Source organism: Janthinobacterium breve (assembly GCF_051380895.1).
Taxonomy (GTDB): Bacteria; Pseudomonadota; Gammaproteobacteria; order Burkholderiales; family Burkholderiaceae_D; genus Janthinobacterium.
In genome coordinates, this window is the sequence record NZ_JBNYXY010000003.1 from 514,021 (window position 1) to 568,326 (window position 54,306).

At 64.2% G+C, this 54,306-nt stretch carries 48 protein-coding genes and 2 tRNA genes (1 of these 50 only partly in view); 24 read left to right on the forward strand and 26 right to left on the reverse strand.

Going from position 1 to position 54,306, the window contains the following annotated elements:
- From ACQ4W0_RS07760 to ybaK, 11 genes are all read right to left on the reverse strand, one after another.
- Nucleotides 1–222 carry the 5' end (the start) of an NAD-dependent epimerase/dehydratase family protein gene (locus tag ACQ4W0_RS07760; RefSeq protein ID WP_436576224.1) on the reverse strand. 816 nt of this gene lie to the left of the window's left edge, so only the first 222 of its 1,038 coding nucleotides appear in the window; it begins with the start codon at nt 220–222; its stop codon lies beyond the left edge, outside the window.
- 10 nt (nt 223–232) lie between these two features.
- A complete protein-coding gene (locus ACQ4W0_RS07765; RefSeq protein WP_436576225.1) occupies nt 233–1,213 on the reverse strand; it encodes a 3-oxoacyl-[acyl-carrier-protein] synthase III C-terminal domain-containing protein in 981 nt (326 codons plus the stop codon).
- A 49-nt stretch (nt 1,214–1,262) separates the two neighbouring features.
- Nucleotides 1,263–2,171: an ion transporter gene (locus ACQ4W0_RS07770; protein ID WP_436576226.1), complete on the reverse strand. Its 909-nt coding sequence runs from the start codon at nt 2,169–2,171 to the stop codon at nt 1,263–1,265.
- 69 nt (nt 2,172–2,240) lie between these two features.
- The gene (locus ACQ4W0_RS07775) at nt 2,241–3,992 is read right to left on the reverse strand and encodes a cation:proton antiporter domain-containing protein (protein ID WP_436576227.1); all 1,752 of its coding nucleotides are present in this window, start codon (nt 3,990–3,992) and stop codon (nt 2,241–2,243) included.
- A 105-nt stretch (nt 3,993–4,097) separates the two neighbouring features.
- A complete protein-coding gene (locus ACQ4W0_RS07780; RefSeq protein ID WP_436576228.1) occupies nt 4,098–5,342 on the reverse strand; it encodes a metal-dependent hydrolase in 1,245 nt (414 codons plus the stop codon).
- 61 nt (nt 5,343–5,403) lie between these two features.
- On the reverse strand, nt 5,404–7,059 hold the full coding sequence (locus tag ACQ4W0_RS07785) for a GDYXXLXY domain-containing protein (protein WP_436576229.1): 1,656 nt from the start codon (nt 7,057–7,059) through the stop codon (nt 5,404–5,406).
- Nucleotides 7,056–8,018 carry a DUF2157 domain-containing protein gene (locus ACQ4W0_RS07790; RefSeq protein WP_436576230.1) on the reverse strand — a complete coding sequence of 321 codons (963 nt, stop codon included), beginning with the start codon at nt 8,016–8,018 and terminating at the stop codon, nt 7,056–7,058. Before ACQ4W0_RS07790 ends, ACQ4W0_RS07785 begins: the two co-directional genes overlap by 4 nt.
- Before the next feature lie 43 nt (nt 8,019–8,061).
- Nucleotides 8,062–8,352, reverse strand: coding sequence for a DUF427 domain-containing protein (locus ACQ4W0_RS07795; protein WP_436576231.1), 291 nt, complete (start codon nt 8,350–8,352; stop codon nt 8,062–8,064).
- Nucleotides 8,353–8,422: 70 nt separating this feature from the next.
- Nucleotides 8,423–9,088, reverse strand: a complete 666-nt coding sequence (locus ACQ4W0_RS07800) for a DsbA family oxidoreductase (protein WP_436576232.1) — start codon at nt 9,086–9,088, stop codon at nt 8,423–8,425.
- Nucleotides 9,089–9,178: 90 nt separating this feature from the next.
- A complete protein-coding gene (gene plsY, locus ACQ4W0_RS07805; protein ID WP_436576233.1) occupies nt 9,179–9,823 on the reverse strand; it encodes a glycerol-3-phosphate 1-O-acyltransferase PlsY in 645 nt (214 codons plus the stop codon).
- A 97-nt stretch (nt 9,824–9,920) separates the two neighbouring features.
- On the reverse strand, nt 9,921–10,412 hold the full coding sequence (ybaK, locus tag ACQ4W0_RS07810) for a Cys-tRNA(Pro) deacylase (protein ID WP_436576234.1): 492 nt from the start codon (nt 10,410–10,412) through the stop codon (nt 9,921–9,923).
- A 37-nt stretch (nt 10,413–10,449) separates the two neighbouring features.
- On the opposite strand from ybaK, the gene ACQ4W0_RS07815 reads away from it, so the two are divergent.
- Nucleotides 10,450–11,427, forward strand: coding sequence for an endonuclease/exonuclease/phosphatase family protein (locus ACQ4W0_RS07815; RefSeq protein ID WP_436576235.1), 978 nt, complete (start codon nt 10,450–10,452; stop codon nt 11,425–11,427).
- Nucleotides 11,428–11,435: 8 nt separating this feature from the next.
- On the opposite strand, the gene ACQ4W0_RS07820 is transcribed toward ACQ4W0_RS07815, so the two are convergent.
- A complete protein-coding gene (locus ACQ4W0_RS07820) occupies nt 11,436–13,970 on the reverse strand; it encodes a sensor domain-containing protein (RefSeq protein WP_436576236.1) in 2,535 nt (844 codons plus the stop codon).
- 396 nt (nt 13,971–14,366) lie between these two features.
- On the opposite strand from ACQ4W0_RS07820, the gene ACQ4W0_RS07825 reads away from it, so the two are divergent.
- The 4 genes from ACQ4W0_RS07825 to ACQ4W0_RS07840 all read left to right on the forward strand — a co-directional run bounded on the left by ACQ4W0_RS07825 (nt 14,367) and on the right by ACQ4W0_RS07840 (nt 20,138).
- On the forward strand, nt 14,367–15,599 hold the full coding sequence (locus tag ACQ4W0_RS07825; protein ID WP_436576237.1) for an efflux RND transporter periplasmic adaptor subunit: 1,233 nt from the start codon (nt 14,367–14,369) through the stop codon (nt 15,597–15,599).
- A 3-nt stretch (nt 15,600–15,602) separates the two neighbouring features.
- Nucleotides 15,603–18,725, forward strand: a complete 3,123-nt coding sequence (locus tag ACQ4W0_RS07830; protein ID WP_436576238.1) for an efflux RND transporter permease subunit — start codon at nt 15,603–15,605, stop codon at nt 18,723–18,725.
- 364 nt (nt 18,726–19,089) lie between these two features.
- Nucleotides 19,090–19,809 (forward strand): MgtC/SapB family protein, encoded by a 720-nt coding sequence (locus ACQ4W0_RS07835; protein ID WP_207781108.1) that lies wholly within the window; start codon nt 19,090–19,092, stop codon nt 19,807–19,809.
- Nucleotides 19,809–20,138 (forward strand): hypothetical protein, encoded by a 330-nt coding sequence (locus ACQ4W0_RS07840; protein ID WP_436576239.1) that lies wholly within the window; start codon nt 19,809–19,811, stop codon nt 20,136–20,138. The genes ACQ4W0_RS07835 and ACQ4W0_RS07840 overlap by 1 nt, the downstream gene beginning before the upstream one ends.
- On the opposite strand, the gene ACQ4W0_RS07845 is transcribed toward ACQ4W0_RS07840, so the two are convergent.
- Complete coding sequence (locus tag ACQ4W0_RS07845) at nt 20,113–21,510, reverse strand: sensor histidine kinase (protein ID WP_436576240.1); 1,398 nt, start codon at nt 21,508–21,510, stop codon at nt 20,113–20,115. The genes ACQ4W0_RS07840 and ACQ4W0_RS07845 overlap by 26 nt on opposite strands.
- A complete protein-coding gene (locus tag ACQ4W0_RS07850; RefSeq protein WP_436576241.1) occupies nt 21,503–22,183 on the reverse strand; it encodes a response regulator transcription factor in 681 nt (226 codons plus the stop codon). Before ACQ4W0_RS07850 ends, ACQ4W0_RS07845 begins: the two co-directional genes overlap by 8 nt.
- Between ACQ4W0_RS07850 and ACQ4W0_RS07855 the strand changes: the two genes are divergently transcribed.
- From ACQ4W0_RS07855 to ACQ4W0_RS07870, 4 genes are all read left to right on the forward strand, one after another.
- On the forward strand, nt 22,182–22,361 hold the full coding sequence (locus tag ACQ4W0_RS07855) for a hypothetical protein (protein ID WP_436576242.1): 180 nt from the start codon (nt 22,182–22,184) through the stop codon (nt 22,359–22,361). The two genes, ACQ4W0_RS07850 and ACQ4W0_RS07855, sit on opposite strands and share 2 nt — an antisense overlap.
- Before the next feature lie 62 nt (nt 22,362–22,423).
- Nucleotides 22,424–23,548 carry an efflux RND transporter periplasmic adaptor subunit gene (locus tag ACQ4W0_RS07860; protein ID WP_436576243.1) on the forward strand — a complete coding sequence of 375 codons (1,125 nt, stop codon included), beginning with the start codon at nt 22,424–22,426 and terminating at the stop codon, nt 23,546–23,548.
- Nucleotides 23,541–26,642: an efflux RND transporter permease subunit gene (locus tag ACQ4W0_RS07865; protein ID WP_436576244.1), complete on the forward strand. Its 3,102-nt coding sequence runs from the start codon at nt 23,541–23,543 to the stop codon at nt 26,640–26,642. The genes ACQ4W0_RS07860 and ACQ4W0_RS07865 overlap by 8 nt, the downstream gene beginning before the upstream one ends.
- Complete coding sequence (locus ACQ4W0_RS07870; protein ID WP_436576245.1) at nt 26,629–27,906, forward strand: TolC family protein; 1,278 nt, start codon at nt 26,629–26,631, stop codon at nt 27,904–27,906. Before ACQ4W0_RS07865 ends, ACQ4W0_RS07870 begins: the two co-directional genes overlap by 14 nt.
- 65 nt (nt 27,907–27,971) lie before the next feature.
- Here the strand turns inward: ACQ4W0_RS07870 and ACQ4W0_RS07875 are convergent, their stop codons facing one another.
- The 6 genes from ACQ4W0_RS07875 to ACQ4W0_RS07900 all read right to left on the reverse strand — a co-directional run bounded on the left by ACQ4W0_RS07875 (nt 27,972) and on the right by ACQ4W0_RS07900 (nt 33,045).
- Nucleotides 27,972–28,166: a hypothetical protein gene (locus ACQ4W0_RS07875; protein ID WP_436576246.1), complete on the reverse strand. Its 195-nt coding sequence runs from the start codon at nt 28,164–28,166 to the stop codon at nt 27,972–27,974.
- An 80-nt stretch (nt 28,167–28,246) separates the two neighbouring features.
- The gene (gene xerD / locus ACQ4W0_RS07880) at nt 28,247–29,164 is read right to left on the reverse strand and encodes a site-specific tyrosine recombinase XerD (RefSeq protein WP_436576247.1); all 918 of its coding nucleotides are present in this window, start codon (nt 29,162–29,164) and stop codon (nt 28,247–28,249) included.
- Nucleotides 29,161–29,661, reverse strand: a complete 501-nt coding sequence (locus tag ACQ4W0_RS07885; protein ID WP_436576248.1) for a methylated-DNA--[protein]-cysteine S-methyltransferase — start codon at nt 29,659–29,661, stop codon at nt 29,161–29,163. The genes xerD and ACQ4W0_RS07885 overlap by 4 nt, the downstream gene beginning before the upstream one ends.
- A gap of 425 nt (nt 29,662–30,086) precedes the next feature.
- Complete coding sequence (locus tag ACQ4W0_RS07890) at nt 30,087–31,367, reverse strand: TRAP transporter large permease (protein WP_436576249.1); 1,281 nt, start codon at nt 31,365–31,367, stop codon at nt 30,087–30,089.
- Entirely contained in the window at nt 31,364–31,936 is a 573-nt protein-coding gene (locus ACQ4W0_RS07895) for a TRAP transporter small permease (protein WP_436576250.1), read from the reverse strand. Before ACQ4W0_RS07895 ends, ACQ4W0_RS07890 begins: the two co-directional genes overlap by 4 nt.
- Nucleotides 31,937–32,052: 116 nt before the next feature.
- On the reverse strand, nt 32,053–33,045 hold the full coding sequence (locus ACQ4W0_RS07900) for a TRAP transporter substrate-binding protein (protein WP_436576282.1): 993 nt from the start codon (nt 33,043–33,045) through the stop codon (nt 32,053–32,055).
- A gap of 136 nt (nt 33,046–33,181) precedes the next feature.
- Here ACQ4W0_RS07900 and ACQ4W0_RS07905 point away from each other — a divergent pair, with 136 nt between their 5' ends.
- Together ACQ4W0_RS07905 and ACQ4W0_RS07910 are read left to right on the forward strand one after the other, a co-directional pair.
- Nucleotides 33,182–35,194: a sensor histidine kinase gene (locus tag ACQ4W0_RS07905; RefSeq protein ID WP_436576251.1), complete on the forward strand. Its 2,013-nt coding sequence runs from the start codon at nt 33,182–33,184 to the stop codon at nt 35,192–35,194.
- A gap of 28 nt (nt 35,195–35,222) precedes the next feature.
- On the forward strand, nt 35,223–35,807 hold the full coding sequence (locus ACQ4W0_RS07910; protein ID WP_289945880.1) for a response regulator transcription factor: 585 nt from the start codon (nt 35,223–35,225) through the stop codon (nt 35,805–35,807).
- A gap of 82 nt (nt 35,808–35,889) precedes the next feature.
- On the opposite strand, the gene ACQ4W0_RS07915 is transcribed toward ACQ4W0_RS07910, so the two are convergent.
- Both ACQ4W0_RS07915 and ACQ4W0_RS07920 read right to left on the reverse strand, forming a co-directional pair.
- Nucleotides 35,890–36,717, reverse strand: coding sequence for a siderophore-interacting protein (locus tag ACQ4W0_RS07915; protein ID WP_436576252.1), 828 nt, complete (start codon nt 36,715–36,717; stop codon nt 35,890–35,892).
- A gap of 22 nt (nt 36,718–36,739) precedes the next feature.
- Nucleotides 36,740–37,291, reverse strand: a complete 552-nt coding sequence (locus ACQ4W0_RS07920) for a PadR family transcriptional regulator (RefSeq protein ID WP_436576253.1) — start codon at nt 37,289–37,291, stop codon at nt 36,740–36,742.
- Between the two features lie 221 nt (nt 37,292–37,512).
- Here ACQ4W0_RS07920 and ACQ4W0_RS07925 point away from each other — a divergent pair, with 221 nt between their 5' ends.
- Nucleotides 37,513–37,890: a DUF3052 family protein gene (locus ACQ4W0_RS07925; protein WP_436576254.1), complete on the forward strand. Its 378-nt coding sequence runs from the start codon at nt 37,513–37,515 to the stop codon at nt 37,888–37,890.
- Between the two features lie 7 nt (nt 37,891–37,897).
- On the opposite strand, the gene queG is transcribed toward ACQ4W0_RS07925, so the two are convergent.
- The gene (gene queG, locus ACQ4W0_RS07930) at nt 37,898–38,989 is read right to left on the reverse strand and encodes a tRNA epoxyqueuosine(34) reductase QueG (RefSeq protein ID WP_436576255.1); all 1,092 of its coding nucleotides are present in this window, start codon (nt 38,987–38,989) and stop codon (nt 37,898–37,900) included.
- A gap of 89 nt (nt 38,990–39,078) precedes the next feature.
- Between queG and tsaE the strand changes: the two genes are divergently transcribed.
- Genes tsaE through ACQ4W0_RS07945 form a run of 3 tightly spaced genes read left to right on the forward strand, consistent with a single transcriptional unit; the run spans nt 39,079 to nt 41,778 of the window.
- Nucleotides 39,079–39,567 (forward strand): tRNA (adenosine(37)-N6)-threonylcarbamoyltransferase complex ATPase subunit type 1 TsaE, encoded by a 489-nt coding sequence (tsaE, locus tag ACQ4W0_RS07935; RefSeq protein WP_436576256.1) that lies wholly within the window; start codon nt 39,079–39,081, stop codon nt 39,565–39,567.
- Nucleotides 39,531–40,928 carry an N-acetylmuramoyl-L-alanine amidase gene (locus ACQ4W0_RS07940; RefSeq protein ID WP_436576257.1) on the forward strand — a complete coding sequence of 466 codons (1,398 nt, stop codon included), beginning with the start codon at nt 39,531–39,533 and terminating at the stop codon, nt 40,926–40,928. Before tsaE ends, ACQ4W0_RS07940 begins: the two co-directional genes overlap by 37 nt.
- A 13-nt stretch (nt 40,929–40,941) precedes the next feature.
- Nucleotides 40,942–41,778, forward strand: a complete 837-nt coding sequence (locus tag ACQ4W0_RS07945; RefSeq protein ID WP_436576258.1) for a D-hexose-6-phosphate mutarotase — start codon at nt 40,942–40,944, stop codon at nt 41,776–41,778.
- 98 nt (nt 41,779–41,876) lie between these two features.
- Here the strand turns inward: ACQ4W0_RS07945 and ACQ4W0_RS07950 are convergent, their stop codons facing one another.
- On the reverse strand, nt 41,877–42,920 hold the full coding sequence (locus tag ACQ4W0_RS07950) for a carbonic anhydrase (RefSeq protein WP_436576259.1): 1,044 nt from the start codon (nt 42,918–42,920) through the stop codon (nt 41,877–41,879).
- 157 nt (nt 42,921–43,077) lie between these two features.
- Nucleotides 43,078–43,728 (reverse strand): VTT domain-containing protein, encoded by a 651-nt coding sequence (locus ACQ4W0_RS07955; RefSeq protein WP_071075583.1) that lies wholly within the window; start codon nt 43,726–43,728, stop codon nt 43,078–43,080.
- A 269-nt stretch (nt 43,729–43,997) separates the two neighbouring features.
- Between ACQ4W0_RS07955 and ACQ4W0_RS07960 the strand changes: the two genes are divergently transcribed.
- The 9 genes from ACQ4W0_RS07960 to ACQ4W0_RS08000 all read left to right on the forward strand — a co-directional run bounded on the left by ACQ4W0_RS07960 (nt 43,998) and on the right by ACQ4W0_RS08000 (nt 54,174).
- Nucleotides 43,998–44,936, forward strand: coding sequence for a peptidylprolyl isomerase (locus ACQ4W0_RS07960; RefSeq protein ID WP_436576260.1), 939 nt, complete (start codon nt 43,998–44,000; stop codon nt 44,934–44,936).
- Nucleotides 44,937–45,004: 68 nt separating this feature from the next.
- Nucleotides 45,005–46,912, forward strand: coding sequence for a DNA mismatch repair endonuclease MutL (gene mutL, locus ACQ4W0_RS07965; RefSeq protein WP_436576261.1), 1,908 nt, complete (start codon nt 45,005–45,007; stop codon nt 46,910–46,912).
- Between the two features lie 53 nt (nt 46,913–46,965).
- Nucleotides 46,966–47,925, forward strand: coding sequence for a tRNA (adenosine(37)-N6)-dimethylallyltransferase MiaA (miaA, locus tag ACQ4W0_RS07970; protein ID WP_436576262.1), 960 nt, complete (start codon nt 46,966–46,968; stop codon nt 47,923–47,925).
- A gap of 91 nt (nt 47,926–48,016) precedes the next feature.
- A tRNA-Met gene (locus tag ACQ4W0_RS07975) sits at nt 48,017–48,093 on the forward strand.
- A 61-nt stretch (nt 48,094–48,154) separates the two neighbouring features.
- Nucleotides 48,155–48,231, forward strand: a tRNA-Met gene (locus tag ACQ4W0_RS07980).
- Between the two features lie 183 nt (nt 48,232–48,414).
- A complete protein-coding gene (locus ACQ4W0_RS07985) occupies nt 48,415–48,942 on the forward strand; it encodes a sigma-70 family RNA polymerase sigma factor (RefSeq protein ID WP_436576263.1) in 528 nt (175 codons plus the stop codon).
- Nucleotides 48,939–49,931, forward strand: coding sequence for a FecR family protein (locus ACQ4W0_RS07990; protein ID WP_436576264.1), 993 nt, complete (start codon nt 48,939–48,941; stop codon nt 49,929–49,931). The genes ACQ4W0_RS07985 and ACQ4W0_RS07990 overlap by 4 nt, the downstream gene beginning before the upstream one ends.
- Before the next feature lie 83 nt (nt 49,932–50,014).
- Complete coding sequence (locus tag ACQ4W0_RS07995) at nt 50,015–52,495, forward strand: TonB-dependent siderophore receptor (RefSeq protein WP_436576265.1); 2,481 nt, start codon at nt 50,015–50,017, stop codon at nt 52,493–52,495.
- Between the two features lie 119 nt (nt 52,496–52,614).
- Entirely contained in the window at nt 52,615–54,174 is a 1,560-nt protein-coding gene (locus ACQ4W0_RS08000) for a histidine-type phosphatase (protein WP_436576266.1), read from the forward strand.
- Between the two features lie 55 nt (nt 54,175–54,229).
- Here ACQ4W0_RS08000 and ACQ4W0_RS08005 read toward each other — a convergent pair.
- Nucleotides 54,230–54,306: IS3 family transposase (locus ACQ4W0_RS08005; RefSeq protein ID WP_436576283.1), on the reverse strand; the 77-nt coding region annotated here is incomplete at its 5' end.

The window sequence follows — 54,306 nt, forward strand, 5'->3', positions numbered from 1 at the left end:
GCAGTGCCAGACGGTATCCATGCCGCGCACCAGCTCATCGACCTGACGCGGCGATGCTTGCGCCAGATCGAGCGCGACGAATTGCGCGCCCATGCGCTCCAGTTCGCGGCCGACAGCGGCGTTGCGGCCCGTGGCGCGCACTTCCACGCCCTGCGCCAGCAAGGTACGCACGGCATTGCGCCCCAAGCCGCCCGTCGCTCCCGTGACCAGTATCCGCCTCATCACACCACCTTCACAGATCAAGAATCATGCCGCCGATGGTCAGGCCTGCGGCTGTGCCCATCATCAGCAAACGCTGTCCGGCCACGGCCCGTCCCGTCATCACCGCCTCGTGCAGGGCGGTGGGCAAGGACGCGGCCACCTGATTGCCATGCGTTTCAAAGATCTTGATGATTTTAGCATCGGGGACGTCGAGGATGCGCGCCGCATGCGCGAGGCCCAGCGGGCTGGCCTGGTGCGGCACGACCACATCGATTTTCTCCAGGCCGGCGCCCGATTCCGCCATTAATTCCGCGAGGAAATCCGGCATCACCTTGACGGCCAGGCGGAACACGGCCTTGCCATCCATGCGGAACAGATAGTCGCCGGGCTCGCAGCCGTTGCGCGGGTTGCGCTCGGTGCCGCCGCCGCGAATTTCGCAGTAGCGCCGCCCTTCCGGATACGTGCCCATCTTGTAGGCGCGGATGCCGGCGCTGCCATCGCCCCGCTCGACGATCACGGCGGCGGCGCCGTCGCCAAAGATCATCGATGCTTCCGGCTCGCTCCAGTCGACCCCGCGCGAAGCGAGGTCGGACGAGACGATGGCGATGCGACGGTAGGAGCCGCCCGCCAGCATCGAGGCGGCCACGCGGAAAGCGGCCATGAAACTGAGGCAGCTGGCGTTGACGTCGAAACCTTGCGTGCCTGGCGGCAAGCCCGCGTGTTCGGCAACGAAACAGGCCGTGTTCGGCAAGGCTTGCTCGGGCACGCCGCAGGCGCAGATCAGCAAGTCGATGTCGGATGGACGCAGGCTGGCGTTCTTCAGCGCGTCGAGCAGGGCGGCGGCGCCCAGCTGGCTTTGCGACTCATCGGGCGCGGCGACAAAGCGCGACAGCACTCCGCTCTTGCGCAGGGTGTAGCCAGCCGGATGGCCCAATTTCAGGTCCAGGCTTGCGGAAGTAACGCTATGCGACGGCACGGCTTTGCCCGTCGCGATCAGGCGAACTGGAATCATGTTGGCCTTAACAAAGTAAAGTAAATACGGTCTAGGTATGGTCTATGCGCTAATCGCGTGCCAGCGGCGGCAATGCAACACCGCAGTTCTTGCAGAAATTGGCATCGTCATCGAGCCCTTCTTTCAGGCACGTGGGACAGGTACGCGTGGTCACCAGCTTGGAACTGCGCTGTACCGTCATTTCGGCGCTGATAATGCCGGTAGGCACTGCCAGGATGCCCCAGCCGAGCAACATCATCAGGGAAGCGATGGTGCGCCCGATATCGGTGCGCGGCGTGATATCGCCGAACCCGACCGTGGTCATGGTGCTGATGGCCCAGTATATCGACGTGGGGATGCTGCTATAACCGTTATCGGGCCCTTCCACCACATACATCACAGTACCCAACAGAAAGACCACCATCATGACGAAAGACAAGAAAATGAGGATCTTGCGCCGGCTGGCCAGCAGGGCCCGCCCCAGCACCGTGTATTCATGCACGTAGGACGTGAGTTTGAGGATACGGAACATGCGCAGCAGGCGTAAAATACGCACGTCAATGAGCACATGCGCGCCCGGCAGCAGCAAGCCGATGTAGGTCGGCACGATGGCCAGCAAGTCGATAATGCCGAAAAAACTCTTGGCGTAGCGCACCGGATGCTGCAGGCACGCCAGGCGAGCAAAATATTCAATGGTAAATAAAATGGTGAAAAACCATTCCAGCGCCGTCAGCCAGGTGCCATAGCGCTCGGCCACAGAGGCGACACTGCTGAGCACGACCACCGTCACGCTGATCAGGATGGCGGCGATCAGCAGCAAATCGAAGGCGCGGCCCGTGCGCGTTTCCGCCTCGAAAATGACGGTGTACACCTGCTCGCGCCAGCCCCGCTCGGGCTTGCCAAATTTTTGCTGCGTTTCCTGCGCCGCCAGCTGCTGCGGCGTCAACGGTGCCGCTCCGCTCTTCGTCGCGGCTTTCATGTGGTTAGTGTGCTCATATACTATTATTGTATAGATAATTTACAAAGCACGGCGACACGCACGCTTGCGCTACGACAGCTTTTTCGCCAGCAACACGGCATTACGCCGGTCGCGCTCGGCTTGCACGATGTCCGTCGTGCGCGCTTCCGACAGGCCCACCGTGTGCAGCACGGTGGCCGTCAATTGCAGCGCCGATTCCAGCGCCTCGGGCACGACCAGGGTGGCGCCCGCCTGTATCAGGGCCACCGCATGCGCCTCGTCGCGGGCGCGCGCATACACGGGCAACTGCGGATATTCGCGGCGGATCGATTTCACGGCATGCAGCACGGAGGCCGCATGGTCCATGGTCAGCACCACGGCGGCAGCCCGGTCCGCATTCACCTTTTGCAACAGTTCCGCGCGCGACGCATCGCCGAAATACACGGGAAAGCCACGCGGATGCAGGGTCGTCACCAGCCGCGCATCATTTTCAATCGCCACATACGCGATATCCTGTTCCGTCAGCACCTTCGCCAGCAACTGCCCCACCCGGCCGAAACCGGCGATGATGACGGTGCTGCCCTGCGGCGGCAGCGCCCCGTGCGACAGGTCGGCCAGCTGATGGTGGTGGCGCTTTTCCCACCAGTTGCCGAAAGCGCGCGCCGCCTTGGCCAGCGCCGGCGTGGCAAACAGGCTCAGGCCCACCACCAGCATGACGAATTGCGCCACCTGCGGGCCGATCAACTTCGTGCCCAGCGCATACGCGACGACGATGAAGGCAAATTCGCCGCCCTGCCCCAGCAGCACGCCCGTTTCCACGGCGCGCCCCCAGTGAAAGCCGCCGAGGCGGAAAATCACGCTGATGACCAGGGCTTTCACCGCAAACAGACTCAGCACGGCCAGGGGAATCAAGATCGGCGACTTGAGGATTTCGCGCACGTCGATCTGCATGCCCACCGACATGAAGAACAAGCCCATCAATAAACCCTTGAATGGCTCGATCGTCACTTCCACTTCATGGCGAAATTCCGTCTCCGCCAGCAGCAAGCCGGCCAGCAAGGCGCCCAGCGCCATCGACAGGCCCGCCAGGTACGTCAGGCCAGCGATGCCCAGGGTGCTGAGCAGTGTCAAAGCCATGAACACGTCCGGCTGGCGTTTCTTGACGAAGAACTGGAACAGCGGACGAATCACGCGACGCCCCAGCAGATAGATCAGCAGGATGGCGCCCGCCGATTTTACTGCCGCAAAGCTGAGCAGATACGCCAGGTCATCGCTGCGCCCGCTGGCGAACACGTCGATCAGGATGAACAACGGCACCACCATCAAATCCTGGAACATCAGAATGGAAAAGCCCGCCTGGCCGGCAGGCGTCTGCAGGGAGCGCTGGTCGGTGAGCAGCTGCATCACCACGGCCGTGGACGACAGTGACAGCACCAGGCCCAGCACGATGGACGCTTCGAGCGACAGGCCGAAGTAATACGCCACGCCGCCGATCAGGCAGGCGCTGACGGCCACCTGTCCCACGCCCGCGCCAAACACCCAGCGCCGCAGCGCCCACAACCGTTCCGTCGACAGTTCCAGGCCGATCATGAACATCAAAAACATCACGCCCAGCTCTGCCAGGCCGCTGACCTGCTCGGCGCGCACAAACGAAAAATACGTCAGCCACGTGAATTCACCGGCCCACAGGCCGAAGCCGAAGGGACCGAACAGGGCGCCGACGGCCAGGAAGCCGAGCACCTGGTTGACCTTCAGGCGTTGCAATAGCGGAATAAAAATCCCGGCCAGGGCGAGAAACAGCAGGGTTTCCCGCAAATAAGGTAAGGCGTGTTGCTCTTCCAAGATAATCCTAACTTAATGACATCAATGCTGAATTGCTAGTGTCGCATGCGCGGCCATGGCGAAGTAAGTGCACACACAATATTTTTCCACAAAGCAATATTTACACTACTGGGTATCCGCTGGCGGCGGCGCCAGCATGTCCGCACGGGGGCGGTCCCAGCCCGGCACGTAGGCGGGACAAGGGCGGCTGCGGAACTGCTGCAGCTCCACGGTCGTAAAATTGGGCAGCATGCCGGGATTGAAACGCACATCCGTCAGCTTGTCCGCATGCAATCTGGGCATGCGGGCAAAGCGGAACCACGCGTCGACATAGCAATTGTCCGCCTGCAAGGCGCGCAAGGCGGCCAGACTGCCCGCCGCCTGCGCGGACACGGCGATGCCGGGCGCCAGTTGCTGTCCTTGCTTGCCCGTCTCGGCCAGCCCGGCCGGGCAGGCGGCGGGCGCCAGCGACTCGGGCAGCAGGCTCAGGGTGCCGCGCCGCAAGGTGTACACGTCTGTCTTGCTGTCGAGCGAGACATAGATCCAGCACAGGGGATTGCTGGGAAACGCCGTCATCGCCACATCCCACACGCGCGTGCCGGGGTCCAGGCGCTGCACGGCCGCCTCGATGCGGCTACGGCCGATGGCCGAAGCCACGCCCTGCGTGCCAATAAAAGTGGCAGCCAGCGCGAAGGCCAGCAGCAGCGCTCCCCGTCCCCGCTCGCCGGCCCGGCCCTGCAGCACTGCCAGGATCACGCCCAGCCCAAGCAAGACAGCCAGCGAGGCGGGCGCCAGATAGGTTTTATAGGTGAAGAAACACAGGGCCGCCGCCAGCGCGGCCAGCAGCACGCTTTTGACAATGCCGTAGTGCAAGGACATGATCACGGGCACGCCCAGCAGCACCCAGAACATGGGTTCGACAATGAAAACCATGTCGCCATACAGCCAGCGGCTGTCAAACGGGTAAAACGGGTGCAAGCCATAGGAATTGAGGAAATCCATGCCCATGTGCAAGCAGAATCCCAGCAGCAAGCAGGCCGCCAAGCCCAGCCGGGCGGGCACGCTGCTTTTCAGCAAGCGGCGCGCGCCGGGCCACAGCAGCCATAGCAGGGCCAGCAACAGCAGCGCCTGCGGCAAGGCCAGCAGCAAGGTGTGCGTATGTCCACGGTGGTGCAGCATGTAGCCGAACGGGCGCGGCAGCAACCGGGTGAGCACCAGGTCCAGGTCGGGCGCGTTGCTGGCAAACCAGGCCGTAAACAGAAACAGCGCGCGCCGGGTGCGCTGGGCGGGGGCTTGCGGCTCGGGCGGCAGGCTGCGGTGTACCAGTTCGCCGACCCCGAGGCCGATGACCGAATGCGTAATATTATCCATCGGGCAATTTTACAGGATGGCCGCCCCGGCGTGCTCTTGCACTACTGCACTACTGCTTACGCTACAGCTTCTCCAGTTCCTGGCCGCGCATGCCCACCAGCAAGGCGCGGCCATCGGGCAACACGCGGAACTCGCCATAGCGGGCCTTTTCCCAGCGCGCCGCTTCGCCTTCCTTGAAGAACCAGGCATCGCTGACCAACACCCAGTTGCCATCCTTCGGCGTCAGTTCGAGCAGGAATTCCCCCGGCGCCAGCGCTTCTTTGGTGTACGGGCGCTGCAACTCGGCCACACCCCGCGCATCGCGCGTGGCCACCACGAGGGGCCGGCCAGGCGCCCTGTCCACGCTGGCCAAAGTGCTGAGGACGCCGAGGTTGACGAAATTGAGGCGCATGTAGTCGCCCTGCATCAGCGAGCGGGGGTCGACCGGTTCCAGCGCCACGAAGATAGCTTCCCCTTTGGCAATCAGCTGCTCTTTTTGCCAGATGCCGCCATTGGCGACCAGCAACACCAGCAGCAAGCCTCCCAGCACCCCCAGGCGCGCGGCGCGGCTTTCCGCCGGTGCCGCCGCCGGCTGGCTTTCCACCAGGTGCAACACCGCGCCGCGCGTGGCCAGCCACGACAGGGCGCACAGCAGGGCGCCGGCCACGGCCAGCAACGCCGCCTTGCTGGCCAGCGGCCATGCCAGCTGGTAATAAAAGCTGCCGAGTATCCACGCCGCCGCCAGCGCGGCCGCCACGGCCACGCGCGAGCGCCCGCTCGTCAAACAATACGCGAGGATCAGCAGCACGGGACCCAGCGCCGGCATGAACCACGCCAGCACGATCAGCACCAGCGCCACGCCGATGGCGGGCAACTGGCGCAGCGCCGGCCAGCGCCATCCCGTCCAGGCAGCGGCCGCCGTGGCCAGCACCAGCGACACGCCATTCAACACCTGCGCATACCAGGCAACGGCCTGGTGCCGGGTCATTTCGCGCGCCACGTCGCCGGCAACACCGCCGCCCAGCGCACCACCCAGCATGAAGGTCATGCCGGACCAGAAAACCAGGCCCAGCAAGATTGCCAATACCCACCCCGTCGACAGCGATTCCAGGAAGGCGGCGATGGGCGCGCCGCGGCCGTCGTTGAAGGCCTGCTTCTGCAGCCAGTGCGCACCCAGCCAGATGGCCAGGGCCAGCATCCAGGCCAGATACAGTTGCGTGGGGTCGTTCTCGAAAATCCAGTCGCGCGCGCTATCGACGACGCCCAGCCCCAGCAAGCCGCAGGCGACCAGTCCCAGCAGCACGCGCAGCCAGTCGCGCGGCAAGGCGGCGGCCACCAGCAGACACGCCAGGCACATCAGCAGCGAGGCAATCTGCGTGGCATAGTCGCGGAACAGGGCATAGCCCAGCAAGCCGCCGCCCACCAGCAGGCAGGGCACTGCCAGCTGCTCGACAAACAAGGCCACGCCGCGCATGCGGATCAGCAGCACGGCCACCACCAGCACGATGGCCGCCACGATGTACGCGCCGGGGCCGTGGCGCACCACGCTTTCCAGGCCCACGCCCAGCGCCACGATCAGGGGAATGGCGGCCAGCCAGGCGCCGAGGGCCGTCATCAGCACCAGCGGCCACGGCCGCACATCCTGCGCCGGCCGGCTAGTACCAGGCGGCAGCAGGCCGGCGCGCGTGGCGTCGTCGATCAGGGTGGCGAGCGCATCAGCGCGGTTCACCTTACTCATGCTGCCTCCCGGCGCGTGCGCCACAGAATGCCTTGCACGGTCAGCGCCAGCAGCACGGCGGCAAACAATCCCAGCATGGCCAGCCTGCCGACGCCATCGCCATTGCCGCCATTGAGCAGCACGCGCGCCAGGCCGCCCACCAGCAAGGTGTTCAGGCCCAGCGCAACGGCGCTCAGGCCGCACACGTCAAAGAACTGGCGCGTGGCCAGCAGGGTGCCGGCGATGGCCAGCAAGCCCAGTCCCGCCCAGTACGGCGACTCGACATTGCTGCCGAACAAGGCACTGACGGCCGTGCCCGTGATGAGAATGGTGGCCAGCACTAGGCCCAGGCGCAAGGCCCAGCTGCCCGCGCCCGTCCAGCGCGCCAGCAGGGGCGAGACAAACGCACAGGCTAGCAACACGGCCAGCCAGCCGCTGACGAAAATGGACAGATCGGTTGAATCGATGCGCCAGCTGTGGTGCGCATGCGCCTGCATCCACAGGGCGGCGGCCGTGGCCAGCACCAGCATCCACGGCGTCCACAGCACGTCGCTGCGCGCCACCAGGCACAGGGGCAAGGCCAGCACGGCCCACAGGGCGAAAAGCTGCCACGGATCGGCGCCCGTCTGGTAAGTCTGGCCGAAATACGCGAACAGGCCGCCGATGGTCAGCAAGGCCAGCAGCAGCAACGATACGCGCGCCTTGGGCACGACGAACGCGCCCACGCAGGCGGCGGCAAACACGCCTTGCAGCAGGGCAAAACGGCCCATGCGGCCCAGGTCTTCCCAGTTGGCGGCGACCCAGCAGATCAGGCCCATGCCCAGCAGCGCTGCACCCAGCACGGCCACGCCGCGCGGCAGCCAGTAGGCCAGGCGAGCCGGTTCGCGCTGGAAGCCGGCCACTTCCTGCAACTGCCGGGTTTGTTGGGCATCGAGCGCGTTGGCCGAGGCAAGCTGGTACACGGCGAGGCGTAAATCCATCGTCTGCTTTCTGTTGATTTTTATTGAGTATGGAAAGAAAGCGTCAGCGCTCGACGCTCACGCCGCGCCAGAAGGCGACGTGGCCGGCAATTTGCTTGGCGGCATCCTTGGGCTGGGGGTAATACCAGGCCGCGTTGGCATTCGTCTGGCCATCAACGACGAGGTCGTAATAGCTGGCCGTGCCCTTCCATGGGCAGATGGTCGTGTGGTTGCTGGGACGCAGGTAATCCTGCGTCACCTTGGACAAAGGAAAATACACATTGTTTTCAACGATTTGCACCTGATCGTCGGCCGCTTGCGCGATGACGACACCATTCCAGCTGGCTGTTGGCATTTGACTATCCTCCTTCTGCGCCGAGTGTAGCGCAAAAAGTCTGCCATGGCGCGCGCCATTGGCGCCCCGCTCAAGCGCCTGCGATGATCTGGCGCAAGGCTTGCTCAAACACCTCGGGCGGCTGGCCGCCGGAAATCAGGTGGCGCTCGTTGATGATGACGGCGGGCACCGAGTTGATGCCGTTCTGCTGGTAGAACTGCTCTTGCGCGCGCACTTCGTCCGCATAGGCATTCGATGCCAGCACCTCGGCCGCTTTCACGGTGTCCAGGCCCACCTTGCCGGCCACGGCCAGCAGCACTTCGTGCGAGGACGGATCCTGGCCTTGCGTGAAATACGCATCGAACAGCGCCATTTTGAGTTCCTTCTGGCGCCCTTCAATCTCGGCCCAGTGCAGCAAACGGTGCGCATCGAAGGTGTTGTAGATGCGGCCGCGCTTGTCCATGGAAAAAGTAAAGCCCAGCTGCTCGCCGCGCGCGCGGATCGCTTCGCGCGACTGCGCCATCTGTTCCGGGGTGGAGCCGTATTTGCGGGCGATGTGTTCGCCGATATCCTCGCCTTCGGGCGGCATATTGGCATTCAGCTCGAAGGGCTGGAAGTGGATGTCGGCCTGGACGGTGTCTTGCAACTTGTCCAGCGCCTGCTCCAGCGATTTCAGGCCGATCACGCACCAGGGGCAGGAAACGTCGGAGACGAAATCAATACGGATGGGAGTGGGTGTGGCGGGAGTGGAACTCATGGTGGGCAGCCTTTGCGCGAGTCGGTGGCGGCCGCACCGCGCGGCGCCGCAAGCACAGCATATGCGTGCGGGCCGCGGGAAATCAAGCGCTTACTTTTTCTTGCCAGCGGCCTTGGCCGCGTCCTTCTTGCCGCCGATCTTGCTTTCCTTGCCAGAGAGCAAGTTCGCGATGTTCTGGCTGTGGCGGTAAGCCAGCAGCACGCTCATGACGATGACGGCCAGCAAGATGGGATCGACGCCGAACAGCAAGCCATAATAAAACGGCGCGAACAGGGCCGCCACCAGTGCCGCCAGCGAGGAATAACGGAAGGCGTAGGCAATGATCAGCCAGGTGGCCAGGGTCGCCAGGCCCAGCCATGGATTAATGCCGAGCAACACACCGAGGGCCGTGGCCACGCCCTTGCCGCCGACGAAGCAGAAAAACACGGGCCACAAATGGCCGAGGAAAACGGCGATGGCCACCAGCGCCACGGCCGTGTCGCCCACGCCCAGCGCAGTGGAAAAATGGTCAGCCAGAAACACGGCCAGCCAGCCCTTGGCGCCATCGCCCAGCAGGGTCATGATGGCGGCGCCCTTGTTGCCGCTGCGCAGTACGTTCGTGGCGCCCGGATTTTTCGAGCCATAGGTGCGCGGATCGGCAATGCCGTAGACCTTGCTCATCACCACGGCAAACGATATCGAGCCGAGCAAGTAAGCGGCCACTGTCATTGCCACGGTTGTGATTACTGGATTCATTTCTTCCCTTTGTTGTATTTTTCACAGCAGCATCGAGGCTGGCGCAGCAGAATATACACCAGCGCCCAGTCCAGGGACAGGGCGGCGTCCCGATTTCTTAATCTTGCAGGGCGCACTGCACCGGCTTGGCGTTCAGTAAATCGAGCAGCACTTGCGGCGCCAGCGAGACGAGAAAACCGCGCCGCCCGCCATTGATGTAGATACGCGGCAATTCCAGGATCGACGCTTCCACGTAGACGGGCATGGTCTTCCTGGTGCCGAACGGCGAGGTGCCGCCGATCATGTAACCGGAATGGCGTTGCGCCACCTCGGGCTTGCAAGGCTCGACGGACTTACAGCCGATGCCGCGCGCCAGGTTCTTGGTCGACACCTTGCAATCGCCATGCATCAGCACGATCATCGGCCGTGCCGCCTCGTCCTGCATCACCAGGGTCTTGATCACCGCGTGTTCCGGCACCCCCAGCTCGCGCGCCGAGACGCTGGTGCCTCCGTGCTCCTCGTAGGGATATGGGTGTTCTTCGAAGGAAACTTGATGCTTGCGCAGCAACTGCGTCGCCTGGGTTTCGGAAATATGCTCTTTTTTAGCCATGCGTGATACGCTGATCATTCAGTGAGGAGTACTAATTATGCAGGAAGAAATCCGCTTTGCCACATTCAATGTCTGCAACCTGGCCCCGGCCGGGATGAAATTGTATGACAACCTGGAACCGTTGAGCCCGGCGCAATACGAGGCCAAGGCGGAATGGACGGCGCGGCAAATCGACTTGCTCGGCGCCGACGTGATCGGTTTCCAGGAAATTTTCTCGCAAGCGGCCCTGCGCGACGTACTGTCGCGCACGCGCCACTACCGCGACGCCACCCTGGCCGGCTACGATGCGATGGATGCGGCAGGACGCATGCTGCCCACGGTGGCGCTGGTGTCGCGGCTGCCGCTGGCCGGCGCCGGTGCTGCATGGACGAATTTCCCGGCCGGCGTGAGCGTGCCCGCCGACAACCATGCCGCCGACGACAACACCTGCCGCTTCGCCCGCGCACCGCTGCATGTGCAGGTGCACTTGCCTGGCGGCCAACTTACCGACGTGGTCGTGGTGCACTTGAAGTCGCGCCGGCCCGACTACCGCCATGGCGATGGCAGCGACGCGGCCGCCTACGCACTGGCCAACCTGCGCTCGCTGCAGCGCCGCGGCGCGGAAGCGGTGGCCCTGCGCGTGCTGGCAAACGAACTGGGCCACAGCGGCCGTCCCTGCATCGTGCTGGGCGACTTCAACGACATCGCCAATGCCGTCACCACCTCCATCGTCATGGGGGCGGGCGCGCCGTGCGAACCTGGCATGGAAATGCGCGCGCGTCTGTATGACGCCAACGCCATCCAGCTGCGCCAGGATGCCTTGCGCCATGTGGGCTACACGAATATCCATGACAGCGCCTACATGACGATCGACCACATTCTCGTGTCCGAACACTTCCACGCCGCCTCGCCGCGCGCCATCGGGGTGGTGCAGGAAGTGAGCTGCCTGAACGACCATTTGCTGCTGGGTCTGCCACACGCATCCGACCATGGCCAGGTGCTGGCGCGCATCAAGTTGCTGGGAAACATTGATTAATGCAACAACTAATGTAACAACGTCGCCAGCGCACTGCCCTCGACTTGCGCGCTGGCATAGCGCCCCTGATATTGCTGGCAGCCCTGCGCCCGCAGATAGGCCAGCTGCTGCGCCGTTTCCACGCCTTCGGCAATCACCGTCAATTGCAGCTCGCGCGCCATGGCGATGATGGTGGCGGCGACGGCCGTGTCAGACCCGCCAGCCGCGCCGTCCGCCGCAGCGGGCAAGAACGAGGGGTCGATTTTCAGCTTGTCTACCGGGTAATGGCGCAGATTGGCCAGGCGCGAATAGCCGGTGCCGAAGTCGTCGATGGCCAGCCTGGCGCCCAGCGCGCGCAGCTGTGCCAGCACGCCGGCCAGGCGCGCGCCGCCCTTCATCAGCAGCGCTTCCGTCACTTCCAGTTCCAAACAGGCGGCAGGCAAACCCGACACGGCGAGCGCATCTTGCACGCTGAGCAATAAATTATTGTGCAGGCATTGCGCCGGCGACAGATTCACGGCCACGCGCCAGGCCTGGCCCGCATCGTGCCAGGCGCGCGCGCGCAGGCAGGCGTGGCGCAGCACCCAGTTGCCAATCGACACCATCAAGCCGCACTCCTCGGCCACGGCGATGAAGCGCTCGGGCGGCAGCACGCCCAGTTGCGGGTGGCGCCAGCGCAACAGGGCCTCGGCGCCGAGGATATTCCCGCTGGCGATATCGAGCGCGGGCTGGAACTCCAGCACGAGTTCATCGCGGCCCAGCGCGGCGCGCAAGCCTTGCTCCAGGCTGGCCCGCTCGACGATTTGCGCATTCATCTCGGCATTGAAAAACTGGAAATTGTTGCGCCCTCTTTCCTTGGCGTGGTACATGGCGATGTCGGCGTTGTGCACCAGGGTGTCGATGCTGTCGCCATCGCTGGGAAAGATGGCCACGCCGATCGAGGCCGACACATGCAGTTCGTATTCGCCCAGCTGATAGGGCTGCGTGACGGCATGCAGCAGGCTCGATGCCACATGGGCCACCTGGTCGATGCCGCCCACCTCGGCCAGGATGATGACGAACTCGTCGCCGCCATGCCGGCTGACGGTATCGACGCCGCGCACGCAGCGCACCAGGCGCCGCGCCACTTCCTTGAGCAACAAGTCGCCCACGTGGTGACCCATGCTGTCATTGATGTGCTTGAAATGGTCGAGGTCCAGATACAGGATGGCCAACATGCTCAGCTTGCGCCGCGCGGCCGCCAGCGCCAGCGACAGCCGGTCCAGCAGCAGCACCCGGTTCGGCAAGTCGGTAAGGAAATCGTGCTCGGCCAGGTGGCGCGTGTGCTCCTCGTTTTTCTTGCGCTCGCTGATATCGCTGAGTATGGCCAGGTAATTGCTCAACTGCCCCTGGCTGTCGCGGATGGCCGTCAGCGACAGCCAGGCCGGATAGCGCCCACCCTCCTTGCGCGGGCCCACGATATCGCCTTGCCAATAACCGTTGGCATCAACTTCGTCCCACACGTGGTCAAAAAACGCCGGCGCATCCGGTTCCACGCCGTGCAGGACCAAGGGCTTGCCCTGCATGTCGTCCAGGCTGTAGCCGCTGATCTCGCTATACGCGGGATTCATGCTGACGACGCGCTGCTGCGGATCCATCACGACGATGGCGACACTTGCATGCTCGATGACCTGCATCGACAAATACAGAGCCCGCTCGGCCAGTTTACGTGAGGAAATATCGCGGATCACGGCGTAAAACAGATAGGTATGGTCGAGCGTGACGGAAGTGAGCAGCACTTCGCTCCAGAACAGCTGGCCCGCGCACGTCTGATAGTGCCAGTCATAGCGGCAGTTGCCGTCGGCATGGGCCTGCGCCGCCAGCTGCGTGCCGCGCAACGATGACAATTCGCCATCGGGCTGATGCAAGGGTGAAAAGTCGCTGAGGCGGCGCCCCAGCAGCCGTGGCCGGTCTTCGCATTGAAACAGGGCAATGGCGGCCGGATTGGCCTCGGCGATGTACTCGTCGCGCAGCATGACGATGGCGTCGGCGGACTTGTCGTACAACTGGCGAAAATTGTCGCTCATCTGCAGCAAGGCGCCCTGTGCGGCGCCATCCTGGCCGCTGGCCGTGATGTCGACATCGATGCAGACCACTTGCCGCACTCTTCCGGACTGCATGACAGGAAACACGGTGGAACAGATGCAGCGCGGCGCGACCCCATCGGGGTCCAGTTTCCACAGGCGTGTGCTGCGCGCCTTGCCGCTCTCCCACACGGCCGCCAGTTCGCCGGCGACATCCTCGGCCAGGCTGGCAGCATCCGGCAGCGAGGCGGCCACCCTGGCCCACGGCTGGCCCAGCGTCAGCTCCGCTGCCACCCCATACAGGCGCGCCGCGCCGGTGTTCCAATAGCACACAATGCCGTCGCGGTCGATACCGCGCACGGCCAGGCCAGGCGCTTGTTCGACGGCAGCAACAATGATGGACAACAAGTCCAGTGCCTTGCCGGCCGGCCCGGACTGTGGTTCGGCTGAGGCAAGCAGGCGCCCCGGCGACGGCGCGGTCCCGACAATCCGATCAGACATCAGGCCCCCCCGTGGCGCGGCCGCACGGCAACCGGCGAGCGAATGGCCTGTCCGGTGGCGCAACCATCCCGACCATTCTTGCGCGCTGGCGAATCGGCTTCTTGAGGATGCGCAAGCATCGTGACGTGCGCGGCATCCAGGCTGGCAGTTGTCCTTGGTCGCCGTTTTTTGCATTCCAGCCCCGATTTTGTGCAATCTGTCGCACGGCGATGGCGGCCGGAGTTGAATCTTCCTAAAGTGGCAACATGCGCATCGCCGTGAACGGCCGCAGCGGCAGGCGTGCTGCCTGCGGCCGCCACGGTGATGCGCTACCCGAATTCCCCCCGGCCAGCGACAGGCCGGGTCCGCACCGAGACCTGGCGCCGAGCCCCTGCGCCGCTCCTGACTAAAAAACCTATGAAAAACGAGACCCTGCCCCCCGCCTCTCCCCTTGCCGCCACGCGCCGCCGTCGCTGGCGCACCCCCGTGCTGATCCTCGTCGTACTGGGCCTGGCCGGCGGCGGATGGAGCGTCATGCAATCGAAGCAGCAAGCCGCCAAGGCTGCCGAATTGCAAGCGAGCAAGAAGAAGGAACAGGCCAAGACGCCCGTGCATGAACTGGCGCAGGGCGACGTGGCCGCCATCGATGCGCGCGCACTCAGCATCAGCCTGCCCCTGTCCGGTTCGCTGGCGCCCGTTACCCAGGCCACCATCAAGGCCAAGGTCTCCGGCGTCATCGAGGAAACGACCTTGCAGGAAGGTCAGCCAGTGGCGAATGGGCAAATCCTCGTGCGCCTGGATGCGGCCGACCTGCGCGCCCGCCTGACGCAGCAGCAAGCCATGCTGGACGAAGCGCAGGCGCGCCTGTCCATGGCGGCCAAGAATGAAGCCAACAGCCAGGCCTTGCTCAAGCAGAAATACATTTCGCAGACAGCCTACGACACCACGCAAAACTCGGTCGACCTGGCGCGTGCCAACGTCAAGTCCGCCGCCGCCATGGTCGATATCGCCCGCATCGCGCTGGCCGACACGGTGATCCGCGCGCCCATGGCGGGCATCGTCAGCAAGCGCCATCTGCAGGCCGGCGAAAAAGTCTCGCCCGACATGCCCGTCTACACCATCGTCAACCTGACTCAGCTGACCCTGGAAGCGCCCGTGCCCAGCGCGGAGATTCCCCGTATCAAGCTGGGCCAGGACGTGCACTTCAAGGTCGACGGCTTCGGCGCGCGCGATTTCGCCGGCAAGGTCACGCGCATCAATCCCACCACCGAGAGCGGCTCGCGCGCCATGCTGGTCTACATCGCCGTCGACAATGGCGATGGCGCGCTGCGCGGCGGCATGTTCGCCAAGGGCAGCATCGTTACCGAGCGCTCGCCCGTGGCGCCGCTGGTGCCGTTGACGGCCGTGCGCCATGAAAAGCAGGGCTCCGTGGTGTACGCGCTGGTCAATAACAAGGTGGTCGCGCAGCCTGTCACCCTGGGCTTGCGCAACGAGGATGAAGGTTATGCGGAAGTGACGTCCGGCCTGGTGGCGGGCGCGAAAGTCATCGTCGCCAAGCTCGATGGCGTGAAACCGGGCCACGGCGTGACCTTCGCCGCGCCAGCCAGTGCGCCCGCCGCGCCGGCAGCCGTGCTGGCACGGAAGGATTAAATCATGTGGATGACCAAAGTCAGTATTCAAAACCCCGTCTTCGCCACCATGGTCATGGTGGCGCTGGTGGTGCTGGGCATCTTCTCCTACCGGGGCCTGGGCGTGGAAAGCATGCCCAGCGTGCAGTTCCCGTTCGCCGCCATTGAAGTGAACTACCCGGGCGCCTCGCCCGAAGCCGTGGAAAACGACATCACGCGCCCCATCGAGGATGCCGTCAACACCGTCAGCGGCATCAAGACCATCCGCGCCAATTCGTGGGAAGGACGCGCCGGCGTCTACCTGGAATTCGAGCTGTCGACCAACATGGACAAGGCCATGCAGGACTTGCGCGACAAGGTAGCCCTGGTGCGCCCGCGCTTCCCGAAGGAAGCCAAGGACCCGTTCATCGCGCGCGCCGAGGGCGACAACGAGCGCCCCATCGCCACTATCGTGCTGACGTCGACCGGGCATGACCTGCGCTCGCTGTCGACCATGACGGAGCAGATCATCAGCAAGCGCTTCCAGGGCGTGGCCGGCGTGGGGCAAGTCAAGCTGCGCGGCCTGCGCGCGCGCCAGATCCTCATCAGCATGAAGCCGATCGAACTCAATGCCCAGGGCATCGGCGTCGATGAAGTCATCCGCGCCATCCAGGCCACGAATACCAACTTGCCGGCCGGCTCGATCAGCCATGGCGCGGCCGAACAGCTGGTGCGCGTGGAAGGCAAGATCAAGGATGCGCGCGAATTCGGCAAGATCATCGTCGCGCGCCGCGCCATCGGCCCCGTCTACCTGGACCAGGTGGCCACCGTCGTCGACGGCGAGCAGGAAGAACTGTCGATCTCGCGCATGAACGGCCAGCAAGCCGTGACCATGGAAATCACCAAGGTGCAGGATGCCAACGTGGTCGAGGTGGGCACCGGCATCCTGAAAGTGGCAGCCGACCTGCAAAAGACGCTGCCGCCCGATATCAAGCTGCGCGTGCTGGACGACGAATCGGAACGCGTGCAAAGCCAGCTCAATAACGTCAAGCGCACCATCATCGAAGGCGCAGTGCTGACCATGGTGATCGTCTTCCTGTTTCTGCACTCGTGGCGCTCGACCATCATCACGGGACTGACCCTGCCGATCTCCGTGCTGGCCAGCTTCATCGCCATGAAAGCCTTCGGTTTTACCCTGAACTTCCTGACCCTGATGGCGCTGTCATTGTGCATCGGCCTGTTGATTGATGACGCCATCGTGGTGCGTGAAAACATCGTGCGCCACCTGGGCATGGGCAAGAACCACTACAAGGCGGCCAACGACGGCACCAATGAAATCGGCCTGGCGGTAATGGCCACCACGTTTGCCATCGTCGCCGTGTTCGTGCCCGTCGCCTTCATGGACGGCATCATCGGCCGCTTCTTCCTGCAGTTCGGCATCACCGTGGCCGTCGCCGTGCTGGTGTCGCTGTTCGTCAGCTTCACGCTCGACCCCATGCTGTCATCCGTCTGGCGCGACCCCGTCAAGGACCGCTTCAAGTATGCGCCGTGGCTGGGCCGCTTCATGGCCTGGCTGGAAACAGGCATCGACCGCCTGCACGTCTGGTATGGCAAGGTGCTGGCCCTGGCCCTGCGCTGGCGCAAGACCACCCTGGCTACGGCCGTGGCGCTGTTCGCGGGCAGCCTGATGCTCGTGCCGATGATCGGCGGCGAGATGTTCCCGGAAACGGACCAGGGCTGGGTCAACCTGCGCTTCAAGACGCCCGTCGGCTCCAGCCTCGCCTACACGGATTCCAAGGTGCGCCAGATCGAAACGGCCCTGAAGGAATTCCCCGAAATCGACAGCCTGGTGGCCAATATCGGCACGCCGGATGGACGCAACGCGGCCGAGGTGAACCTGAAGCTGACGGACATCAAGACGCACAAGCGCCGCTCGCAGCAGGAACTGGAAAAACTGATCCGCGAACGCCTGGCGCCGATTGCCGGCATTACCCTGTCGGTGGGCAACCGCCCCATCTTCATCGCCATCCTGGGCACGGACGAAGGCAAGCTCGACGCAGTGGCGCACCGCCTGATGGACAAGATGCGCACCATCAAGGGCCTGGCCGACATGGAATACAGCCAGGAAGGCGCCAATCCGTCGACCACCGTGAAGATCAACAACGAGCTGGCCAGCGACCTGGGATTGTCGGTGCAGCAGATCGGCAATGCCCTGCGTCCGTTCGTCGCGGGCGACACGGTCAGCCACTGGCTGGCGTCCGACGGGCAAAACTACGACGTCAACGTGCAGCTGCCCAAGTCGGGCCGGCAAAAGGTGGCCGACCTGGCCGATCTGTCGCTGGCGTCGAGCAAGCTCGATGCGAATGGCAAGCCAATCATGATACCGCTGCGCCAGGTGGTCGAATTCGTGCCGTCGTCCAGCCCGCAAGTGCTGAAACGCCAGGCCTTGCAGCGCCGCGTCGCCATCTATGCGGGCGTGCAGGGCCGGCCTGCCGGCGACGTCGACGCCGACGTGCAGAAAGCCATCAAGTCCATCGACCTGCCGCCCGGCGTACGCTTCGACGTGGCCGGCAATGCGCAGCAGATGGCCGAGACCATGGGTGGCGCGATGATGGCGCTGGGCATTGCCGTGATCTTCATCTATCTGGTGCTCGCTTCGCAATTCGGCAGCTTTTTGCAGCCGATCGCCATCATGGTGTCACTGCCGCTGTCCCTGATCGGCGTCCTGTTGGCCCTCCTGATTACGGGCAGCACCCTGAACATCTTCTCGGTGATCGGCTTCATCATGCTGATGGGCTTGGTCACCAAGAATGCGATTCTTCTGGTGGACTTCACCAACCAGCGCCAGCGCGAAGGCCTGGGGCAGTTCGAAGCGCTGATGGAAGCGGGGCAGGTGCGCTTGCGCCCCATCCTGATGACGACCCTGGCGATGGTGTTCGGCATGCTGCCGATGGCCATCGGCATGGGCGACGGCGGCGAATCGCAGGCGCCCATGGGTCGCGCCGTCATCGGCGGCGTGATCACCTCGACCTTGCTGACGCTGGTGGTGGTGCCCGTCGCCTACACTTACCTCGACAGCCTGGGCAAGCGCGCCGCGCGCTTCTTCGGCGGCGGCGACACGCATGCCCACGCGGATGCCGGCGACGACGGCAAAGCACACGCCCACTGATTTACCGGTCGCCTTCACCGTCCCCGCATTGGCGGGGACGACGCGGCGGCTTCCTGAAGAGAGCTTCAGTTGACCAAAGCTGCCCCATTGGCTAGACTGTCCCCCGTTATCAATGATATGGAGTGACTCGTGGGTGCTTGTTCCAGTGACAGTAGTCGATTGACCATCGGCGATCGGCCTTAGGCAAGACGCGCGCATTCCGCCCGCCTTGCCCATGGCAAGGTGCGGTTTTACCAGCGGCGATGCACATTCGCCGCCACTTCCCTCCTCATCGTTCCACCGTTATCGTCTGCTGCCCCCTTTCGGGGCGAATTGTCTTCGCCCTTGCACTCGCCTGTTCCTCCCCAGCCGGGAGAAACTGATGGTGGTATTTGACTTTGCGCTGCGCGTTGCCGCAGCATTGACCCTGGGCGCCATGATCGGCGCCGAACGCCAGCTGCGCCAGCGCATGGCGGGCCTGCGCACGAATGCGCTGGTGTCCGTCGGCGCCTCGCTGTTCGTGATGGTTTCCGTGCTCGAAGGCGATCCCGACGGGCATCTGCGCATCGCCGCGCAGGTAGTGTCGGGCATCGGCTTTCTTGGCGCCGGCGTCATCATGCGCGAAGGGATGACGGTGCGCGGCCTGAACACGGCCGCCACCCTGTGGTGCTCGGCCGCCATCGGCGTGCTGTGCGGCCTCGGTTTTGCGCTGGAAGCGGCCATCGGCACGGGATTCGTGCTGGTCGCCAACCTGGTGCTGCGCCATCTGGCGCAACGCATCAACGCCCACGGCAGCGAAGCGGGCATCGAGACGGAAAGCATCTACCGCGTCACGGCCGTGTGCGAGGCGGAGCAGGAAGTACAGGTGCGCAAGCTGATGCTGCGCTTGATCAGCGGCATGCCGGCGCTGATGCTGCAATCCTTGCACAGCGAAGACGCGGCGCAGGCGGGGCGCATCGAAGTGCGCGCCGACCTGCTCACGCCCTTGTCCAGCCTGGGATTGCTGGAGCAGATCGTCAGCCAGGTCAGCCTGGAAGGCAGCGTCTCGGCCGTGCGCTGGGCGCTGGTGAATAACGCGGAATTTGTCGCCGAACGGGGAGTGTGATGATGAAAAAATTCTTCCATTGGTTTGCCAGGCGCGGTCCTGTCGTGGCCACCTACCGCCTGACCGTCACCTGTCCTGCAGCGCAAGCCGACCACGTGGTGCGCCTGCTGCTGGCCGAACTCAGGGGCGCCGGCCTGGCGCCGTCGCAAATGCTGCGCAGCTGGGACGAGGCCCGGCAGGTGGTACAGCTGATCGCCACGGTGCTGTGCCAGGCCGTGCAGCGCGCCGTGCTGGTGCGCTTCGTCAACCGCGCGAGCGCCTGGCCGCAAGTGCGGCAGGTGCGCTGGGAAGGCGTGCCCCCCCTCAGCTTGAAGCGGGCAGGCGCATAATGAACAGCGCACCGCCACCGGGGCGGTTCTGCGCCTCGATACTGCCGCCATACGCGTGCACGATGGCTTGCGACAGGGCCAGGCCCAGGCCGAAGCCGGGCGCCTCGCCCGCGCGCGCCTGGGCGCCCCGGTAAAAACGCTCGAACAGATGCGGCAAGTCTTCCACGCCGATGCCCGGCCCCGCGTCCGCCACGCCCACCAGCGCATGCTCGCCATCGCGCGCTACATGGACGGTGATGACGCTGTCGGGCGGCGAAAACTTCACGGCGTTATCCAGCAGATTGGCCAGCACCAGGTCCACGGGACCGGCCGCCACCCGCGCGTGCACGGCCACACCTTCATCGAAGACGATGCAGATGCCGCGCTGCGCTGCCGGCTTTTCCAGGCGCTGCGCCGCCGCACGCACCAGCGGATTGAGTGCGACCGTTTCCACGGCATTGCGCTCCTGGCCAGCATCGAGGCGCGTGAGCATCAGCAATTCTTCCACCAGCGTCGTCAGGCGCTGCACTTCATCGAGACAAGAGGCCAGCGCGTCGACATATTCAGCTGCCTCGCGCGGGCGGCGCAAGGTGATTTCGATTTCCGTACGCAGGCGCGACAGGGGCGAGCGCAGTTCGTGCGAGGCGTCGGCGGTGAAGCGGCGCTGCGCATCGTAGCCGTGCTCCAGGCGGTCCAGCATGGCGTTCAGGGTATCGACCAGGCGGCCGATCTCGTCTTGCGTACCGGGATGGGGCAGGCGCTGGTGCAGGCTGGCTTCGCCGATCGAATGCGCCTGCCGCACCACGTCGTCAATGGCGCCCAGCACGCGGCGCGTAAGCATTTCGCCAGCCAGCCCCACGGCCGCCAGCAAGGCCAGCGCCATGGCGCCAAACAGCACGGTGGCCGCGGCCAGCACGTGATTGACGTCGTCGAGCGAACCGGCCACCTGCACCGCCAGGAGCGAACCGGATGCGGGCACGGGGATGGAAACCATGCGCAGCGGCTCCTCGCCGAACTTGGGCAGTGTCTCGAAAACGGTATCGCCAGCCGCCAGCCGCGCCAGCAGGGCCGGTGGTGCCGGCAGCTGCGCCGCCTCCAGGTTGCGGCTGCGCGCCAGCACGCGGCCTTCGCCATCGATGATCTGCACCAGGCGGTCAAGCCGCATCAATGACGGCGGCGCCAGACCCGACGCCACCTCGTGCACCTGCACGGGCTGGCGCGGCGCGGCCGGCAGCATGGCCATTTCCGTCTCGGCCAGCGCCAGCAGGGCCGCATCGAGCTGGCCATGCACGGCGCGCGACAGGCCCCAGTAGCCGGCCAGCGCGGTGCAGGCGACAATGGCGAGGATGACAGCCAGGTGCACCAGCAGCAGGCGCTTGCGAAAGCTAGCCACCGTTGTTTTCCGCCAGGCGGAAACCGCGTCCGCGTACCGTGTGGATCAATGGCGGCAGGCCCGGCGCATCCACTTTCCCCCGCAAGTTGCGCACGTGGACATCGATCAGATTGTCGATGCCGATCAGGTCCGCCTGCCATATCTGCTCGGCCAGGCGCGCGCGGCTGACCACTTCGCCAGCCTGGCGCAGCAGGATCAATAGAATCGCATATTCCTTCGGCGTGAGCACCAGCGGCGCGCCGGCGCGTGTCGCCTGGTGGCTGACGGGATCGAGCGTCAGGTCGGCCAGCGCCAGCACCAGCGGGCGGCTGATGTCGGAGCGGCGCAGCAGCGCCCGGATACGCGCCAGCAGTTCCTCGAATTCAAATGGTTTGGTCAGGTAATCGTCGGCGCCCGTATTCAGGCCCGCCACCCGGTCGGCCGTCGCGTCGCGCGCGGTCAGCATCAGCACGGGCGTCTGGATGGCGCGTGCGCGCAAGTCGCGGCAAAAATCGATGCCCTGCTTGCCCGGCAACATCCAGTCGAGCACGATCAGGTCATAGTCGACGGCGTAGCTTTCGTCCTCGCCTTCCTCGGCGCTGTGCGCCACGTCGACCACAAAGCCTTCTTCCTGCAAGCCCCGCGCCAGCAAGCGCGCCGCCTTGCGGTCGTCTTCCACCAGGAGAATTCTCATGCCTGCCTTTCCCATTGCGCTGCGGCTTTTCCGCATCTTCTATGCTTGCATTTTACCGCGCCGCACCCCGCGCGCGCGCAAGCTGAAGAATGATTCAGGCGAACTTGGGCGCTTCTTCAGGACGGCATTGCTATGCTTTCCCCGCGCTGTCATCACACTGCCCGCGCCCCCCTTCTGACCGCCCGCCTGGGCACGGCATCCACGCATGCCCCATCACCATCAATAACAAGGAAACACGGGATGAACACGACCACCCGCAACGCCCTGGGCGCCAGCTGCGCCCTCGCTCTCGCCTGCTCGGCCCTCGCCGGCTGCGCCAAACCGACGGCAGCGGCCACGCCCACCGCTCAATCGAGGCATCTGGACGACGGCAGCATCGCCGTCGACAACATGTCGCCCCTGCGCCAGCGCCTGCAGATCGCCGCCGTGCTGGAACAGGATATCGCCACGCAGACGGATGCGCCGGGCAGCATCGAAGCCATGCCGGAAAAACTGGTAAAAATCACCCCGCCGCTGGCCGGGCGCATCACCCGCTTGCAGCGTTCGCTGGGCGACAGCGTCAGGGCGGGCGACCCGCTGTTCACCCTGGACTCGGCCGAACTGAGCGCCGCCTACGCGGACGACAGCAAGGCCCGTTCCGCCCTGCTGCAGGCGCGCCAGGAATTGGAACGCCAGAAGACCCTGTTCGAGGCGGAAATCGCCGCGCGCAAGGAGTACGAATCGGCCCAGGCGACCTACGACCAGGCCGGCAGCGACGCGCAGGCCAGCGCCGACAAGCTGGCCCAGTACGGCGCCAGCGCACGCAGTTCGCGCCGCGACTACGTCCTGCGCTCGCCCATTAGCGGCACCGTGATCGCCATGGACGGTGCTCAGGGCGGCTACTGGAACGATATCAACGCCCCCGTCATGACGGTGGCCGATCTGTCCACCGTGTGGCTGGCGGCCAACGTGGCCGAACGGGACCTGGCGCAAGTGGCCGTGGGCCAGACGGCCCGCATCACCGTCGATGCATGGCCCGGCAAGGACTTCGAGGGCAGGGTCGCCTATGTGGGTGCGGTGCTCGATCCCGAGACGCGCACGGTGAAAGTGCGCGTGGCCATCGACAACCGCGCCGGCACCTTCAAGCCGGGCATGTTCGCCCACGCGGGTTTTGCCGGCGCCAGCCGCCGCGCCATCCTGGTGCCCGCGTCCGCCGTGCTGCAAAGCGGGCCGTCGACACGCGTGATGGTCGAGCGCGGCCCGTTGCGCTTCGCTCCGCGCACGGTGGAAGTGGGCGCCAGCCATGGCGGGCAGGTGGAAATCCTCGCTGGCCTGAAGGCGGGCGAGCGCATCGTCGTCAAGGAAGGAGTGCTGCTCAATGATTGACCGTTTCATCGCCACCTGCTGCCAGCGGCGCGGCATCGTCTGGCTGGTACTGCTGTTCGTCGCCGCCTACGGCGTCTACTGCTGGAAGCAGCTGCCCATCGAAGCCTATCCCGACATCGCCGACGTCACCTCGCAAATCGTCACGCAGGTGCCGGGCCTGGGCGCCGAGGAAATCGAGCAGCAGATCACGATACCGCTGGAACGCGCCCTGCTGGGCACGCCAGGCATGCATGTGCTGCGCACGCGCAGCCTGTTCGCGCTGTCGCTGATCACGGTGGTGTTCGAAGATGGCAGCGATGGCTACTTCACGCGCGAACGGCTGCAGGAGCGGCTCGCCAGCGTGAACCTGCCTTACGACGCCAAGCCGGGGCTCGATCCCTACACCTCGCCGACGGGTGAAATCTACCGCTATACGCTGGAATCGAAAACGCGGTCCTTGCGCGAACTGTCCGAACTGCAGTTCTGGACCGTGATACCGCGCCTGCAGCAGGTGCGCGGCGTGGCGGACGTCAGCAATTTCGGCGGTCTCACCACGCAGTTCATGCTGGAACTCGATCCCGCAAAACTGGACAGCTACGGCTTCTCGCTGGCGCAGGTCAAGGACGCCATCAATGCCAACAACATCAGCGGCGGCGGCAGCGTCATCGACCGCGGCCAGCAATCGTACGTGGTGCGCGGCGTGGGCTTGCTGCACTCGCTCGACGACATGGGCAACGTTGTCGTCAGCAGCAAGAACGGCGTGCCCGTGCTGGTGAAGGACCTGGGCAAGCTCGCCTACGGCAACGTGGAGCGGCGCGGCATCCTCGGCAAGGATGACAACCCCGATACCATCGAAGGCATCACCCTGCTGTTGAAGGATTTCAACCCGTCCGAGGCGCTGGCCGGCATCCATGCGGCCGTGGACGATTTGAACACCAACATGCTGCCGAAGGATGTGAAAGTGGTGCCTTACCTGGACCGCAGCTCGCTGATCGACGCCACCCTGCACACGGTCGGGTTTACCCTGGGTGAAGGCATGTTGCTGGTCGCCCTGGTGCTGCTGCTGTTTTTGGGCAGCCCGCGCGCGGCCGCCATCGTCGCGCTGACGATCCCGCTGGCACTGCTGATCGCCTTCATCTTCATGCACCATTTTAAAATTCCCGCCAACCTGCTGTCGCTGGGGGCGATCGACTTCGGCATCCTCGTCGATGGTTCCGTGGTGGTGCTGGAAAACATGCTACGCCGCCGCGAGCGCGAGCAGGAACGGCCCCTCACCCTGCAGGACGCCATCGAGGCGACCTCGCAGGTGGCGCGCCCCATCATGTTCGGCATGGCCGTCATCATCGCCGCCTATCTGCCCCTGTTTGCCTTCCAGCGCATCGAATACAAGCTGTTTTCTCCCATGGCGTATGCGGTGGGCGCGGCGCTGGTGGGCGCGCTGGTGGTGGCGCTGGTGCTGATCCCGGGCCTGGCCTGGCTGGCCTTGCGCAAGCCACGTCGCACCTTCCATAACCGCGCGCTGGAAAAGCTGGCGGCCGCGTACGGGCGCTTCCTCGAGCGTATGGTGGGCAAGAAGCGCTGGGTAGCGGCCGTCTGCGCCGCCTCGCTGGCGGGCCTGGCCCTGCTGGGCGGGAGCATCGGACGCGACTTCCTGCCCTATCTCGATGAAGGTTCCCTGTGGCTGCAGGTGCAGATGCCGCCCGGGATCACCCTGGACAAGGCCTCCGAAATGGCCAGTGAACTGCGCCGCGCCGCGCTGGAGTTCCCGGAAGTGTCGACCATCGTCACGCAGACGGGGCGCAACGACGACGGCACCGATTACTGGACGCCGTCGCACATCGAGGCCAGCGTGGGCCTGCACCCCTACAAGAGCTGGAAGTCGGGCCTGAGCAAGCAGCAGCTGATCGCGAAAATGAACGAGCGCTTCGCCCGCATGCCCGGCTATACGGTGGCCTTCATGCAGCCGATGATCGATGGTGTGCAGGATAAATTGTCGGGCGCGCACAGCGACCTGACGGTGAAAATCTTCGGCAACGACCTCGACGAAGTGCGCCGCATCGCCGGCAAGGTGGCCAAGGTATTGAAAGACGTTCCCGGCGCCTCCGACGTGGCGGTGGACGTGGAGCCGCCGCTGCCCAACCTGAAGGTGGAACTGGACAGGGCAAAGGCGGCCCGCTACGGCATCAACGCAGCCGACGTGGCCGACCTGATTTCCACCGGCATCGGCGGCGCGCCCATCGGCCAGGTCTACGTGGGCGAGAAAAGCTACGACATTGCCGTGCGCTTCCCGCCCGCCGCCCGCTCCGACCCGGATGCCATCGCCAAACTGATGCTCACCGCCGCCAACGGCGCCAGAATTCCGCTGGCGCAGGTGGCAAGCATCAGCACCACCTCGGGCGAAAGCGTGATCGTGCGCGAAATGGGACGGCGCCACATCATCGTGCGCCTGAATGCCCGTGGGCGCGACCTGGCCGGCTTCCTGGCCGAAGCGCGTCCCCTGGTGGCGCAAACCGTGGCAGGCGAGCACCAGCGCATCAGCGTCGAATGGGGCGGCCAGTTCGAAAACCTGCAGCGCGCGCAAAGCCGATTGACCCTGATCCTGCCGATGACCCTGGGCGCCATGTTTTTACTGCTGTTTGGCCAGTTCCGCAACCTGCGCCAGCCCGCGCTGGTCTTGCTGGCCGTGCCGCTGGCCATGCTCGGTGGCCTGGCCGCGCTGCACCTGCGCGGCATGACCTTGAATGTCTCGAGCGCGGTGGGCTTCATCGCCCTGTTCGGCGTGGCGGTATTGAATGCCGTCCTGATGCTGGCGCAGATCAACCGTTTGCGCGCCGACGAAGGCCGCAGCTTGCGCGAGGCCGTGCTGGAAGGCGCGCGCGACCGCATGCGCCCCGTGCTGATGACGGCTACCGTGGCCGCCCTCGGCCTGACGCCCGCCATGCTGGCAACCGGCCTGGGCAGCGACGTGCAGCGCCCGCTCGCCACCGTGGTGGTGGGTGGACTGGTGACGGCCACGGCGCTCACCCTGCTGCTGTTGCCAGCCCTGTATTACCTGATCGAGGCGCACATACAAAAACGCCTGACCGACAAAGGAGTGAACCATGACACGTTTTAATGTACTGCTGGCGGCCTGGCTGATCACGCCCGGCGCCATTGCCGCCCCTTTGAGCTTCGAGACCTACCTGTCCGCCGTCGAATCCAACAGCCTGGAACTGCAGGCGCAGCGCGAAAACATAGGCTCGGCCAAGGCGGGCATCGGCATCGCCGGCCTGCGTCCCGATCCCGAATTCACCCTGGGCGCCACGCGCGAGACGGTGCGCAGCGTCGAGCACCGCCCCATCACATGGAACCCGGCCATCAGCATGGCCATCGAGACGGGCGGCAAGCGCGCCGCGCGCATCAAAGCAGCGCAGAGCAATGTCGCGCTGGCCGAGGAGACGGTGGCCGGCTTCAGGAGCGAGCTGTATGGCACCGCCGCCGCCGCGTTCACGGAAGCGTGCCGCACGCGCGAAGTCGCCGCGCGCAAGCAGCAAACCATGGCGGCCCTGTCGAAAGTGGTGGAAGCGAATGCCGTGCGGCGCAAGGCGGGCGACGTGGGCGGCATCGAGCTGCTGCAGTCGCGCGTGGAACGCGACCAGTTCCAGGCCGACCTGGCGCAGGCGCACAGTGAGGCGGACAGCGCCATGCTGGCCCTGTCGCCGCCGCTGGGACGCCAGTTCGATGCGCTGTTTCCCGATGCACAGCTGGCCTGCGACTTCGCCGCGTACGACAACAAGGATGCCAGCGTGCTGGTGCCGCAAGCGCTCGACGCGCGCAGCGATGTGCGTATCGCCCGCGCCACCTTGGACAATCTGCGCGACGGCGCGGCGCTGGTGCGCGCCAACCGCGCCGTCGATCCCAGCGTCACGCTGGGCCTGGCCGCCGCGCGCGGCTACCATGACGGCATCGACGCCAGCGGCAATCCCGTCGATGGCACGCCCCGTTCGCGCGCCCTGTCCCTCTCGCTGGCCATCCCCATTCCCCTGTCGCGGCGCGACAAGGGCGACATCGTGCAGGCCGAAGCGGGCGTGACACAGGCCATGCTGGCCCTGCGCCAGGCGGAACTGACAGCGGAAACGCAAGTGCGCACGGCGCAGCGGCAGCTGCGTGCGGCGCAGGACCGGCTGGCGCGCTACCGCGACGGCGTGCTGGTCGATGCGCAAAAAGTGGTCGATGGCATGCGTTTGTCTTACTTCAGCGGCAATGCCTCGCTGCTGGAATGGCTGGCGGCGCAGCGTTCGGCCGATGAGGCTTACCAAGGCTATGTGCAGGCGCGCGCCGATGCGGCCATCGCCAGCACGCAGCTGCAACTGGCGATCGGCCAGCGGCCGCGCTTGTAGCGGGGGAAGGTAGAACGAGGAGTGACCGGCGCGGCGATGCCGCACCGGTCATCAGGAACGGGGAATTACTGCGGCTGGGCGGGCGCGTCGCCTTCGGCGGCGTCATCGGCGTCGTCTGCTTCCGGCTCTTCACCCTCGCTGCCGTCGGCCGGCTTGGGATTGTTCTTCGCTTCCAGCTTGCGCCTGGCTTTTTCCTCGGCTTTCTTCTTCTTTTCCAGCTCTTTTTGCCGTTTTTCGTATTGGAAATTTGTCTTGGCCATTTACTACCTCTTTAGTTTTTAGATGTTACAGATAAGCACATAAGGCACATTATGACGTAATTGGACCAAACACCAAATGTTTAGCCTCGCGGATGATGCTGCGCATGCAGCAGTTTCAGCCGTTCACGGGCCACATGCGTATAAATCTGCGTGGTGGAAATATCGGAGTGCCCCAGTAACAATTGCACAACACGCAAGTCCGCTCCATGGTTCAGCAAATGCGTGGCGAATGCGTGGCGCAGGGTGTGCGGCGACAGCGGCGCCGTGATGCCGGCGTTCATAGCATGTTTCTTGATGATGACCCAGAACATTTGCCGCGTCATGGCGCCCCCGCGCCGCGTGACGAACAGCGCATCGTCCATCTGGCCGTCGAGAATGACGCCGCGCGCTTCCTTCAGGTAGCGCTCGATCCACAGCCGCGCCTGTTCGCCGAACGGCACCAAACGCGTCTTGCTGCCCTTGCCCGTGATGCGCAGCACGCCATCGTTCAGGCTCAGCTCCACGGATGTCAAGTCCACCAGTTCCGACACGCGCAAGCCGCTCGCGTACATGAGTTCCAACATGGTGCGCTCGCGCAAGCCCAGCGGCGTGCTCACGTCGGGCGCCGCCAGCAGCGCTTCCACCTGCGCTTCGCTCAAGGTATGCACGAAACGCGCAGGCTGCTTGGCCGAGACCATCTTCAGGCAGGGATCAAACGAGATATGTTTTTGCCGCAGGGCCAGCTGGTAAAAACGCTTGAGCACGGACAAGCGCCGGTTCGACGACGTCGCCTTGCTCTCGTCGTGGCGGGCGGCAAAATACGCTTCGATGTCGGCCGTGGACACCTCGTACAGGCCCTCGCGTCCGGGCCGCGCCACTTCCAGCCAGCGCGAAAACAAGCGCATGTCGCGCCGGTAGGCGTCCAGCGAGTTTTTCGACAGGCCGTCTTCCAGCCACAGGCTGTCGCAGAATTCATCGATCAGGGTAGTGTTGTCCGGCGCCAGCAGACTGTTCATCATGCGTAAACCGCCACGCCTTCATGCGCCAGCAGCCAGCGCTTCACGCCCAGGTGGAATCCCGTGGCATCGTCGTGGTGGGCAAAGCCACCCAGGCCGCCGGCGGCCGTGACGCGGTGACACGGAATGAGCACGGGATACCAGTTGGCACCGCAGGCCTGGCCCACGGCGCGCGGTGCCGAGCCGATCAGGCGCGCCACATCGCCATACGTGCGCACCTGGCCGCGCGGGATGCCGGCAATCGCCGCCCAAACGCGTTGCTGGAAAGCGCTGCCCAGGGCTGCCAGCGGCAGGTCAAAGACATAATCGGGATCGACGAAATAGCGCGCCAGTTGCACGCACGCCCGCTCGGAGACGGCATCCTGCGCCTCCTTCTCGTCGAAGTGGCGCGGCAGGTAGACCAGTTCGCGCAACTGGCCGTCCTGCGCACGTACGCCCATGGCGCCGAATGGCGCGGCCACGATGGCGCTGAACAGCTCACTGCCCTGTTGTTTTTTCATCTGCTAATCAAAGTTCAAGTGTGGCAAATATACAACCTGCAGGCACACGATGGTGCACTTTGGCGATTATGCACCGTCTGCAGGCAGGTGGGCGGACGTTTCCCGCGCACGAAAAAAAAGCGCACCAGTCGGTGCGCTTCAAATATTGCTTCACGTTCCCGGTCGTTTGGGTCCGCCGGTGCCGGCTTGTGGCCGCAGACAGCTATGACTCAACAACTTCTGTGAAACGTGTGTCTCCTCAATATATCCCCGGTATCAATACCGTTTTTATAGACCACTCCCCCACCAACTTTGTTACCAATTCTGTATTTCAGCCTTGCTACCGGAGCGTATATGCATATACGTGTTTCCCCTTAAGGCTGCCCATCATAGCGCATTTATTCGGCAGAATCGACTTTTTTTGCACCATGACGGGGACAACTATTTTAGTTGTAAATTAAATTTGGCAGCCACAGCGAGATTTGTGGTACGTAGGTAATCAGCACCAGGAAGCCCAGCATCGTCAGCAGCCATGGCATCACGGCCACGGTCAATTCGGAAATGCCCATCTTGGTGATGCCGGAAGCCACATACAGATTCAGGCCCACAGGCGGATGGCACATGCCCACCTCCATATTGACCACGATCAAGATACCGAAGTGCACAGGATCGATGCCCAGCTTCATGGCGACGGGGAACAAAATCGGTGCCATGATCAGCACGATGGACGACGGTTCCATGACGTTACCAGCCAACAACAGCAGCACGTTGACCACCAGCAGGAAGCTGATCACGCCCAGGCCCTTGCCCGTGATCCACTCGGCCATCGCTTGCGGGATGTTTTCGCTGGTCATCAGGAACGAGAACAGCACGGCATTGGTGATGATGTACAACAGCATCGCCGACATGGCGGCCGAATCGAGCAAGACCTTGCCCACTTGCTTGATCTTCAAGTCCTTGTAGACGAAGACGGCAATGATGAAGGCATACACGGCTGCCATGGCGGCCGCTTCCGTGGGCGTAAACGCGCCCGTGTAGATGCCGCCCATGACGATGACGATCAAGAGCAGCCCCCAGGCGCTCTTCTTGAAGGTGACGAAGCGTTCGCCCCAACTGGCCTTCTTCATGCGCGGATAGTTGTGCTTGCGCGCCAAAAACCACGTGGTCAGGCCCAGCAACATGGCCAGCATCATGCCGGGAATCACGCCCGCCATGAACAGCTTGCCCACGGAGGTATTCGTGCTGACCGAATACATCACCATCACGATCGACGGCGGTATCAAAATGCCCAGCGCGCCCGAGGTGGTGATGACGCCGGCGCCAAAACCGCGTGGATAGCCCTGCTTGACCATGGCCGGCAGGATGATGGAACCGATCGCCACCACGGTGGCAGGGCTGGAGCCGGAGACGGCGGCAAACAGCGCGCACGCCATCACGCCAGCCAGCGCCAGGCCGCCATGCCAGTGGCCCACCATGGAGCTGGCGAAGTTGATCATGCGCCGCGCCACCCCGCCATGCGTGAGAAAGTTACCCGCCAAAATGAAGAACGGGATGGCCATGATCTCGAACTTCTCGATGCCCGTGAAGATCTTCAGGGCCACCGATTCGATGGGCACGCTGGTCATGGTAAACAGGAAGGTCAGTACCGTCAGCCCCAGCGAAATGGAGATCGGCATGCCGGTCAGCATCAACACCAGCAGCAGCACAAAAATAATCAGCGCGTTCATGCCTTGGCTCCTTTTTCTTCCGCCGTCAATTCATCTTCCAGCCCCTCGACATGCGAATGGTCGTGTTTCGGCAAGGCGCCCGTCTTGATGAAATGCACCATGACCTGCAGGAAGCGGAAGCACATCAGGTAGGACCCCAGCGGCACGGCCAGGTAGACCAGCCACATCGGCACTTCCATGTCGGCCGAGGTCTGGTCCGTATGGCCGATCGACCACACGAAGCTGGCGCCCAGAGTCCCCACGACACCCGTAAACAGGGCGCCGGCGGCCAGGCCGAAGACGATGAAGCGGTCGCGCCAGCGCGGGTTCATGCGATTGATCAGCACATCGACGCCCACGTGGATGCCCGTGCGCACGCCATACGCGGCGCCAAACTTGGCCATCCAGACGAACATGTAGATGCACAGTTCCTGGGCCCAGCTGGTATTGATTTGAATCAGGTAGTCTTGCACGACCGGTATCGGCAAGCCGGCCAGGTAGCGGTGCACGACCGCGACGAAAATGATGAAGGTGGCTGCGCCCATCAGGGACGCGATCAGCCACTCTTCCAGGTGATCCAGAAATTTCATGGTGGACTTTCAAAGAATGCGGGTACGCTGGCACCCGCGCAGGACGCGCAGGTGCCGTTGCGACAGAAAGACAGGGATGTCCCTGACAGCCGCGCCGGGTGGCGCGGCCAGCGCTATTACTTCGCGCTTTCCTTGTTGATGGCCGAGATCAAGTCCTTGCCGATGCGCGCTTCCATGGCCTTCTGCACGGGCGCCAGCGCCTTGCGCCACTCGGCTTGCTCCTGCACCGTCAAGGTATAGATCTGCGTCTTGCCCGCTTTCTTGATGGCCTCGAGGGCCTGGTCATTGTCGCGCTGGGCGATGGCTTTTTCAAACGTGGTCGCCTCGCGCATGGCTTTTTCCAGCTGCGTGCGGATATCGGGCGGCAAGCCATCCCAGAATTTCTTGTTGACGATGACGGCATAGCCCAGGTAGCCGTGGTTCGACACAGTGACATGCTTTTGCACTTCATGCATCTTTTGCGTGTACATGTTCGACGGCGGATTTTCCGTACCGTCGACCACGCCCGTCTGCAGCGCCTGATACACTTCCGAGAAGGCCAGCACCTGCGGATTGGCGCCCAGCGCGCGCATCTGCGCGTCGAGTACCTTGGACGACTGGATGCGCATTTTCAGGCCCTTGAAGTCGGCCGGGTTGTGCAGCGGCTTGTTGGCCGACATCACCTTGAAGCCATTGTCCCAGTAGGCCAGGCCCGTGATACCCTTGGGCTCCAGCTTCTTCAGCAGGCTCTTGCCGATTTCGCCTTCGGTGACGTTGTACAGCGCCGTCTTGGTAGGGAAGATGTAAGGCAGGTCGAACGCTTCGAATTCCTTCACGCCCAGCGGGCCGAACTTGGCCAGCGATGGCGCCAGCATCTGCACGGCGCCCAACTGCAGGGCCTCGAGTTCTTCCTTGTCCTTGTACAGCTGGCTGTTCGGGTACAGTTCGACCTTGACCTTGCCATTCGTGGCTTTTTCAGCCAGTTGCTTGAAGCGCTCGGCGGCCTGGCCTTTCGGCGTGTCGGTCGCCACGACGTGGCTGAATTTGATGACGATGGGGGCTTGCGCGTAAGCGTGGACGCCGGCGGTGGCGCCTAAGGCTGCACACAGCGCGACGAGCATGGTTTTCATCTGCATTTTTGTCTCCTGAATGGTTTTTTTAAAAACTTTGTTATTTGTCTACTTGAATATTGTGCCAAAGAAACTACCCCGGCTATTGTGGTTAACCACAATAGCCGGCTCCCGATAAGCCGCTACCCTGCCAGCCATGCCGACTCCCCCCACCCTTGCACGCCGCTTCAAGCTATCGAGCCCGATGCGCTGGCTGCTGCCCGTCATCCTGCTGCTGCTGTTCCTGTCCATCCTGTTCTGGCTGCCCTGGCAGGCGCGCCAGATGGAGAGCAACGAACGCCAGGAGCAGCTGATCGCCGACACGCTGTGGGTGGAGCAAACCATCCGCTTTCAACTGGCGCGCAACGAGGAAAGCTTGTTCAACCTGGGCGTGGACATCGCCAGCACCTCGCTGGGCGCGGAAAAAGTGCACGAACGGCTGCAGCAGATGCTGCGCAATGGCCGCGAATTGCAGCGCGTGCTGTGGCTCGACACCAGCGGCAAGGTGCTGGCCACCAGCGACAACAGCCTGCCGCACGCCCTGTCGTTTTCACCGGCCTCGCTGACGGCGGCCGACAATGCGCGCCGCCTGCACCGGGGGCAGTATGCCCAGCCCTCGCAGCAGAGCGGCTTTCCCGACGCGCCGCCGGGCGCCATGCTGATGGATTACCACCAGCCCCTTTTCGATGGCCAGCGCTATGTGGGAAGCCTGGTGGCCACCTACCAGATCAGCAGCCTGCTCGATGAAATGGTGCCGTGGTGGTTCGCTCAGGATAACCAGATTTCGCTGATCGACCGCGACGACAAGGTACTGGCACGGCGCGCCGCCGCCGGCCCCGGTCACGGCGTGTACACGCACAAGCGCGCGCTCGACGTGCCCGGCGCCACCATCACCCTGTTTACCGACAGCGTGAAAAGCCAGCCCAAGCTGCTGCCCAATTTGCTGGTCGGCTCCGTCATCGCCCTGTCGCTGGGTTTGCTGTGGAGCTTGCTGGCCCTGTGGCGGCATATTTCTCGCCGTCTGGAGGCCGAAGGGGCGCTGCGCCAGCAGATGCTGTTTCGCACGGCGATGGAAAACTCGCTGGTGACAGGCATGCGCGCGCGCGACCTGGAAGGGCGCGTCACGTATGTGAATCCAGCGTTCTGCCAGATCGTCGGTTATCCAGCCGAGGAAATCCTGGGCCGCCTGCCACCCATGCCCTACTGGGTGCCGGAAGCACTGGAGGAATACCAGCAACGCTTCGTCAGGGCCCTGGCCGGCAATCCCACGCCGCAGTTTGAAACCTATTTCCAGCGCCCCGACGGCACGCGCGTGCCCGTGCTGATTTTCGAAGCGCCGCTGGTGGACAAGAACGGCCGGCAGACAGGCTGGATGGGCTCCGTGCTCGACATTTCAGACCGCAAACGGGTCGAGGAATTGAATCGCCAACAGCAGGAAAAGCTGCAAACGAGTTCGCGCCTGGCGACCATGGGCGAACTGGCCTCGATGCTGGCGCATGAACTGAACCAGCCGCTGGCGGCCATCTCCAGCTACACCACGGGCGCGCTGAACCTGATCCGCCGCGCCATCGAGCATGGCGCGCCCGTCGATCCGAACACCTTGAAGCCGGCGCTGGAGCAAGCCGGCGCGCAGGCGCAGCGAGCCGGCCAGATCATCCGCAGCGTGCATGATTTTGTGCGCAAGAGCGAACCGCAGCGCCAGGATATCGCCATCCGCACGCTGATCGACGGCATCCGCGCGCTGATCGACCTGCAGGCGCGCAAATACTATGTCACCATCCAGGAAGAGCTGCCGCCGGACCTGCCGCTGTTGCGCGCCGACCCCGTGATGATCGAGCAAGTGCTGCTGAACCTGACGCGCAATGCCATCGAGGCGATGCAGGATGCGGCGCCGGGACGGCGTATCATGCGCCTGCGGGCCAGTCACGACGCGCAGCAAGGCATGGTGACGGTGGACGTGATCGATCATGGCCACGGCATTGCGCAGGACGTGGCCGAGCGGCTGTTTTCGCCGTTTTTCTCGACCAAGTCCGAAGGCATGGGCATGGGCCTGAATATCTGCCGCACCGCCATCGAATTTCACGGCGGCGCGCTGACCTTCAGCGCCAACCCCGCTGGCGGTACTATCTTTACATTCAGCGTGCCGGCTGCGCCGCGCGCGCCGCACTAAACGACAACAACGACAAGCCGGAGACACCATGCTACACATCATCGACGACGAAGAGGTCGTACGCGACTCGCTGTCCTGGCTGGCCGCCTCGCGCAGCATCGACGCGCGCATCTACGCCAGCGCCCAGCAATTCCTCGATAGCCTGGACGGCAGCTTCGACGCCGCCGGCGACTGCGTGCTGCTCGACGTGCGCATGCCCGACATGAACGGCATCGCCCTGTTCGACCAGCTGGTCAAGCGCGACCTGACGGCGCGCCTGCCCGTGATTTTCCTCACCGGCCACGGCGACGTGCCGATGGCCGTCGACAGCCTGAAACGGGGCGCCTTCGATTTCTTTGAAAAGCCGTTCAACGACAACGACCTGATGGACCGCGTGCAGCAGGGCCTGGCCAACTCGCGCCAGGCGGGCGAGCTGGCCGCCGTGCACGCGCGCCTGGCCACCCTGTCGACGCGCGAACGCGAAGTGCTGGACCTGATTTTGGCGGGCAAGATGAACAAGGTGGTGGCCGACAAGCTGGGCATCAGCATGCGCACCGTGGAAGTCCACCGCGCGCATATCTTCGACAAGATGCAGGTCAAGACGGCGGTGGAGCTGGCGGGGTTGTTGAAGTAAACCTGAAACCCAAGTTCTTGACGCCGGGGTCGGACCCTGAGGGTCCGACCCCAGTCTTCGGTTTGGGGTTCGGGCAGGTCAATCAGTCATCATGATGTTCATGATGCTCCGCCGCCCCATGCTTCCAGTAACTGGCCACATGCAGGTGCTGCTTCGGCACACCGGCGTCGATGAAATGCCCGCGCAAGCCCTGCACCTGCGCATGCTCGCACGCAACCCACACGTAGCCATCGCCATCCTGCGGCAAGGCAACTTGCGCCAACGCTTCCAGCAACAAGGCGCCGCTGCGGCCATTGCGCGCCACCCAGCGCACGTCCAGCTGCGCCGCACTATCCAACGCGATCTGTTCGCCGTCTTCGACGATGTCAATCACGGCAATCGCCCGCGCCGTGGCCGGCAGCTGCTCCAGGCGGCGGGCGATGGCCGGCAAGGCCGTCTGGTCGCCCACCAGCACATACCAGTCGAAGTCAAACGGCACCAGCATCGAGCCGCGCGGGCCGCCCACGCCCAGGGTCTGGCCGGGCATGGCTTGCGCCGCCCACAGCGATGCAGGCCCGTCGCCATGCAGCACGAAATCGATTTCCAGCTCGCGCCGTTCTGCGTCGTAGCGGCGCGGCGTGTAATTGCGGGCGATGGGACGCGCCCCTTCCGCATACTGGATCGGGTTAGCGCCGTTGCCCAGCACGGGAAGCATGGGGGTAGACCCGCCCGGGGCGGGGAAGAACAGTTTGACGTGATCGTCGTGCGCCGGCGAGACGAAACCGTCGAGGTCGTCGCCCGCCAGGGTGATGCGGCGCATGTGCGGCGTCAGCTGCTCGGTGCGCACGACGGTGAGCACGCGTAGTTTCAAGTCGTGCCGCACGCGCTCGATGGCGTGCGGGCGTGGTGCCGTTGGTGATGCAGTAGTCATCGCTTATCCTTGTAAAGTAGGCTCAGTGGCCGTCGACGATGGTGTTCGCCGCCTGTTCCAGCACGGCGGAAACGCGCTCGGCTTCCGCTTCACTCCAGTTGGTCTTGTTCAGCAACAGCGCATGCTTGAGGGTGTGCATGGCCTGGTGCACGCGCTCGGGCAAGGCCTTGCGCGCCTGGACGCGGGCGAACATGTCGAGGCGGGCCAGGATGCCGTCCACCTGGGCGCGGTTCTCGTCGAGATACGCGCGCCCCAGGTCCGTTATCGTGTAGAGCTTCTTGCCGCTGGCGCTTTCGCCCGACGTGACATGGTCCTGCTCTTCCAGCAGGGTCAATGTCGGATACACGGCGCCCGGGCTGGGGGCGTAGGCGCCGCCGCAACGCTCTTCGATGGCCTTGATGATTTCATAGCCGTGACGGGGGCTGATTTCGATCAGCGCCAGCACGATCAGGGGCAAGTCGCCACGGCCGAAAACGCGCTCGGCCCGTTCGCCGCGCCCTCCCCGGCCACCGGGGCCGCCATGGCCCATGCCGTCGCCGCGCTCGTCGAAGCCGCGCGGGCCGCGTCCATGCATGAAGTGTTCATGGCGATGTTCGCCATGGTGGTGATGCTGCTGGCCGCAATGGCCATGATGATGCTGATGGCCGCCGTGGCTGTGTTCTGCGTGGTGTGAGTTTCTCATGTTTTCTCTTTAAAGATATATCGTTAGTAGGTATCGCCATTTTATAACGATATATCGATAAGTCAAGGAGAAATTTGTTATGCTCGTCTTTCCCCCACCCACACGCTCCTGCCATGCCTGACAAAACCGCCTTTGACAAAATGGTTGTGAAAAATGCCAAGAATCTGGCCGTGCTGAATGACGGCGGCGAGCATGCGGCCCTGCTGGCGCAGCTGCCGGCCGAGCGGCGGGTGAGTGAAGGAGAAAGCGCCGACTGGATCCTGCTGTTTGCGCGCAGCCGCGCGGAACTGGAGCGGTACCTGCCGGCGGCGCAGGCGCGCCTGGCGCCGGGCGGCGCGCTATGGGTGGCGTACCGCAAGGGCGGCGTGAAGGCGGGCAGCGACATCCACCGCGACGATCTGCGCCACTTTGCGCAAACCGTGGGGCTCGACAGCGTGGCGATAATCGCCATCGACGCCGGCTGGTCGGCGCTGCGCCTGAAGCAGGTTTAAACGAAAATCAAGCGATGCCATGCAGCGCCAGCGCCCATTCGACGTGTTCGCGCACGATGGCCGATAGGTGGTCGCGGCGCGACAGCAGGGCCGCGACGATATCGTCCTGGCCACGGGCCTTGGCGGCCGCATTACCCATGCCGACGGCCAGGTTGCGCAGCCAGCGCTCGTGGCCGATGCGGCGGATGGCGCTGCCTTCCATGCGGCGGTTGAATTCCTCTTCCGTCCAGGCGAACAATTCCACCATGCCCGTGTTGCCCAGGCTGTGGCGCTCGTCGAAGTCCGGTACGACGGCGCGCTGGGCGAACTTGTTCCACGGGCAGACAGTCTGACAATCGTCGCAGCCATACACCTTGTTGCCGATCAAAGGGCGCATCTCGACGGGTATGGCACCCTTCAATTCGATCGTCAGGTAGGAGATGCAGCGGCGCGCGTCGAGCTGGTACGGCCCCAGGATGGCTTGCGTCGGGCATACCGTGATGCACGCCGAGCACTGGCCGCAGCGCGCAATCTCCGGCGGGTCCACCGGCAACGGCACGTCGATCAGGATTTCGCCGAGGAAGAAGAAGGAACCACCCTGGCGGTTGATCAGCAAAGTGTGCTTGCCGCGCCAGCCCAACCCGCCTTTTTGCGCCAGTTCCACTTCCATCACGGGCGCCGAATCGCTGAAAACGCGGTAACCGAAATCGCCGATCTCGCCCTTGATGCGCTCGGCCAGCTGCTGCAGGCGTGAACGCATTACCTTGTGATAGTCGCGGCCCCGCGCATACACGGAGATCACGGCCGCCGCGGGATCGGCGTCGCGCGCCGCCTCGTGCGCGCGCCAGTCCTGGCCCAGCGCCGGCGGCAGATAATTCATGCGTGCACTGATGGCGCGCACCGTGCCCGGCACCAGTTCGGCCGGGCGCGCACGCTTCATGCCGTGGCTGGCCATGTAGTCCATTTCGCCGTGGTACCCTGCATCGAGCCAGGCTTGCAAGGGTGCTTCCATGTGCGACAGGTCCACGTCGGCGATGCGCACCTCGGCAAAACCCAGCTCGCGCCCCCATTCTTTAATGGTGCGCGCCAGGACGGCGAGATCGGTGACGGTGGCAGACATAAGGGGACTTTACGGAAAACAGCAGGCGCGCGGGCGGTTACAATGACAGCAGCCTCTATTTTATGCGATATTACTCACACCAATCGACAATGACCGAACACTTCACAGCCCACCTCCACGACGAAGCTGGTACCGCCGCGCTGGGCGCCGCGCTGGCGCGCGCACTGGCGCCGGGCCTGGCAATCTACCTGCACGGCGACCTGGGTGCCGGCAAGACGGCCCTCACGCGTGCCCTGCTGCACGCAGCCGGCCATGCGGGCCACGTGAAAAGCCCCACCTATACGCTGTCCGAACCGTACACGGTGCAGCTCGATGGCCAGAGCGTCAACGTCATCCACTTCGACCTGTACCGCATGGGCAGTGCCGAGGAATTCCTCGACGCCGGTTTTCGCGAAGACTTCAACGGCCACAATATCTGCATCGTCGAATGGCCGGAGAAAGCCGAACCGGTGCTGCCGCCGGCGGACCTGAATATTTATTTGAACGTTGCGGGTACAGGACGTGATGTAGAATTGCAAGCGTCTTCTGAATTGGGTCTGTCATGCCTTCACCGTCTCAAATTCGCCCCGAACCTTTGATCTCCTCGCCCATCACCCGGCGCACGGTACTCAAGGCCGGCGGCACCCTGCTGTTGTCCGTGTTCGCGCCCATGTCGGCGATGGCGGCGCAAATTCTCGCCGTGCGCGTCTGGCCGGCCGAGGACTACACCCGCGTCACGCTGGAAAACGACAGCATCCTGAAGGCGACCCACTTCATCGTCAAGGACCCGGAACGGCTGGTGATCGACATCGAAGGACTGGAGCTCAATCCCACCTTGAAAGGCCTGGTGGCGAAGATCCAGTCGAACGACCCGTACATCAAGCAGGTGCGCGTGGGCCAGAACCGGCCCAACGTGGTGCGCCTGGTGTTCGACCTGAAGGAGGAAGTCACGCCGCAGCTGTTTACCCTGCCGCCGGCGGGCTCCTACAACCACCGCCTGATCTTCGATCTGTATCCCGTGCACGAGCAGGACCTGATCGCGCAGATGATCGAAAAGGGCGACTGGTCGAGCGACCCCGCCAAGCCACCGATGGCCGGCACGCATACGCCGCCGCCCGCGCTGCCCCTGCCCGACAGCGGCAAGCCGCCCGTGGCCGTCGTGCCGCCGGTGGCGACCATCGTGCCACCCGTGCCCGATATCCGCCCGGAACAGCGCCCCGAAGCACGCCCGCTGCCAGGCCAGAAAGTGGTGCGCATGATTACCATCGCGCTTGACCCTGGCCACGGCGGCGAAGACCCGGGCGCCATGGGCAGCAGGGGCAGCCGCGAAAAAGACGTGGTACTGGCCATCGCCAAGCGCCTGAAAACCAAGCTGGAACTGCAGCCTAACATGCGCGTCATGCTCACGCGCGACGCCGATTTCTTCGTCCCGCTGGGCATGCGCGTGGAAAAAGCTCGCAAGGTGCAGGCCGACCTGTTCGTCTCGATCCACGCAGATGCGTTCATCCAGCCGACGGCGCGCGGCTCGTCCGTCTTCGTTCTGTCCGAGAAAGGCGCCACCTCGACGGCCGCGCGCTGGCTGGCCAACAAGGAAAACCAGGCCGACCTGATCGGCGGCGTGAACATCAAGAACCACGACAAGCAGCTGGCCAGCGTGCTGCTCGACCTGTCGACGACGGCGCAGATCAATGACAGCATGAAGCTGGGCAAGGCCGTGCTGCGCGAAATCGGCGGCATCAACCGCCTGCACAAGGGCTCCGTCGAACAAGCCGGCTTCGTCGTGCTCAAAGCGCCGGACATCCCCTCCATCCTGATCGAGACGGCTTTCATCTCGAATCCGGAAGAAGAGGCCAAGCTGACCGACAACGGCTACCAGGACCAGATGGCCGACGCCATCGTCACGGGCATCAAGAATTACTTTGCCAAGAATCCGCCGCTGGCGAAAAGCCGTTTGACCTGACATGGACACCCGCATGAGCAAGAGCATTTTTGGCCAGTTGCCGGCCGTGACCATCCGCGCCGCCGATGGCGCGCAGGCCACCGTCACCCTGTACGGCGGCCACCTGGTCGCGTGGCAGACCAGCGATGGCCAGGAGCGCCTGTTCTGCAGCCGCGCATCAAGCCTCGACGGCAGTCGCGCCATCCGTGGCGGCGTACCCGTGATCTTTCCCCAGTTCGGCGCGCGCGGCACGGGTATGCGCCACGGCTTTGCGCGCGTGGCGACCTGGCAGCTCGCGGCCAGTGGCGAAACCGATGGCGCCGCCCATGCGGAATTTACCTTGCAGCACACGGATCTGCCGGAGGCGATCGGCGCTACCTGGCCCTACGCCTTCACCCTGCGCCTGCGCGTGGCAGTGCAAGGCCAATCGCTGGAACTGAGTCTGTCCGTGCACAACACGGGCGAGCAGGCGTTCCCGTTCTCGGCCGCCCTGCACAGTTATTTTGCGATTGATCAATTGAGCGAAGCGCGCGTTGGAGGCTTGCAGCGCGTGCGTTATTCGGACGAGACGCCGCAAGATGCCTTGCAGGCGGAAGAGCTGCTGCAGTTTGCCGACAAGCTGGACCGCATCTACTACCAGCTGCCGGGCGCCTTGAGCCTGCAGTCTGGCAGCCACACCCTGCGCCTGGAGCAGCAGGGCTTTACGGATGCCGTCGTGTGGAACCCGGGCGCGCAAGACGCAGCCGCCCTGCCCGACCTGGCCGACGACGAATACCAGCGCTTCATCTGCATCGAGCCAGCCCTGATCCAGCCCGATACGCTGGCTGCCGGCGCCGAGTGGACCGGCCGCCAGCGCCTCGAATTTATATAAGAGTGACTGAAAAAGTCCAGGGCTAGGCGCCTTGCCGAAGGCAGTACACATGTACGACGAGGCAAGGCAACAACGCCATGGGCTTTTCTCAGGCGCTCTTAATTCGATTCCTTGATGATGCGGCCATTGGCAGGCTGAATCGGGCGCGCATTCAAGGGATACAAACGGCTGAACAGCGCCATCTGCGCTGGCGAGGCCTGGACCGGCTGCTTCATCACCAGCCACAGCACGCCTTCGCTGCAAGGCGGCTCCGTCATCGATCCCATGTAGGTGTAGTAATCGCGCCGCGCCGGCAGCATCTCGGCCGGGTCGAGCAGGATGGTGGGCTGCATGGTCTCGAATTTTTCCAGCGGCAGGTTGTTCCACACCGTCTGGATGGTCGCTTGCGGCGCGCCCCGCTCCAGCAGCAGGGCCAGCACGGCTTGCCGGCCTTCCGCGTCGCGGTGCACCAGGTGCACCACCATTTCAAAGGCCTTGCCATTGATGCGCTCTTCGGACGGGCGGTGGAAATGGAATTGCTGCAGCTCGAACATGCGGTTCTGCACCGTGATGTAATTGCCGCCACTCACCCCCACCTGCACCGTGTGACCATTGTCGACTACATTGAACGACGACGGGTGGTAGTCAAAGCTGATCTGCTCGAGTTCCACCTTCATGCCATCGCGGATATCGATCGGCGACTGGCGACTGCCATTGCCGCACTTGGCCCAGTCGACATTGATCTTGCTCCAGTTGGCCGGGCCGCTGTCGCCCTCGTACGACCAGTGCGTGCCGCGCGGCACGGGAGGTGGTGGCGGTGGCGCCGCTTTCACCACGGCGGCGCGCTTGGCGCGGGCGGCGGCGCGGGCCGCCTGGGTGGCGCGCATTTCCGCCAGGCGCGCCGCGATACGTTCGGACAGGTCGACTTCGGCCGCTTCTTCCTTCTCGCGCGCCGTGGGCGCGACGACGACAGGCGCCTTGACCTCCTTGCCCTTCACCGATTCGGTCAGGGTTTTCATAGCGGCCGCGCGCGCCGACGCCGACATGGGCGCGCTCGCAGGCGCGGATGCGGCGGCGCTCGCCGAAGCGGGGGCATCTTTGGCGCTTGCCATGACCGCCATCGCGGCAAGGCTGCAAGCTAACAGGGCGCTCAAATGTCGCATGGAAATCCAGAAAGTAAGAATACCCTCTGGTTTACGGCTGGAAAGCAACAAAACTTGAATCAGCGTGGGAGTAAAACAAAAACAACGAAGAGAAAAACCGGATCCGGAGCCCGCTGCGGGCTGTGCCACAGCGCGCTTGCCCCGGATCCATGCGGCCTTACGCCGACTTGCCGACCATGCGCTTGTAGAGTTTCCACATGCCGCCCAATACCACCGGCACGACGGCGGCGCCGACACCGATCAGCACGATCAAGGTCAGGTGGTCGCGGATCCACGGGATATTGCCGAAGAAGTAGCCCGCCGTAACCAGACCGACCACCCACAACAGGGCGCCCGTCACGTTGTACATCTGGAAGCGCGCATGCGTCATGTCGGAAATGCCGGCCACGAAGGGGGCGAAGGTGCGCACCACCGGCACGAAACGGGCCAGGATGATGGTCTTGCCGCCGTGCTTTTCAAAGAATTCATGCGTACGGCGCATGGCATCCTTGTTGATCCAGCGGTAATCGTGGGTAAACACCCTTTGCCCGATGGCCTCGCCTATCCAGTAATTGAGCGTGTTGCCCGTGACGGCGGCCGTTACCAGCAACGCAATCAGCAAGCCCAGGTGCATCTGTCCCGTCGCGCAAAACGCGCCGGCGATAAATAATAAGGTATCCCCAGGGAAGAAGAACAGCACCACGAGGCCTGTCTCACAAAAAATAATGGCAAACAGCACTGCATACACGAGGGTACCGTACTGCTCGATCAAGAGACCCAGCGTCTTGTCGACATGCACGATCATGTCGAGGAATTGCACAAAATCCATATATTTTTCCCTAAAGGTAGCGGCGGAATCATACACCACCCGGCCAGCGCAACGGCAGTCCCCGGGCCGATATTTCAGGATTAATTATGTGCTGCCCTTGCGCGTGTGGCAATTTAAGTAAAGGTTAAGGAATTCCCCGCGCCAACTTGCTCAGGCCAGTCTTCCTCCGCAAATGCCATGTTCGGCCCGTACAATGTTTTTTCAGCGAAATATTGCCATTCCGGTATACACTTTCTGACCAGCGCAACCCGCGCCGACCAGGAGAAAACATGCATCGATACCCACTGAGCGGCCTGACCATGGCCACCGTACTGGGGCTTGCCCAGTTGTCCGCCCATGCGGCGCCCGTCCAGATCAAGGCGCCCGCCGAACTGCCCGCCAAGGCGACGCTCGCCGACGTGATCAAGGCCTCCAAACCGTCCGACTGGCGTGCGCTGGACCCGGACAACACCCTGTACATGGAGATTCCCGCCGGCCGCGTGGTGATTGAACTGGCGCCGGACTTCGCGCCGAAACACGTAGCCAACATCAAGGCCCTGGTGGCAGAACAGTATTACGACGGCCTGGCCATCACGCGCGCGCAGGACAACTGGGTGGCGCAGTGGGGCGATCCGGACGAGAAAAATCCCAAGCCCATCTTGCATGCCCAGCGCACCTTGCCCGGTGAATTCACCGTGCCCTTGAAAAACATCAAGAGCTTCACGCGCCTGCCGGACGTCGACGGCTATGCGCCGCAGGTGGGCCATTCGAACGGTTTCCCGTCCGCGCGCGATCCGAAAACCGGCACGGCCTGGCTCACGCATTGCTATGCCACCGTGGGTGTGGGCCGCGACAGTGCCAGCGACAGCGGCGGCGGCACGGAGCTGTACGCCGTCATCGGCCAGTCGCCGCGTCACCTGGACCGCGACATCACGGTGGTCGGACGCGTGGTGGCCGGCATGCCGCTGCTGTCGACCCTGCCACGGGGCGCGGGACCCATGGGCTTTTATGACAGCCCCGAGAAAAACGTGCCGATCAAGGCCATCCGCCTGGCCGCCAGCGTGCCGCCAGAGCAGCGCGCGAACCTGGAAGTGATGCGCACCGACAGCGCCGCCTACCAGGCCGTGCTGGAAGCGCAGCGCCACCGCGGCGGCCCCTGGAGCAAGGTCACGGCCGGCCACGTCGACCTGTGCAATGCGCCGATACCGGTGCGGGAGGTGGCGAAGTAGCCGACTTTTAGCCCAAGAACAAGGGCTGGGGTCAGACCCGACGGGTCTGACCCCGGTATAATTACCGCATGAACGCTCCCATCACGCCCCACCGCCCGATCCAGGCCCTGCCTGACCAGTTGATTTCGCAAATCGCCGCTGGCGAGGTGGTCGAGCGGCCATCCGCCGTCGTCAAGGAGTTGCTGGAAAACGCGCTCGACTCGGGCGCCACGCAGATCACGGTGCGGCTGGAAGAGGGGGGCGTAAAACGCATCGCGATTACCGACAATGGCCGCGGCATCGACAAGGAACAGCTGCCGCTGGCCCTGGCGCGCCACGCCACTTCGAAGATCGCCTCCTTGCACGACCTGGAAAACGTGGGCACGCTGGGCTTTCGCGGCGAGGCGCTGGCCTCCATCGCCTCGGTGGCCGCCGTCACCCTGACTTCGCGCACGGCGGACGCTGCCCATGCGTGGGAAATCATCGGCTCGCACAATGGCAGCGTCTCGCCGTCGTCCGGCGCGCATGGCACCACGGTGGACGTGCAAGACCTGTATTTCAACACGCCCGCGCGGCGCAAGTTCCTCAAATCAGAGCAGACGGAATACGGCCACTGCGCCGAAGTGGTGCGCCGCATCGCGCTGGCGCGGCCCGACGTGTCGTTCTCGCTGTCGCACAATGGCCGCACCATCGACCAGTGGAATATCAGCGAACTGGCCAAGCGCAGCGCCCACATCCTGGGCAATGACTTCGCCGAAGCGCGCCTGGCGCTGGACGAGTCGGCCGGCACCCTGCGCATTCACGGCTTTGCCGGCTTGCCGACGGCATCCAAGGCGCGCGCCGACGGCCAGTTCTTTTATGTCAATGGCCGCTTCGTGCGCGACAAGCTGCTGGTGCACGCCGTGCGCATGGCGTACCAGGACGTGCTGCACGGTGACCGCTTCCCCTCGTACGTGCTGGCGCTCGACCTCGACCCGGCCCTGGTCGACGTCAACGTGCACCCGTCGAAGATCGAAGTGCGCTTCCGCGACAGCCGCTCCGTGCACCAGTTCGTCTTCCACGCGGTGCAGCGCGCGCTGGCGCAAACCTCGGCCACGGCCTTCGGCAGCGTGCCGGCGCCCCTGCCGGCCGCCTCCACCCTGGGCGGCGATACTGCCGGCGCGGGTTTGGGTGGATCTGGCATCTGGCGTCGCGAGCAGACGCAAACCTCGTTCGGCGCGCAATTTACGAATACCTTCGCGCCCGCCTCGCCCGGCGCGGCCCGCCCCTTCTTTGCCGATGCGCCAGGAATCGCCCAGGACACGGCGGCCTACGGCGCCCTGTTCGGCGGTGCTGCCGCCAGCTCGCCCATCACGCAGGTCGAGCCGTACATCGCCTCGCCCGAAGCGATGGCACGCGAAGAATACCCGCTGGGCTTTGCCCTGGCCCAGCTGCATGGCATCTACATCCTGGCGCAAAACACCAAGGGACTGGTGCTGGTCGACATGCACGCCGCGCATGAGCGCATCCTGTACGAACAGCTGAAAAACGCGCTGCAGGCGCAAGTCTCGGGCCAGGACATGCAGGTGCAGTCGCTGCTGATACCCGTGACGTTTTATGCCGATGCCATTGAAGTGTCGACGGCGAATGAAAACCAGGAGACGCTCAAGGCGCTGGGCTTCGATATCGCCGCGCTGTCACCCACCACCCTGGCCGTGCGTTCCGTGCCGACCCTGCTGAAAAACGCCGACGCGCAAACGCTGGCGCGCGACGTGCTGCGCGACGTGCGCGAATATGGCGGCTCGCGCGTGCTGATCGAGCGCCAGAACGAATTGCTCGGCACCCTGGCCTGTCACACTGCCGTGCGCGCCAACCGGATCTTGTCGGTGCAGGAAATGAATGCCCTCTTGCGCCAGATGGAAAGCACGGAACGCGCCGACCAGTGCAACCATGGCCGGCCGACGTGGGTGCAGGTCGAGATTAACGCGCTAGACAAATTATTCCTGCGCGGGCAGTAGGTCGGATTAGCACAGCGTAATCCGACCTACTGCACCACCTTACAAGAGTCAACATGCAAAACACTCAACACCTCCCCCTGGCCGTCGCCATCATGGGCCCCACTGCCAGCGGCAAGACGGCCAGTGCGCTGGCCATCGCGCAAGCCATCCCGTCCGAGATCATTTCCGTCGATTCCGCCCTCGTCTACCGGGGCATGGATATCGGCACGGCCAAGCCGTCGAAAGAAGAACTGGCCCAGGTCCCGCATCATTTGATCGATATCATCGACCCGCTGGATGCCTATTCGGTGGCGCAGTTCCGCAACGATACCCTGCGCCTGGTGAGCGAAATCTGCGCGCGCGGCAAGCTGCCGCTGCTGGTCGGCGGCACCATGCTGTACTTCAAGGGCCTGACCGATGGCCTCGACGACTTGCCCGGCGCCGATCCTGCCTTGCGCGTCCAGCTGGAAGAGGACGCGGCCGCCATCGGCTGGCCCGCCATGCATGCGCGCCTGGCGCAGCAAGACCCTGTCACGGCCGCGCGCCTGGCGCCAGCCGATGCGCAGCGCATCGGCCGCGCGCTGGAAATCATCGCCCTGTCCGGCCAGCCCATGTCGGCCCTGCTGGCCCTGCGTGAAAAGACCGTGCTGCCATTTCAATTACAGTCGTTCGCACTGGAGCCATCGGACCGCGCCGTGCTGCATGCGCGCATCGCCACGCGCTTCGACATCATGCTGAAAAACGATGCCCTGCTCGACGAAGTGGAAGGGTTGCGCCGGCGCGGCGACCTGCATTCGGGTCTGCCATCCATGCGCTGCGTGGGCTACCGCCAGGCCTGGGAGTACCTCGATGGCCGCATCGACCGCGCCACCTTGCGCGAGACGGGCATCATCGCCACGCGCCAGCTGGCCAAGCGCCAGCTGACCTGGTTACGCTCGATGCCGGAACGCATCGTCATCGATTGCCTGGGCGCCGCCCCGGCCAGCGCCATGCTGGCGCAAATTCAGCCCTTGCTGACGCCGTTACAAAAATAATCACACCGGCAAACCGCCACGAAAAATCCATAGATTTTTCATGGCCGGCATTGACAAGGAAATGGGAAGACTGGATAATGCTCGGCTGTTGGGTGATATAGCTCAGTTGGTTAGAGCACAGCATTCATAATGCTGGGGTCGGTGGTTCAAGTCCACCTATCACCACCAAAGAACAAGGATCATGGTTTTGCCATGATCGCAACCAGCATCCGGTCTGACCGGTCTGTTTGGTGATATAGCTCAGTTGGTTAGAGCACAGCATTCATAATGCTGGGGTCGGTGGTTCAAGTCCACCTATCACCACCAAGAATATGCAGTATTGATGAACCCGCCCCTGCCTCGCGCAGCGGCGGGTTTTTTCATTTCCGGACCGCCTCGCGTGCGGCCTGCAAGCAACACCGGCCCCATCCGCAAGCATTGGGGATTGTGGCAAGCCGCCACTGGCGCTTACAATGAGAATAATTCTCATTCATATCATTTCAGAACCTTATGTCCATCGCCCAGCCCAGCCTGCAACAGCAAGTGCAGTTGCTCTACAGCGAGCATCACGGCTGGCTGCTCGGCTGGCTGCGCAAAAGACTCAGCTGCCCGCATGGCGCGGCCGATGTGGCGCAAGACACGTTCGTGCGCATCATCGCCTCGCGTGACGCCCTGTTCGGCATGCGCGAACCGCGCGCCTATCTCTCCACGACGGCAAAGCGATTGCTGCTCGACCGCGCGCGCCGCCAGATACTCGAGCGCAGCTACCTGGCGGAACTGGCCCTGCTGGCCGACAGCCTGCCCGGCGCGCCCTCGCCGGACGAGATACTGATGGCCGTGCAGGCGCTCGAGCAGATCGCCACAGCGCTGGGCGGCTTATCGGCCAAGGCGCGCGACGCCTTCTTGCTGCACTACCTGGAAGAACAGCCGCAGGCCGCCGTCGCGGCGCAACTGAACGTCTCCACGCGCATGGTGCAAAAATACCTGGTGCAAGCCTTGCTGGCATGCCGCCACGCCTGTCCGGCCATAGCGGCATGAATAGCCCCCGCACCGATGTGGCAGCCGAGCAGGCCGCGCACTGGATCGTGCGCCTGAGCGCCGACGACCCGGCCGAGCGCGAACAGGCGCGCACCGGCTTCGCCGCATGGAAGGCGGCCGACCCGCTGCACGCGACAGTGGCTGCCGGCATGGAAAACCTGCTGCGTCAATTGAACGCCGTGCGCGAGCCGGCCGGCGGCGACCATAGGCCCGCGCGCGCCGCACTGGCCGCCATCGCCCAAAAGCGTCCCCGCCAGCGTCTGCGCCAGCTGGCTGTAGCCAGCGCCGTGGCCGTGCTGGTGCTGAGCGGTGCGCTGGTCATCAGCGAGCGCCCCGCTTACCTGCTGGCCGACCTGCGCAGCCCTACGGGACAATGGTCCACGCACACGCTGGACGATGGCAGCCGCCTCACCCTGGCCAGCAACAGCGCCGTCAATGTGCGTTTCACTGCGGGTGAGCGGCATGTGGAGCTGGTGCGTGGCGACATCCTCGTCGACGTGGCCAAGGATGCGCAACGCCCCTTCATCGTCGACAGCAAGCAGGCGGCGATCCGCGCCTTGGGCACGCGTTTTACCGTGCGCAGGGAAGACGGCGCCACCATCTTGAGCATGCTGGAGTCAAAAGTGCTGGCCCAGGTGCCGCAACATCCGGCCGTCGTGGTGCAGGCGGGCCAGCGCACGCGCATCACGGAAGATGGCATGGGCCCGTTGCAAGCCATCGATGCGGCCAGCGTGCAGGACGCGTGGCGCGCGCGCCAGTTGGTGGTCGACGACTTGCCGCTGGCCGAGGTGCTCGACGAGCTGGCCCGTCACCGTCCCGGCCAGCTGCATTACGACCGGGCGCAGATAGCGGGTATTCACGTGGCCGCCGTGCTGCCGCTGGACGACACGGACAAGGCGCTGCAACTGTTGATCGACAATTTCCCGCAGCTGCGCATCCGCATGCTGACGCGCTACCTGGTGATGGTCGACGCGCCCGCCAAAAAATAATGCGAATTATTTCGCGTGCACGGTTCCACTTTGCGCATCTCGTGCGTCAAGGCAGCTGAGATCAATCAAAAAAGGCTGTCACCATGTCCGTTCAAGTCCTTGCCGTTTCATCCCCGAACACCCTGCGCACGCGGCTGCGCCCGCTGGCCCTGGCGGCCATGCTGCTGGCCGGCGCCGGCCTGCATGCCCAGGCAGTCGCCCAGGCTGCACCGGCTGTCGCCAGCTACGCCATCCCCGCCGGTCCGCTGGCAGGTGCCCTGAACCGCTATGCCCAGCAGGCGGGCGTGTCCATCGTCATCGACGCCTCCAAGGTACAGGGCTTGAGCAGCGCAGGCCTGCAAGGCAGCTACGCCATCGATGACGGTTTCGCCGCGCTGCTGCGCGGCAGCGGCTATGCCATCGGCAAGACGTCCACCGGCTATGTGCTGGTGGCCGCGCCGGCGTCCGCGCCCACGGCGGCGGCAAGTGCCGCCTCGGCGGCCGAGCGCACCATGCCCTCGATTACCATCGTCGGCCAGGCCGAACAAGGCGCCACCACGGAAGGCAGCGGCTCCTACACGGCACGCAAGATCAGCATCGGCAAGGGCGAGCAAGCGATGAAGGATATCCCGCAATCGGTCAGCGTGCTGACGCGCCAGCGCCTGGATGACCAGGGCATCACGGACTTGCGCGAGGCCGTCAACAACGTCACCGGCGTGGTGGGCGTGCATGGCGTGGGCCCGGGCGTGGTGATCACGGCGCGCGGCTTCCAGATCGATCAATGGCAGTACGACGGCGTGCCGATCGACCGCAACACCTATGCGCTGGGTAACTGGGGCCAGGAAAACATGGTCATCTATGACCGCCTGGAAGTGCTGCGCGGCGCATCGAGCATGCTGGTTGGCACGGGCAGCCCCGGTGGCTCCGTCAGCCTGGTACGCAAGCGCCCGACCGCCACGCGCAGTGTCAGCATGACGGCGCGCGCCGGCTCGTGGGACCATTATGGCGCCCAGCTCGACGTCAGCAGCCCCTTGAACGCGGACGCCAGCCTGCGGGGGCGCGCCATCGTCGATGAAGACGATACGCATTCCTTCATCGACCAGGTGTGGAGCAAGAACCGCACCCTGTATGCGGCGCTCGACTATGACCTGGGACCGGCCACCACCCTGGGCCTGGCCATCAGCAACGTCAATGACCACGGCCGCCCAACCTTCATCGGCCTGCCCCGCTATGCGGACGGCAGCGCGCTGAACCTGCCCCGCTCCACCTTCACGGGCGCCGACTGGAACCGCAGCGAGGCCAGGCAAACCAACGTTTACCTCGACCTGGAACACCATTTCAACAGCCAGTGGAGCCTGAAGGCATCGGCCGTGAACATGCAGGAAAACACCAGTTCAACGCACCAGCGCGTGGCCTCCGCCATCCGTCCGGACGGCAGCGGTGCGAGCTATGGCGATTTTTCCACCGATTTCGACAACCGCAAGCGCGGCATTGACGCCTTCGTACGTGGCAAATTCGACGGCCTGGGCATCGCGCAGGAAATCGTCGTCGGTGCCAGCTATGTCAGCCTCACTTCGAATGACCGCTATGCGCGTGCGTGGGAGCCGGGCGCGGATATCTTCAATATCAACCACCATCGCCCGTGGCAGGACTTTGACACCATCGCCGCGCGCAAGACGGGCATCACCAGCTACAGCACCTATGACATGCGTCAGAAAGGCCTGTACGGCACCTGGAACGGCCAGCTGACCAGCAATCTGAAAGCCCTGCTTGGCGGGCGCTTCAACTGGTATGACTTCGTGTATGCCACGCCGGACGGCTACCGCGACACCACCAGCGTCGCGGCCAAGTTCACGCCGTCGGTGGGTCTGATCTATGCATTGACGCCCCAATGGTCGGCCTACGCCAGCTATGCGGACGTGTTTCAGCCGCAGACGAACCACAATGTGGCAGGCCAGATCCTCAAACCGATCACTGGCAGCAGCTACGAGGGCGGCATCAAGGGTGAACTGCTGGACGGCCGGGTCAACACCTCGCTGGCCGTGTTCCGCTACGACCACAAGGACCGCGCCGTCAACGACTACGCTGCCGGTTTCGCCTGCGATGGCTGGTACTGCTCGCGCGCCTCGGGCAAGGTGCGCAGCCAGGGCCTGGAAGCGGAAGTGTCGGGCGAAGTGGCGCGCGGCCTGCAACTGTCGGCCGGCTACGCCTATACGACGACGACCTACCTGGACGATCCGGACAACAAGGGCCAGGTCTTTTCCACCTGGACGCCAAAGCACATGCTGCGTGTTTGGTCGAGCTATACGCTGCCCGGCGCGTGGGACAAGTTCAGCGTGGGTGCTGGCGCCAACCTGCAAAGCCATACGGTCGATACCGAGCGTACCTTCAAGGTTGCCGGCTTCTCGATCTGGAATGCGCGCCTGGCCTGGCAAGCCACGCCGCAAGTGGCCCTGTCGCTGAACGTCAATAACGCCTTCGACAAGCGCTATATCATCCCGTCCTACAACAACACCGGTTCGAACAACTACTATGGCGACCCGCGCAACGTGCAGTTCACCCTGAAGTACACGCCGAAGTGGTAGGCTGACACGCTGCGGTGACCGCACAGGCGGGCCGGCATTCAGCCGTGCCCGCTTTTTTTCCGTTTTTTTTCGTTCGGTGCTAGGCTTGTAGTCGATAAATTATCCACCAAGAAAAACCCATGCCCCCACCGCTTCCCCTGTCCAGCATGCTGTTGACCCTGGCCTGCTGCGCCAGTCCCGCCCTCGCCTTCGACGGCTACTATCAGACCAAGACGCCCTACGCGCCGCAGCAGGACCCGGCCACCTATGCCGCGCCGCCGGCCGGCTTCCTGCCCATCTACGCGCAACTGGTGGCGCGCCACGGTTCGCGGGGGTTGACCGGCATGAAGAGCGATGCGGCCCTGTACGCGATGTGGCAGCAGGCGGCCGCGCAGGATGCCCTGACGCCGCTGGGACGCGAACTGGGTCCCGACATCCTGGCCCTGATGCAGGCCAACGCCCTGCTCGGCCATGGCGTGGCCGGTATCGAGAAACCCGGCTACGGCAATCTGTCGCAGAAGGGCATCGAGGAACACCGGCAACTGGCCGCGCGCCTGCTGGCGCGCCTGCCCGCCCTGTTTGCGCAAGTGGGACAGGACGCGGCCACGGCGCCGCGCCAGCTCGTCACCATCCATTCCGGCGTAGACCGCGCGCGTGACAGTGCGCGCTTCTTCACGCAGTCGCTGCTGGAGCACGCCCCGGCGCTGGCGCCGCTGCTGTACCTGCCGCCCGCGCCGGCGCCGTCCCCGCAGGGACGCACACCGGCGCCACAACCGGATGGCGTCAACCGCTTCCTGCTGTATGCGCACAAGCTGGCGCCGCAGACGGATTTTGTGGCCGATCGCGCCAATCCGTATTACGCCACCTATGCCGCCAGCCAGGCCTACCAGCGCTACATCGGGACCAAGCGGCTGCATGCGCAGATGGATGCTCCGGCCAGGCAGCCGGCAGCGGCCGCGCATGCGCGCCATGTACTCGAACGGCTGTTCACCCCGGCCTTCCTGGCGCAGTTTAACGGCGGCACCACCAGCTATGCGGACACGGGCAGCTACACGTTCACCAGCGCGGATGGCAAACTCACGCGCACCATGACGGGCAGCGGCAAGACCGTCATCCGCAGCCTGAATGCGGCCGCCACGAAACTGTATGAGTTGTATGCGATCGCCGCCGGCATGCGGCATGAGGTGCCGGCCGATTTCAGCCGCTACATGCCGGCCGAGGATGCGCGCTACTACGCGTCTGTCGCCGACCATGAGGATTTTTACCAGAAGGGCCCGGCCACCACGGCCAGCGCGGGCGTGACCTGGCGCTTCGCGCTGGCCTTGCGCGAGGATTTTTTCAAGGAAGTCGATGCGCTGGCCGCAGGTGACCTGCGCCACGCGGCCAAGCTGCGCTTCACGCATGCCGAGATGATCATCCCGCTCGCTTCGGCCATGGGCTTGCAGCAGGCGCTGCCACCAGAGATCAGCTACAGCCATGCAGACAGTCCGTGGCGCGGCCAGACCGTCTCGCCACTGGCGGCCAACATGCAGTGGGACGTGTACCGCAACGGCGAAGGACAGCTCATCGTGCGCCTGCTGTACAACGAAAGGGAAACGCCCTTCCAGCCATCGTGCGATGGCGCCCGCATCGCGCCGGGCAGCGTCTTCTATGACTACACGGGCCTGAAAGCCTGTTACGGCCACGCGGCGGCGCAATAAAAAAGCCGCCAACTGGTGAACTGACCCCAAATAGTTGGACGGTTTAGTTTTCTTACTAGGTAGCCAAGGGCTGAGTTCTGTATTGCACGGGACTCAGCCCTTTTAACTTGAGTTTGATACGCTCGTGATTAT

Coding starts and splice junctions, on each gene's coding strand:
- ACQ4W0_RS07765 (WP_436576225.1), bottom strand. CDS start 1,213: ATGATTCCAGTTCGCCTGATCGCGACGGGCAAAGCCGTGCCGTCGCAT.
- ACQ4W0_RS07770 (WP_436576226.1), bottom strand. CDS start 2,171: ATGAAAGCCGCGACGAAGAGCGGAGCGGCACCGTTGACGCCGCAGCAG.
- ACQ4W0_RS07780 (WP_436576228.1), bottom strand. CDS start 5,342: ATGGATAATATTACGCATTCGGTCATCGGCCTCGGGGTCGGCGAACTG.
- ACQ4W0_RS07785 (WP_436576229.1), bottom strand. CDS start 7,059: ATGAGTAAGGTGAACCGCGCTGATGCGCTCGCCACCCTGATCGACGAC.
- ACQ4W0_RS07790 (WP_436576230.1), bottom strand. CDS start 8,018: ATGGATTTACGCCTCGCCGTGTACCAGCTTGCCTCGGCCAACGCGCTC.
- ACQ4W0_RS07795 (WP_436576231.1), bottom strand. CDS start 8,352: ATGCCAACAGCCAGCTGGAATGGTGTCGTCATCGCGCAAGCGGCCGAC.
- ACQ4W0_RS07800 (WP_436576232.1), bottom strand. CDS start 9,088: ATGAGTTCCACTCCCGCCACACCCACTCCCATCCGTATTGATTTCGTC.
- plsY (WP_436576233.1), bottom strand. CDS start 9,823: ATGAATCCAGTAATCACAACCGTGGCAATGACAGTGGCCGCTTACTTG.
- ybaK (WP_436576234.1), bottom strand. CDS start 10,412: ATGGCTAAAAAAGAGCATATTTCCGAAACCCAGGCGACGCAGTTGCTG.
- ACQ4W0_RS07815 (WP_436576235.1), top strand. CDS start 10,450: ATGCAGGAAGAAATCCGCTTTGCCACATTCAATGTCTGCAACCTGGCC.
- ACQ4W0_RS07820 (WP_436576236.1), bottom strand. CDS start 13,970: ATGTCTGATCGGATTGTCGGGACCGCGCCGTCGCCGGGGCGCCTGCTT.
- ACQ4W0_RS07825 (WP_436576237.1), top strand. CDS start 14,367: ATGAAAAACGAGACCCTGCCCCCCGCCTCTCCCCTTGCCGCCACGCGC.
- ACQ4W0_RS07830 (WP_436576238.1), top strand. CDS start 15,603: ATGTGGATGACCAAAGTCAGTATTCAAAACCCCGTCTTCGCCACCATG.
- ACQ4W0_RS07840 (WP_436576239.1), top strand. CDS start 19,809: ATGATGAAAAAATTCTTCCATTGGTTTGCCAGGCGCGGTCCTGTCGTG.
- ACQ4W0_RS07855 (WP_436576242.1), top strand. CDS start 22,182: ATGCCTGCCTTTCCCATTGCGCTGCGGCTTTTCCGCATCTTCTATGCT.
- ACQ4W0_RS07850 (WP_436576241.1), bottom strand. CDS start 22,183: ATGAGAATTCTCCTGGTGGAAGACGACCGCAAGGCGGCGCGCTTGCTG.
- ACQ4W0_RS07860 (WP_436576243.1), top strand. CDS start 22,424: ATGAACACGACCACCCGCAACGCCCTGGGCGCCAGCTGCGCCCTCGCT.
- ACQ4W0_RS07865 (WP_436576244.1), top strand. CDS start 23,541: ATGATTGACCGTTTCATCGCCACCTGCTGCCAGCGGCGCGGCATCGTC.
- ACQ4W0_RS07870 (WP_436576245.1), top strand. CDS start 26,629: ATGACACGTTTTAATGTACTGCTGGCGGCCTGGCTGATCACGCCCGGC.
- ACQ4W0_RS07875 (WP_436576246.1), bottom strand. CDS start 28,166: ATGGCCAAGACAAATTTCCAATACGAAAAACGGCAAAAAGAGCTGGAA.
- xerD (WP_436576247.1), bottom strand. CDS start 29,164: ATGATGAACAGTCTGCTGGCGCCGGACAACACTACCCTGATCGATGAA.
- ACQ4W0_RS07885 (WP_436576248.1), bottom strand. CDS start 29,661: ATGAAAAAACAACAGGGCAGTGAGCTGTTCAGCGCCATCGTGGCCGCG.
- ACQ4W0_RS07890 (WP_436576249.1), bottom strand. CDS start 31,367: ATGAACGCGCTGATTATTTTTGTGCTGCTGCTGGTGTTGATGCTGACC.
- ACQ4W0_RS07895 (WP_436576250.1), bottom strand. CDS start 31,936: ATGAAATTTCTGGATCACCTGGAAGAGTGGCTGATCGCGTCCCTGATG.
- ACQ4W0_RS07900 (WP_436576282.1), bottom strand. CDS start 33,045: ATGAAAACCATGCTCGTCGCGCTGTGTGCAGCCTTAGGCGCCACCGCC.
- ACQ4W0_RS07905 (WP_436576251.1), top strand. CDS start 33,182: ATGCCGACTCCCCCCACCCTTGCACGCCGCTTCAAGCTATCGAGCCCG.
- ACQ4W0_RS07910 (WP_289945880.1), top strand. CDS start 35,223: ATGCTACACATCATCGACGACGAAGAGGTCGTACGCGACTCGCTGTCC.
- ACQ4W0_RS07915 (WP_436576252.1), bottom strand. CDS start 36,717: ATGACTACTGCATCACCAACGGCACCACGCCCGCACGCCATCGAGCGC.
- ACQ4W0_RS07920 (WP_436576253.1), bottom strand. CDS start 37,291: ATGCATGGACGCGGCCCGCGCGGCTTCGACGAGCGCGGCGACGGCATG.
- ACQ4W0_RS07925 (WP_436576254.1), top strand. CDS start 37,513: ATGCCTGACAAAACCGCCTTTGACAAAATGGTTGTGAAAAATGCCAAG.
- queG (WP_436576255.1), bottom strand. CDS start 38,989: ATGTCTGCCACCGTCACCGATCTCGCCGTCCTGGCGCGCACCATTAAA.
- tsaE (WP_436576256.1), top strand. CDS start 39,079: ATGACCGAACACTTCACAGCCCACCTCCACGACGAAGCTGGTACCGCC.
- ACQ4W0_RS07940 (WP_436576257.1), top strand. CDS start 39,531: ATGCCTTCACCGTCTCAAATTCGCCCCGAACCTTTGATCTCCTCGCCC.
- ACQ4W0_RS07945 (WP_436576258.1), top strand. CDS start 40,942: ATGAGCAAGAGCATTTTTGGCCAGTTGCCGGCCGTGACCATCCGCGCC.
- ACQ4W0_RS07950 (WP_436576259.1), bottom strand. CDS start 42,920: ATGCGACATTTGAGCGCCCTGTTAGCTTGCAGCCTTGCCGCGATGGCG.
- ACQ4W0_RS07955 (WP_071075583.1), bottom strand. CDS start 43,728: ATGGATTTTGTGCAATTCCTCGACATGATCGTGCATGTCGACAAGACG.
- ACQ4W0_RS07960 (WP_436576260.1), top strand. CDS start 43,998: ATGCATCGATACCCACTGAGCGGCCTGACCATGGCCACCGTACTGGGG.
- mutL (WP_436576261.1), top strand. CDS start 45,005: ATGAACGCTCCCATCACGCCCCACCGCCCGATCCAGGCCCTGCCTGAC.
- miaA (WP_436576262.1), top strand. CDS start 46,966: ATGCAAAACACTCAACACCTCCCCCTGGCCGTCGCCATCATGGGCCCC.
- ACQ4W0_RS07985 (WP_436576263.1), top strand. CDS start 48,415: ATGTCCATCGCCCAGCCCAGCCTGCAACAGCAAGTGCAGTTGCTCTAC.
- ACQ4W0_RS07990 (WP_436576264.1), top strand. CDS start 48,939: ATGAATAGCCCCCGCACCGATGTGGCAGCCGAGCAGGCCGCGCACTGG.
- ACQ4W0_RS07995 (WP_436576265.1), top strand. CDS start 50,015: ATGTCCGTTCAAGTCCTTGCCGTTTCATCCCCGAACACCCTGCGCACG.
- ACQ4W0_RS08000 (WP_436576266.1), top strand. CDS start 52,615: ATGCCCCCACCGCTTCCCCTGTCCAGCATGCTGTTGACCCTGGCCTGC.